The organism is Burkholderia sp. MSh2 (assembly GCF_000731655.1).
GTDB lineage: Bacteria > Pseudomonadota > Gammaproteobacteria > Burkholderiales > Burkholderiaceae > Burkholderia > Burkholderia paludis.
The window spans coordinates 1-57,317 of record NZ_JPGM01000045.1 but is presented as its reverse complement, the minus strand read 5'-3'; the positions used below and the strand labels follow the sequence as shown (position 1 = coordinate 57,317).

Below are 57,317 nucleotides of genomic sequence, written 5' to 3'. Positions count from 1 at the left end.
AAGGCGATCGCGCGGTTGCCGGAGCCGGCCGGCGGTTGAGCAAGTACGAGCGTGTACGTTGCGTGCGGGATCCGCTCGCGGCGCGGCGGTCGGTTTCGCGGCGCCGCGCATGATCGCACGCGATCTCGCGGACGGACGCATCGTGCGTCGGTTCGACGTGAGCGTCGCGCCGCCGCCCGGTGTTGCGTATCACGTCGTGTATCCGGCTCGCGAGCAGGACGATCCGCGCATCGTCGCGTTCCGCGGCTGGCTCGCCGCCGAAGCCGCGATGATGCTTGCGTGACGGCTTTGCCGCGCGTGCTATCGTGCATGCATCGATACCGCACGACGTCCGTTCCGGACGTTTTTCTCCGATGAGCCAACCTGAAAACGACCTCGCGATCCTGCTGCGCACGATGCAGCCCGAACTTCATCCGGGCGCGTTCGCGTTCGTGTCGCTGCCGTCCGGCGCCGACGTGTCGTTATCCGAAGCGATCGCGACGTTTCGCGAAGCGGAAGGGCTGACGGTCGTCGTCGGCGAGGAGGCGGCCGCCCGCCACGGCTGGCCCGTGCTGTTCCGCGCCGCGTGGCTCACGCTGACCGTGCATTCGGATCTTGCGGCCGTCGGGCTCACGGCCGCGTTCGCGCGGGCGCTGGGCGCGGCCGGCATCAGCTGCAACGTGATGGCCGCCGCATACCACGATCACATCTTCGTGCCGTTCGACGACGGCCCGCGCGCGCTCGATGCGCTCGTCGCGCTTCAGCGCGACGCGATGCGCGACTAGCGCGCGGGCATTCGGTGCGCAAAAAAACGGGCCCGTCACCGGGCCCGCGAACGGAAAGGGTCGCGCCGGAACTCAACGCCGGCGCGTCGCGGCTCACTTGACCGCGCCACCCTCGAACCAGGCGGCGAGCCTGGTCCGCTCGTCGTCGGTCATGTGCGTGACGTTGCCGATCGGCATCGCCTTCAGGCGCACGGCCTGCTCGTAGATACGCTGCGCGTTCTTCGACACTTCGTCCGGCGTGTCGAACATCACGCCCGCGGGGGCGCTGCCCATCAGCGTCGGCTTCGACGAGTGGCACGCGACGCAGCGTTGCTGCAGGACCGGCATGATGTCGTTGATCACGATCTTCGGCGCGTTGGCCGCTTGCGCTTCCGGCGCGACCGGCTTGGGCATCGTCCACACCAGCGCGCCCGACAGCAGCGCCACGCCGCCGATCGGCAGGTACCACAGCTGCTTGCCGCGATGGCGCATCACGAAGAACTGGCGGATCAGCGCGCCGGCCAGCATGATCAGCACGAGCACGACCCAGTTGAACTTGTTCGTGTAGGTCATCGCATAGTGGTTCGACAGCATCGCGAACACCACCGGCAGCGTGAAGTAGGTGTTGTGCACCGAGCGCTGCTTGCCGCGCTTGCCGTAGATCGGGTTCGGCTCCTCGCCCTTGAGCATCTTGTCGACCATCTTGCGCTGGCCGGGGATGATCACGAAGAACACGTTCGCCGACATGATCGTCGCGAGCATCGCGCCGACGATCAGGTAGGCGGCGCGGCCCGAGAAGATGTGGCACGCGAGGTACGCCGCGATGACGACGTAGAGGCCGACGCAAATGCCGAGCACGCGATCGTTGGTGCCGAGGATGCGGCACAGCGAGTCGTAGACGATCCAGCCGGCCATCAGGAAGCCGAGCGCGGACGCGACGGCGACCACCGGGCCCATGTCGAGCACGCTCTTGTCGATCAGGTAGGTGTTCGGCGCGAGCAGGTACAGCACGAAGAACAACGAGAAGCCCGACAGCCACGTCGTGTACGACGGCCACTTCGACCAGTGCAGGTCGTCCGGCATTTCCGGCGGGGCGACGGTGTACTTCTGCATGTTGTAGAAACCGCCGCCGTGGACGTGCCACAGTTCGCCGAACACCCCGCGCTTGCGCTGGTTCGGGTCGGTCGGCGGTTTCAGGCTGTTGTCGAGTGCGACGAAATAGAACGACTCGCCGATCCACGCGATCGCGACGATGACGTGCAGCCATCGCAGCGCGAGGTTCAGCCAGTCGGTGATGAAGCCTTCCATGAAACTCCTCCAGACTCAGATCGTTTGTCTTTGATGCAGGCGCCGATACGGATGTCAGCTGCCGCGATAGGTGCTGTACGACCACGGCGACACGAGCAGCGGCACGTGGTAGTGCGATGTCGCGTCGGCGATGCCGAAGCGAAGCACGACGCGATCGACGAAGCGGGGTTCGGGCACCTTCACGCCGAGCGATGCGAAGTAGTCGCCGGCATGGAACACCAGCTCGTATTCGCCGGCGGCAAGCGCGGCGCCTTCGAGCAGCGGTTCGTCGCAGCGGCCGTCGCTATTGGTCAGGACGGTCTTGATCGCACGGCGCGATTCGCCGTCCAGTGCGTAGAGGTCCACCTTGAGGGCGGCGCCGGGACGACCGTGCGCCGTATCGAGTACGTGGGTAGTGAGCTTTCCCATTCGCAATTGTCCTTGTGTGAATGCGAGGTTCGGCGGCGGCCCGATCCATTGACTGTGCGGCGGATCGAGGCTCCACGTCACGTGGCTACATACCCGTCGGCGAGATTGAAGCGAGCGCCGTGCAGGCATTGTAAAAAGGTTCCCTGCGCAAATACGGGCGCGATATCAAAGATAATGCGCCGCGCATGAGCGGCTGTCGACGGCCCGTCAGGGCCGGTTTCCGGCCGGCGCTCCGGGCCTGTTTCCGGGGTCCGGTGCCGCGCTGCGCGGCATACCATATCGAAATCCTGAGGGACGGTATTGCGGATCGCGCATTGTGTGCGGCGCGCGCTTGGGCGATCCTCCCGCCGTGTGCGTCGGCCCGTGGGCCGCGCGTACCCCGAAGACGGCGAGCACGCCGGGTAACCGGGCCAGGGCGTTCGAACGGACGCAGGCACCGGGGCGTGCCGCGATTCAGCGTTCGAACGACAGTGTGAACGCTCCCGGGATCGGCTCCCGGGGGCAGACCGACGCGGAGAACGCATGAACCTCGAGCAGCACGCCGGCGCACGCGCGCCGAACCCGTCCCCATCCCGCCCGACGACCCTGCTGGTCAAGCACGCCGACGTGCTCGTGACCATGGACGACACGCGCCGTGAACTGCGCGACGCGGGGCTCTACATCGAAGACAACCGGATCGTCGCGGTCGGCCCGAGCGCCGAGCTGCCCGACACGGCCGACGAAGTGCTCGACCTGCGCGGCCACCTCGTGATCCCCGGGCTCGTGAACACGCATCACCACATGTACCAGAGCCTCACGCGCGCGGTGCCGGCCGCGCAGAATGCCGAACTGTTCGGCTGGCTCACGAACCTCTACCGGATCTGGGCGCACCTGACGCCCGAGATGATCGAGGTGTCGACGCTGACCGCGATGGCCGAGCTGCTGCAATCGGGCTGCACGACGTCGAGCGATCATCTGTACATCTACCCGAACGGCAGCCGGCTCGACGACAGCATCGGCGCCGCGCAGCGGATCGGCATGCGTTTCCACGCGAGCCGCGGCGCGATGAGCGTCGGCCGGCGCGACGGCGGGCTGCCGCCCGATTCGGTCGTCGAGCGCGAACCCGACATCCTGCGCGACACGCAGCGCCTGATCGAGACCTATCACGACGACGGCCGCTACGCGATGCTGCGTGTCGTGGTGGCGCCATGCTCGCCGTTCTCGGTGAGCCGCGAGCTGATGCGCGACGCGGCCGTGCTGGCGCGCGAGTACGGCGTGTCGCTGCACACGCACCTCGCGGAGAACGTCAACGACATCGCGTACAGCCGCGAGAAGTTCGGGATGACGCCGGCCGAATACGCGGAAGATCTCGGCTGGGTCGGCCACGACGTGTGGCATGCGCACTGCGTGCAGCTCGACGATGCGGGCATCGGCCTGTTCGCGCGCACCGGCACGGGCGTCGCGCACTGCCCGTGTTCCAACATGCGGCTCGCATCGGGTATCGCGCCGGTGAAGAAGATGCGGCTCGCGGGCGTGCCGGTCGGCCTCGGCGTCGACGGTTCCGCATCGAACGACGGCGCGCAGATGGTCGCCGAAGTGCGCCAGGCGCTGCTGTTGCAGCGGGTCGGGTTCGGGCCCGATGCGATGACCGCGCGCGAGGCGCTCGAGATCGCGACGCTCGGCGGCGCGAAGGTGCTGAACCGCGACGACATCGGCGCATTGAAGCCCGGCATGGCCGCGGATTTCGCCGCGTTCGACCTGCGCCAGCCGTTGTTCGCGGGCGCGCTGCACGATCCGGTCGCGGCACTGGTGTTCTGCGCGCCGTCGCAGACGGCGTACACGGTGGTGAACGGAAAGGTCGTGGTGCGGGAAGGGCGGCTGGCGACGCTCGATCTGCCGCCCGTCATCGCGCGTCACAACGCGCTCGCGCAGGCACTGGTCGACGCGTCGCGCTGAAGGAGCCGGATGCCGTCCGGCGGCCGCCTGGCGAGGCGTGCCGCCGCTGTCGCCGCGCCGCGACGGCACGGCCGGCGGGCGCCGTTACGGCTCGATCAGCGTGCGGGTGGCTTCGGCGACGAGGCCGCGCAGCCAGCGCACTTCGTCGGAGTAGTGGCAGCGCTCGTGCCACAGCTGGTAGTACTGCATCGGCGGGAAGTCGAGCGGCGCCGGCACGACCGACAGCGGCAGGAACTTCGCATAGTGATCGGCGAACAGGCGCGTCGTCGTGAAGATCAGGTCGGACTTCACGAGCACGTAGGGCGCCAGGTTGAAGTACGGCAGCGTGACGACCACGTGGCGCTTGAGCCGTTCGCGCGCGAGATGCACGTCGATTGCGCCGCGCTGGCCGACCGAGTACGGCGTCGGCGCGAGATGCGGCGCGTTCAGGTACTGGTCGAGCGTGAGCCCGCCGCGCTTCGCGAACGGGTGCGTGTTGCTCATCAGGCAGACGATTTCGTCGACGAACAGGTTCGACAGGTGCAACTGCTCGGGCGGCTCCGGCCAGTTGCCGACGACGATGTCGAGCTTGCCGTCCTCCAGCGCGAGTTCGTAGTCGAACGCGGGGCCGAGCGAGTGGAACTCGAGCGTCGCGTTCGGCGCGGCCTGGCGGAAGCGCTCGACGACGGTCGGCACGAACAGCACGTTCAGGTAGTCGGGGCAGCCGATCCGGTAGCAGCGGATCGACGTGGCCGGGTCGAAGTTGTGCTGCTGGAACTTGATGCGCTCGATTTCGCGCAGGGCGTTCTGCACGGGCTCGAGCAGGCGCAGCCCGTATTCGGTCGGCACCATGCCGGATTTGCCGCGCACCAGCAGCGGATCGCCGGTGATGTCGCGCAGGCGCCGCAGCGCGGCGCTGATCGCCGGCTGCGACTGGTTCAGCTTGACGGCCGCGCGCGTGACGCTGCGCTCCATCAACAGGGTGTGCAGGACGCGCAAGAGGTACGTGTCGATCGCCTCTCGTTGCTGACTCATGGTATCTCCGTTTATATGTCCAGGCTGATCGAGGGGTACTGTGGGTATATCGTTTTTAATATGGACGAAAAGCAGCGTCAAGAGATGGATACCCGCAGACGCCCGCCGGCCGGGCCGCGGCAAGGGGCCTGGACGGTGCGGAAAGAGGAGGGCGGCGCCGGGCGGAGGCGCGTTGCGCGGATCCGGCTCGCGGCGCGTGGTGCGCAGTGCGCGGTGCGGTGTGCGCGTCAGTCGTCGATGCGCATGCCGACCTTCAGCGTGACCTGCCAGTGAACGACCTGGTCGCCCTCGATGTGGCCGCGCGTCTCGGTCACCTGGAACCAGTGCAGGTTGTGCAGGGTCTTGCCGGCCTTCGAGATCGCGTTGCGGATGGCGTCGTCGCTCGATTGCCGCGACGAGCCGGTCAGTTCGATCATCTTGTAGACGTGCTCGCTCATGATGCACTCCCTGGGATATCGATGCGGGTCGCCGGCGCGCAGCGCGGCTTGCGCAGCGGCGCCGCGCGTGCCCGGCTTCTTGAGTGATAGGTATGATGGGCGGCGAGTGCAACCCATATCGGAGACGAGGAACATCGTGGAAGTCGGATTTTGCGGACCGGGATTGATGGGCGCGCCGATGATTCGGCATTTGCTGGCGGCCGGGCATCGAGTCAGCGTGTGGAACCGCTCGCGCGACAAGGCGGAGGCGCTCGCGAAGGACGGCGCGCAGGTGGCCGGCACGCCGCGCGAGCTGGCGGAGCGCGTCGACACCGTATTCGTATGCGTGCTCGACGGGCGCGCGGTCGGCGACGTCGTGTTCGGCGAGCACGGGCTGCTCTCCGGCGATGCCGCTGCGCGGCGCCTGCTGCGCATCGTCGATCATTCGAGCATTCCGCCTGCCGCGACGCGCGACTACGCGGCGCGCGCGGCAGCGCTCGGCGCGGGCTGGGTCGATGCGCCCGTATCGGGCGGCGTGCCGGGCGCGCAGGCCGGCACGCTCGCGGTGATGGCCGGCGGCCGCGCGGCCGATCTCGACGCGGTGAGGCCGCTGATCGGCACGTACGCGTCGCGCATCACGCACATGGGCGACGCGGGCGCGGGCCAGACGGCGAAGCTGTGCAACCAGGCGATCGTCACCGCGACGGTGACGGCGATCGCCGAGGCCGTCGGTCTGGCGCAGGCGAGCGGCATCGACGCCGCGCGCCTGGCCGAGGCGCTCGCCGGCGGCTGGGCCGACTCGGTGCTGCTGCAGACGTTCGTGCCGCGCATGACGTCGGGCGGTCATGCGCCGATCGGCGCGCTCGGTACGTTCCAGAAGGACGTCGATGCGATCGCCGATGCCGCGCGCGACACGGGCGCCGTGATGCCCGTGTCGGCCACCGTCCAGCAGGTGCTGCGCCTGGGCGCCGCGCAAGGGCTCGCCGGCGCGGATTTCGCCGCGTTCATCGACATCGTGCGGCCCGGCAACGGGCGTCAGCCGGCGGCGTGACGGGCAAGCGGGGGGCGTGAATGGCAGATGGGCCGCCCTCGGGCGGCCCATCGGATGGCTGGCGGATCAGCCGAGCGAGCGGGGTGTCGTGTCGCCGGCGTTCTGGCGGCCGAGGCCGCCGCGCAGGCTCGCTTTCGTTCCCGCACCAAACTCGGGCAGGATGCGCGCACGCGCGCGGCTCGCGAACACGAGGAAGCCGAAACCGTTCGCTTCGTACCAGTACCCGCCGTTCTCGAGGCCGTCCAGCGGCTGCTCGAGCGCGTTGGCGATCGATTCGATGCAGCGCTTGCGCAGTTCGGCGATGGCCGGATAGGGCGGCTGGGCGCCGCGCACGCTGCACAGGAGCACGTCGAGGCCGGGCAGCACGTGCGCGTAGAGGACGGGTTCGTCCTGCGCGCGGGCGCGGGCAATCTTGGTGTCGAGCTGGGCAAACGGTTTCGAGTGGCGCAATACCGCGAGGAATGACTCCTGGCCATCCTGCTGGGCCCGCCGACGTTTTTTCGGGAAGGACATAAACACTCGCCTCAAAAACAATTGCAAGAAATGCGGCATTTTCATGCGACCCACTCCCGGCTATGTACGCCGCATGTCGATCCTTTATAGCACACGAAAATGTTGCATTCGTGCAGTACGACGATCAATGTCTCCCGTCGACCTGCTCGCCATGATCGACACAGCCAGCGTCTTGGCGCCCGTACTGTCGTTTAGTCTCCATCATAGACCTGCTTTCCCCGCACGTGCATTCGCTCGTCACAAAAAAGTGGGATGGGCCGCATGCGGCGGCGCACCGCGCAACAAAAAGGCCCGCACGAGGCGGGCCTGGCGGGCGGGGTGCCTGGCGCTCAGCGCTGCTTGAGCGAATCGCGGATCTCGCGCAGCAGCACGGTGTCTTCCGGCGTGGCGGCCGGCGCGGCTTCTTCCGGCTTGCGCAGCTTGTTGATGAATTTCACCATCAGGAAAATGATGAAGGCCAGGATGACGAAATTGATCGCCACGGTGATGAACGAGCCGTAACCGAACGCGGCGACGCCTGCGGCCTGCAGGTCCTTGAACGAATCGGGATTACCCTTGAACGTCGGGGGGATGGTGCCGAGCAGAACGAACTTGTTCGAGAAATCCAGACCGCCCGTCAGCACGCCGATCACCGGCATGATGAGGTCTTTCACGACCGAGTCGACGATCTTCGAGAACGCGCCGCCGATGATCACGCCGACGGCGAGATCCATGACGTTGCCCTTGACGGCGAATTCCTTGAATTCCTTGATGATGCTCATGAGCGGCTTTCTCCTGGTTGAGGCGAGAGGAGGCGTGCCGCGACGCGGGCGAATGCAAAGCGTCGAATGAGGGTCGGTGGCACGCCGATGGCCGCATGATAGCGAACGCTCCCCGTTGCCGGTAGCCCATCTTGAAATGATTGACAAATCCGCGCGGCGGCGCGGCCGGTCGGACAGGGGAGCGTGGCGTGCGTGGCGCAGCGCGGGTCGCCGCGCCGCATTGCGTCAGGTGTTGTCGTCGGTCCAGCCGTCGTCGTTGCTGCCGAGATCCATGCCGCCGCCGCTGTTGCCGTCGCTCCAGTTCGAAGCGTCGCCGCGGCCGAGGTCGAAGCCCGGATCGGCGTCCTGCCGGCGGCGCTCGCCGTCGACGATCACGTCGCGCTCGACCACGCGCTCGCGGCCGCCCGACATCGCCTCGCCGAGCAACACGCCGGTCAGCAGTCCGCCCATGCCGCCGCCGAAACCGCCGCCGCCTTGCTGGATCACGACGGGCTGCTGCTGTTGCGGGTAGGGCTGCGGCGGATACGGCTGGCCTTGCGCGCCCGTCATGCGATCCGCTTCCTGCGCGTACACGGAGCCGCTGCCGTTCGGGCCGTTCGCCGGCGCTGCCGGCTGCGCGGCCGGGTCGGGCCGGCCTTCGACGCGCGCCTTCACGCTCGCATGGCGCTGTTCGAGTTCGTCGACGCGATACGGCGGCACCGGATTCTTGCCGTTCGACAGCGTTTCGACGAGCGTGCGTGCGTCGGCCTCGATCGCGTCGAGTTCGCCCGTGAGCGCGGCGACGCCCGGCGCCGTCGACAGCTTCGCGTCGAGCTTCAGCGGACGGATGTCGTTCAGCACGTCGGTGGCGCGTTTGAGTTGCGTGCGGCGTTCGTCGTCGGCGCGGCCGTCGTCGGCCGTGCGGGCGCGCCGCAGCGTCCAGCGCAGTACCAGCGCGATTATCGCGACGATCAGCCCGAGGCCGATCCACATGCCTGTCGACGGGCCGTGTTTTTCGGCCGGCGCGACGGCGGGTGCGAGCGACGACTGCACCGTGCCGGCCTGTGCGGCAGACGGTGCGTTGCCGCCGACGCGCGCGGCGTCGGCGCGGATGCGCGATTCCGTCTGCGCGAAACGCGACGGGTCGGTGAACTTCAGTTGCGGATCGAGCGACTTCGCGCGCTGCAGTTGCGTCAGCGCGTCGGACGCACGGCCTTCGCGGTCCAGCACCTGCGCATACAGGTAGCGCGCGTGCGCGTTGTTCGGATGGGCGTCGATGACTTGCGACAGCTGCGTGTCGGCTTGCTGCCAGTTGCGCTGCGCGATCGATTGCTCGACCTGCTGCAGCGACGGGACCGCAAACGCGGCGGACGACAGCAACATCAGCGAGAGGCCGAGTGCGGCGAGGGATTTCTTCATGGTCGAACCGGGCGCAGGCGCCCGTCTCCTGGCGATCGGTTCGCGCCGCACGCCCGGGCGGGCGGCGGCGCGGTTGCCCGCGGTTGGCGTTACTGCGCGGGCGTGTCGAGCTGCTTCTTCAGTGCGGCGAGGCGATCCTCGACCGACGGGCCCTTGTTCAGCGCGGCGAGCTTGTCGTCGAGCGCCTTGCCGCTCGACGTGTCGGCCGAGTTCAGGCGTGCGTCCGAGCGCGCGTTCTGCAGCGCGACCTTGTCCTCGAGCTTCTGGAAATCCTCGGACAGGTTCTTGCCGCCGATGCCGCCCAGCGCGCTTGCCGCGACGTCCTTCGCCTGCGCGATTTCCTGCTTGGCCTGCAGGATGTTCGAGCGCGCGTTCAGGTCGTTGCGGCGCTGGCGCATCTCGGCGATCTGCCCCTTCAGCTTGTCGACCGACGGCTCGAGCGTCGTCAGTTCGGCCGCGAGCGCATCGCGCTCGGCTTCCGCGTTCGACTGCGCGGCGAGCGCCTCGCGTGCGAGCGCTTCGTCGCCGGCCTGCAGCGCGCGCTTCGCGCCGTCCTCGTACTTCTTCACCTTGTCGTCGGCCGCATCGCGCTTGCTGCGCTGGGTCGCGACCTGTGCCTCGATCTCGATCAGCGAATTCTCGGCACGGCCGATGCTGTCGTCGAGCTCCCGCACGATCTGACGTGCGTCGCGCGACGGATCCTGTACCGAATCGGCCGCGTCGTTCAGCAGGCCCTTGATCGTGCGCGAAACAGAGTCGAAAAGCGACATGAAATCCTCCGTGATTGAAAGGCGCCGCGTGACGGCGGCAGTGCCTGTTGCGGGCCGGTTCCGACCCGCATGAGCCGGCGGATATTACACCACCGGATCACTTAAATACGGCTTAAACGCGGGAGTTCAAGCGGCGTGCGCATCGGGATGTCAACCTTTCGCGCCTGAAAGAAAAATGCCCGCGCCCGCGATGTCGCGTGTCCATGATAGGCCGGGGAGGCGGACAATACGTTCCGCAAATCACGGCAATGCGGGAATTTTTACAAAAAATCGCGAAGGCACGCGGTCGATTTCATTAAAATGCGCTGTCACGTCGCGGGAACGGATCGCCGCGCGGCGGGGTCTGTCGACGTGACAGCCGCATCACGAAGCACCTGCTCTGATTCATTCGCTTGCGTTTCCGCATGCGTCCGAGGGCGCCACGACCGCCCGCCATTCCGACATGCCAATTATCAAACGACCGCCTTCATCTTCCGACAGGAACGAACCCCACTACTCGCTGCGCCGTTCGCCGTCCGGAGCCTATTACCCCGATGACGACGAGCACGACCGTCGCGACGACCGCCAGGCCCGGCGCAGCGGCGACGGAGGGCGCCGCCGCTCGTTCGGCTCGCGCGTCGCGCTGTGGTTCGCCGGCCTGTTCGTGACGCTGGCGATCGTCGGTGCGCTGATCGTCGGCTACGCGCTGGTCGTGATGGCGCCGCAGTTGCCGTCGCTCGATGCGCTGACCAACTACCAGCCGAAGGTGCCGCTGCGCGTGTTCACGGCCGATCATGTGCTGATCGGCGAGTTCGGCGAGGAGCGCCGCAGCCTCGTGCGCTTCCAGGACATTCCCGACGTGATGAAGAAGGCCGTGCTCGCGATCGAGGACTACCGCTTCTACGAGCACGGCGGCGTCGATTTCCTCGGCATCCTGCGGGCGGGCGTCGCCGACCTGATGCACGGCGGCGCGCGCCAGGGCGCGAGCACGATCACGATGCAGGTCGCGCGCAACTTCTTCCTGTCGAGCGAGAAGACCTACACGCGCAAGATTTACGAAATGCTGCTCGCGTACAAGATCGAGAAGGCGCTGACGAAGGACCAGATCCTCGAGCTGTACATGAACCAGATCTATCTCGGCCAGCGCTCGTACGGCTTCGCCGCCGCCGCGCGCGTGTATTTCGGCAAGGACCTGAAGGACATCACGCTCGCGGAAGCGGCGATGCTCGCGGGGCTGCCGAAGGCGCCGTCCGCGTATAACCCGGTCGTCAATCCGAAGCGTGCGAAGGTGCGCCAGGAATACATCCTGAAGCGCATGCTCGAGGTCGGCTACATCACGCAGCCGCAGTACGACGCGGCCGTGAAGGAAGAGATCCACGTGCGCACGCCGGGCAACCAGTACGCGGTGCACGGCGAGTACGTCGCCGAGATGGTGCGGCAGATGATGTACCAGCAATACAAGGACGAAACCTATACGCGCGGGCTGACCGTCACGACGACGATCAACTCGTCCGACCAGGAATCCGCATACCAGGCCGTGCGGCGCGGCATTCTCGACTACGAGCGCCGCCACGGCTATCGCGGGCCGGAAGCGTCGATCCAGCTGCCCGCGGCCGGCGACGACCGCGACGAGGCGATCGACGACGCGCTTGCCGATCACCCGGACAACGGCGACCTGCAGTCGGCGGTGGTGCTGTCGGCGTCGCCGAACGCGGTCGAGGTGCAGTTCGTCGGCGGCGCGACCACGACGATCGGCCCGGCCGGGCTGCGCTTCGTGGCGGCCGCGCTCGGGTCCCGCGCGAACGACACGCTGCGCATCAAGCCGGGCTCGATCGTGCGCGTGCTGAAGGACGGCAAGACGGGCTGGCAGGTCGTGCAGCTGCCGCAGGTCGAGGGCGCGCTCGTCGCGATCGCGCCGCAGGACGGCGCGATCCGCTCGCTCGTCGGCGGCTTCGACTTCAACAAGAGCAAGTTCAACCACGTGACGCAGGCGTGGCGGCAGCCGGGCTCGTCGTTCAAGCCGTTCATCTACTCGGCGTCGCTCGACAAGGGCATGGGGCCGGCGACGATGATCAACGACGCGCCGCTGTACTTCCCGCCGAGCGTGCCGGGCGGCACCGCGTGGGAGCCGAAGGACGACGACCAGCCGGACGGCCCGATGACGATGCGCACCGGCCTGCAGCGTTCGAAGAACCTCGTGTCGATCCGGATCCTCGCGTCGATCGGCACGCAGTATGCGCAGCAGTACGTGACGCAGCGCTTCGGGTTCGATCCCGCGAAGACGCCGCCGTACCTGCCGATGGCGCTCGGCGCGGGCCTCGTCACGCCGCTGCAGCTCGCGACCGGCTACGCGGTGTTCGCGAACGGCGGCTACAAGGTCGATCCGTACCTGATCGCCGAAGTCGACGACGCGCACGGCCAGCCGCTGCAGAAGTCGCAGCCGGTGATCGCGGGCAGCACGGCGCCGCGCACGATCGAAGGCCGCAACGCGTACGTGATGAACAGCCTGCTGCATTCGGTCGCGACGGCCGGCACGGGTGCGGGCACCAACGTACTGGGCCGCAGCGACCTGCAGGGCAAGACGGGTACGACGAACGACGCGAAGGACGGCTGGTTCGCCGGCTATCAGCAGTCGCTCGTCGCGGTCGCGTGGATGGGCTTCGACCAGCCGAAGAGCCTGGGCAGTCGCGAATTCGGCGCGCAGCTCGCGTTGCCGATCTGGGTGAACTACATGCGCACCGCGCTGAACGGCGTGCCCGAGCAGCAGATGCCGATGCCGGACGGCCTGACGTCGATCGACGGCGAGCTGTACTACGCCGATCGCACGCCGGGCAACGGGTTCGTCGCGAACGTCGACATCAACCCGGCCGAGAACGCGATCAGCGCGAACGACGCACTCGGCTCGACCGGTGCGGCGGGGCTTGCGCCGCCGCCTGTCACGCCGCAGGAGAAGCAGCAGATCATGGACATGTTCGAGAACAAGTAAGCGGTACGCCGCTGTTCATGCATGCGACGGGCGCCTTCGGGCGCCCGTTTTTTGTGTGCTCGGCATGGGCGGACTCCTGCGGGGGTAAGTCCCGCCATAAGTTGGTCACAACGAACGAAGTCTTGCGCTGGGCTTGCTCAGCCCTCGTACGAAAGAGCGATTGCTGAATCGACATGATCAGCCAGGCAAATTATCGAAGCTGGATTACTTTGAATTTCACGAGGCAATCGGCATATCGACTTTCCGGCGCGTTGTCGGGATGCGCTACTTTCCCTTGTTGCTCGTTATTCTTCGATGCTTGTCAGTATGACTCGAGACAATTCGCATCGTCGAGCGTCCCATGTTCGCCCGTGCAGTTAGCGCTTTGACTGGTCCTGACGCCGCAAGTAAAGATAGTCGCTACAAACCAGGCCGAATATGCAGGGAAGCGTGACAGCGCATATCCATCCGTTCCGACCGGCGGCCAGGGCAATCAGTGACAACCCAAGATTGAGGATGACGGCCTGCATTGAGAGCCAGCGGGGATAGTAGGGCAATCGATCGTAACCGGATTGCCCGCAGATGCGGGTCAGGCGCCCGACAATGAATGCCCCGACAAAGCAAGTCGCACAGAACACGAGATATTTGGCGGCTCGATTTTGAGCAAGCATCAGAAATGCAACGATACTCACTAACTGCGCGGCGAACAGACGCGCAATAGTCACTTCGAGAAAGCGCCTGACAGGGATCAGCATGAGATATCGAAAATAATGATTGATTCGATACGGCGAGATTCCGCTAGTTTTTCCGGGAATCGGCTATTTCCATCAACTACAGGCTGCTCGTCGCTTCCCACAGCTGCTCAAACGAGACACCACGAGGGAAAAAGTACGACCAACCGTAGTCTTGAATGCGATCAAGTACGTAGGCGCCGGTCAATCCGCCAACAGTCGGGCCATATAACATGCCGACTGCGCCGCCGATAATCGCTCCGCCCACCGTGCCGACTCCTGGAACGATGGATCCAACCGCAGCGCCAATTCCGGCGCCGACTTCCGCCCCTATATATTGTCCAGCAACGGTTCCGGCTACGCCGCCAGCCACGGTCCCGGCAAGACCGGCCCCCGATACTCTCATCACATCCTGACTACTCAGTACTTTCATTATTCAGGACTCCGATTTGAAATTGTTGGAAGAACCGGTCACTTAAAGACGTGATCGGCGCGAATGATAATGAATCGCATTTGCATCCATGTCAACATCGCCGATTTATCTCATAAATCAGGTGTCTTTTGTCGTCTGCAATTACTGCTCTCCGACGACGTCGATTCCGTAGCCTCGCGGTATAAGAGTGTGTCCGAGTGCACGCCTGATATCCGCTGGCCGCGCTTTCCGGTGAGTGGGGTCAACATCGCCGTTGCTCGCGGCTGGGCGTCAGTAGCCCGCCTGCATTTTTGCGACCGGAGGCTGAATCAGAACGACGCGCAGGCCGGCACGAGCGTGATGCCGACCGACTCCTGATGGAAGCGCTGCACGTACGCTTGCCGGATCGCGGTGAGCCGTGCGCGCGTGTCGGGCGTATCGTCGGCGAGGATACGGATCACGAAGCTGTCTTCGTGCGTGATCGCGCCGCTCGCGCGGTCGCGCCACTGGCCGTGCGTATCCCAGTAGGTGAGGCCATCGGGGAAGCGCGGCGTGACCGTGTCGGCGAGGAAGGCCGCGCGCTCCGCGTCGGTGACGGCGCCGCGCCCGGCGATGTCGCGCCCGAACAGGAGGTCGGCCTGCAACATGCGGTGCTCGCCCGGCTGCGTGCAGGCCGGCTGCGCGCCGGCGACGGGCGAGGGCGGCGCCGCGCAACCGGCGAGCAGCGCGATCGCGAGGGCGCCGAGCACCGGCCGCACGCGGGGGCGCCGCGTCGCGGCGCGTGCGCCCTGTGACCGCATCTGCCCAATTTGCGACGATCGACCTTCGCGCCCGCAAAACGCTGCGCGCTCAAACACTTGCGTGTTTGTCCGGCGGGTTATCAACAGGGCTGTCAACATAATCTGGGGATAACCCTAGGTCGGTGCGCCGGCGCCCGGCGCGTTCAGTGCTGCAACGTCGCGTGCGCGAGATGCATGCCGAGGGTGGCGGGGTCGGTGTTCGTGCCCGACAGCAGCACGCCGACGCGCCTGCCCTGCAGCGTCTCGCGCAGCGGGCCGAGCAGCGCGGCGAGCGCGGCCGCGCAAGCCGGCTCGACCGACAGTTTCAGGTGCGAGAACAGGAACAGCATCGCGGCGCGCAGCGCGTCGTCGGACACGGTGACGATGCGGTCGACGTGGCGCCGGCACAGCTGGTAGCTGTATTCCTCGGTATGCGGCGCCATCAGCGAATCGGCGATCGTCTGCATCGCGCTCATCCGGATCGTGTGATTCGCCGCGAAGCTGCGGCTCATCGCGTCGGCACCTTCCGGCTCGACGCCGTACACGTGCACGCGCGGATTCGCGAGCCGCAGCGCGGTCGCCATGCCGGCCGCGAGCCCGCCGCCGCCGATCGGCACGATCACCGCGTCGAGGTCGGGCGTCTGTGTCGCCCATTCGTAGCCGAGCGTCGCGGTGCCGAGGATCGTGTGATAGCCGTTGAACGGATGGATGAAGAAGCGGCCTTCCTCCGCCTCGATCCGTCGGACGAGATCGAATGCCTGCGACGCGCTGGCCGCCAGCACGACTTCCGCGCGGTACCGCTTGCATTGCGCGATGCGCGACGGGCTTGCGGTATGGAACATCACGACTTTTGCGCTGCTGCCGAGCCGCATTGCCGCATATGCGACGGCCGCCGCGTGGTTGCCGGCCGACACGCAGGTCACGCCGGCGTTCCTGCGCGCCTCGTCGAGCGCGAGCAGATGCGTGAATGCGCCGCGCGCCTTGAAGCTGCCGCTCGCCTGCAGCAGCTCGAACTTGAAGTTGACGTGCGTGCCCTCGAGGGACGGCAGGTCGGCGCGCTCGAAGACGGGCGTGCGTGCGACCCACGGCGACAACGCGAAATGCTGCGCGGCGATGTCGTCGAGCGTCGGGATCGGCTCGCCGTCGATCGTCGGATGGGCCGTGCCCTGTTGTTCAGTCGACATGACGTGGCGGGTGGCGGAGTGGGCCGGCCCGCACACGCGGGCCGGCGTGGCGGGAGGCAGTCAGTGAGCGTCGACCGACATGCTGCGGATGAACTTGCGCAGGAACTGCTCGCAGCCGGCGAGCTGCGCAAGCTCGACGTATTCGTTCGGCTTGTGCGCCTGCTCGATGTTGCCGGGCCCGCACACGACGCTCGGGACGCCCGCGCGTTCGAACAGGCCGGCCTCGGTGCCGTACGCGACCTTGCGCTTGTCCTGGTCGGCGGTCAGCGCGCGCACGAGCTGCGTGATCGCGGCCTGCTCGGTCGCATCGAGGCCCGGCGCCGCGGCGATCTTCGAGAATTCGATGGCGGCGTTCGGATGCTCGCGGCGCATCTGCGGCAGCAGCGTTTCCTGCGCATACGCTTCGATGCGCGTGAAGATCTGCTCCGGATCGAGCGTGGGCAGGTTGCGGAACTCGAAATCGAACCGGCATTCGGCCGGCACCGTGTTGATCGCGTTGCCGCCCTGGATCGTGCTCGTCTGCGCCGTGGTGAACGGCACGTCGTACAGCGCGTCGAACGGGCCTTCCGCGCGGAAGCGGTCGGCGATGTCGCGGATGTGGCAGATCAGGCGCGCCGCATACTCGATCGCGTTCAGCCCCTTCGGCGTCAGCGACGAATGCGCCGCGTGGCCGCGCACGCAGCAGCGGTACGCGTTGATGCCCTTGTGCGCAATGATCGGACGCATGCTGGTGGGCTCGCCGACGATGCAGCCCGACGGCTGCACGCCGCGCTTGACCAGGTCGGCGATCATCAGCGGCGCGCCGGCGCAGCCGATCTCCTCGTCGTAGGACAGCGCGAAATGGATCGGCTGCGCGAGCTTCGTCGCCTGCATCTCGGGCAGCAGTGCGAGCGCCGTGCCGATGAAGCCCTTCATGTCGCAGGTGCCGCGGCCGTACAGGCGGCCGTCGCGGATTTCCGGTGCGAACGGGTTGCTGTCCCATTGCTGGCCGTCGACCGGCACGACGTCGGTGTGCCCCGACAGCACGATGCCGCCGTTCGTCGAGCCGTCGTGCGCGGGCACGGTCGCAAACAGGTTGGCCCAGCCTTCGCGCGAATCGTGCGTGATGGTCGAGACGATGCCCTTCGCGGCCAGCGCGTCGCGCACCGTTTCGATCAGGCCGAGATTCGGCACGCGGCTCGTCGTGTCCATCGACACCAGTTGCTTGATCCAGGGCAGGCTGACGAGCGGCGCGTCGCCTTGGGCGGCGGCGGACGACGCCGTCGCGTCGAGAGTGGACATGGCGGAACTCCGTCTGATGAATGGGAAAATCATACTCAAAAACGCTTCGCCGCGCCTGCCGCGGGCGCGACGCACCGCAGCATCGCCGCGACCGTCAGCGCGCCGCGGCGGCCGCGCCCTGCCTGGGGCCGAGCGCGCGCAGCGTTTCCTTGATCGTCGATACGCGGATCGCGAGATCGGGCGAGCGTGTCTCGATGCGCAGCTTGTCCTGGCCCGCGAGCTTGATGTGCCGGTGCTTCTGCACCATCTCGATGATCCGCATCGGATCGATCGGCGGGTTCGGCTCGAACTGCAGCCCGATCGCAACCTCGCTCGCGTCGATCTTCACGATGCCGAGCGGCTTCGCGGCGATCCGCAGGCGGTGCGTCTCGACGAGCGCGTGCGCCTGCGGCGGCAGCTTGCCGAAGCGGTCGATCAGTTCTTCCTGGATGCCGTCGATCGCGTCGCCATGCTCGCAGTTCGCGAGGCGCTTGTACAGCGACAGCCGCTCCTGCACGTCCGCGCAGTAGTCGGCCGGCAGGATCGCGGGCGCATGCAGGTTGATTTCCGTCGTCGCGGCGAGCGGGGCGGTGAGGTCGGGCTCCTTGCCGTTCTTCAGCGCCTTCACCGCGTCGTTCAGCATGTCCGTATAGAGCTGGAAGCCGATCTCGTGGATTTCGCCCGACTGCTTGTCGCCGAGCACCTCGCCGGTGCCGCGGATCTCGAGGTCGTGCATCGCGAGATAGAAGCCCGAGCCCAGCTCCTCCATCTGCTGGATCGCCTCGAGGCGACGCTGCGCCTGCTTGGTCAGGGCCTGCGGATCGTGCACGAGCAGGTACGCGTACGCCTGGTGGTGCGAACGGCCGACGCGGCCGCGCAACTGGTGGAGCTGCGCGAGGCCGAACTTGTCCGAGCGATGCATGATGATCGTGTTCGCGCTCGGCACGTCGATGCCGGTCTCGATGATCGTCGTGCACAGCAGTACGTTCGCGCGCTGCGCGACGAAATCGCGCATCACGCGCTCGAGCTCGCGCTCGTGCATCTGGCCGTGCGCGATCGCGATGCGCGCCTCGGGCACCAGTTCCTCGAGCATCGCCCTGCGGTTCTCGATCGTCTCGACCTCGTTGTGCAGGAAGTAGACCTGGCCGCCGCGCTTCAGCTCGCGCAGCATCGCCTCGCGGATCACGCTTTCCTCCTCGCGGCGCACGAAGGTCTTGATCGCGAGCCGCTTCTGCGGCGCGGTGGCGATGACCGAGAAATCGCGCAAGCCTTCGAGCGCCATCCCGAGCGTGCGCGGGATCGGCGTCGCGGTGAGCGTCAGCACGTCGACTTCCGCGCGCAGCGCCTTCAGCGCTTCCTTCTGGCGCACGCCGAAGCGGTGTTCCTCGTCGATGATCACGAGGCCGAGGCGCTTGAACTGCACGTCCGACGACAGCAGCTTGTGCGTGCCGATCACGATGTCGACGCTGCCTTCGTTGATCTGCGCGATCGCCGCATTCACTTCCTTCGTGGTCTTGAAGCGCGACAGCTCGACGATCCGCACCGGCCAGTCCGCGAAGCGGTCGGCGAAGGTCTGCGTGTGCTGCTCGGCGAGCAGCGTGGTCGGCGACAGCAGCGCGACCTGCTTGCCGCCCAGCACCGCGATGAACGCGGCGCGCAGCGCGACCTCGGTCTTGCCGAAGCCGACGTCGCCGCACACGAGGCGGTCCATCGGCTTGCCGCTCGTCATGTCGCCGATCACGGCCGCGATCGCGGCGGCCTGGTCGGGCGTTTCCTCGAAACCGAAGCTCTCCGCGAACTTCACGTAGTCGCGCGGGTCGAGCGAGAACGCGTGGCCCTCGCGCGCCGCGCGCCGCGCATACAGGTTCAGCAGCTCGGCCGCCGTGTCGCGGATCTGCTGCGCGGCCTTGCGCTTCGCACGCTCCCACTGGCCGGAGCCGAGCGCGTGCAGCGGCGCGCTGTCGGGATCGGCGCCGCTGTAGCGTGAGATCACGTGCAGTTGCGCGACCGGCACGTAGAGCTTGCTGTCGCCCGAGTATTCGAGATGCAGGAATTCGGTCTCGCCTTCGCCGAGATCCATCGACACGAGGCCCATGTAGCGGCCGATGCCGTGCTGCGCGTGGACGACCGGATCGCCGACCTTCAGCTCCGACAGGTCGCGCACCATCGCGTCGACATTGCTGGCCTGTTCCTGCCGGCGGCGGCCCGCGCGGCGGCCGAGTGCGCCGTACAGCTCGGTTTCGGTGACGATCGCGTAGCCTTCGCCCGGCACCGCGAAGCCGTTCGACAGCGGCGCGACGCCGAGCGCGAAGCGTTCGTCGCTCGCGAGCCAGCCCGCGAAATGGTCGTTCGACGCCGGGCGCAGATGGTGATCGGCGAGCAGTTGCAGGATCGTTTCGCGGCGGCCGGCCGATTCGACCGTCAGCAGCACGCGCTTGCCCGACGATTCGACGAACGAGCGCAGCGACGCGAGCGGATCGTCCGCATGGCGGTCGACGGTGAGCTCGGGCAGCGCCGTCGCCCAGCCGCCGGCCGGCTGCGCGGGCAGCGCGACGCGCGCGAACGGCTTCGAGAGGGCGAAGAAGTCCTCGTCGGACAGGAACAGCCGCTGCGGCTCGAGGATCGGCCGCTCGCGGTCGTGCGCGAGGAACGCGTGGCGCTGCTTCGTGTCGGCCGTGAAGCGGCGGATCGACGCTTCGAGATCGCCGGTGAACACGAGGTGCGCGTCCTGCGGCAGGTAGTGGAACAGCGTCGCGGTTTCGTCGAAGAACAGCGGCAGGTAGTACTCGATGCCGGCCGACGGCACGCCGTTGCCGATGTCCTTGTAGATCGGCGCGCGGCTCGGGTCGCCCTCGAAAGTCTCGCGCCAGCGGCTGCGGAAGGCCGTGCGCGCGGCTTCGTCGAACGGAAACTCGCGACCGGGCAGGAGCCGCACGTCGCGCACCGGGTAGAGGCTGCGCTGCGTGTCGGGGTCGAACGCGCGGATCGAGTCGACCTGGTCGTCGAACAGGTCGATCCGGTACGGCAGCGGCGAGCCCATCGGGTACAGGTCGATCAGCGAGCCGCGCACGCAGTATTCGCCGGGCCGCACGACCTGGCTCACATGCTCGTAGCCGGCCAGCGTGAGCTGCGCCTTCAGCTTCGCTTCGTCGAGCCGCTCGCCCTGCGCGAAGGCGAACGTGTATGCCGCCATGAACGACGCGGGCGGCATCCGGTACAGCGCGGTGGTCGCGGGCACGAGCAGGATGTCGCAGCGGCCCTCGCCGAGATCGTGGAGCGTCGCGAGACGCTCGGAGACGAGATCCTGGTGCGGCGAGAACGTGTCGTACGGCAGCGTTTCCCAGTCCGGCAGCAGGCGCACGCGCGCGTCGGGGGAGAAGTAGCGGATTTCCTGCGAGAGCCGCTGCGCGTCGACCGCGTTCGCGCAGATCACCGCGAGCAGCGGCACGGCCTGGCGGTTGTCGGCGAGATAACGGGCGATGGCGAGCGCGTCGGCGGAACCATGCGCGCCGTCGAAGGCGAAGCGCTGGCCGGGCTTGACGCGGGCAACGGGCGAGGCGGACGGGGTGAAAGCGTTATCTGGCATAGGGACGACAGGGGTGGCGTGCACGGGCGCATCGCGGTGCGCCGGTCGGGACGAAAGACCTATTATAAAATCCGCTTCTCGATTTCATCTTTCCGGCGTTTCCCTTCGTGACTTCCCGACTCTTCGCCCTGATTCCCTGTGCCGGTACGGGCAGCCGCTCCGGCTCGGCCGTGCCGAAGCAATACCGCACGCTGGCCGGCCGCGCGCTGCTGCATTACACGCTTGCCGCGTTCGACGCGTGCAGCGAATTTGCCCAGACGCTCGTCGTGCTCGCGCCCGACGATACCCATTTCGACGCGCGCCGCTTCGCGGGGCTGCGCTTCGCGGTGCGCCGCTGCGGCGGCGGTTCGCGGCAGGCGTCGGTGCTGAACGGATTGCTCGAACTGGGCGAATTCGGCGCGACCGATCTCGACTGGGTGCTCGTGCACGACGCCGCGCGCCCCGGCATCACGCCGGAGCTGATCCGCACGCTGGTCGCGACGCTGAAGGACGACCCGGTCGGCGGCATCGTCGCACTGCCGGTGGCCGATACGCTCAAGCGCGTGCCGGCCGGCGGCGACGCGATCGCGCGCACCGAGTCGCGCGATGCGCTGTGGCAGGCGCAGACGCCGCAGATGTTCCGCATCGGCATGCTGCGCGAGGCGATCCTGCGCGCGCAGCGCGAAGGGCACGACCTGACCGACGAGGCGAGCGCGATCGAATGGGCCGGCCATACGCCGCGCGTCGTGCAGGGCAGCCTTCGCAACTTCAAGGTGACGTATCCGGAAGATTTCGCGCTCGCGGAGGCGATCCTCGGGCGCGCCGCGGACGCTTCCTGACTTTTCCCCCATTTCAATCGGAACACGCATGGATTTCAGAATCGGACAAGGCTACGACGTGCATCAGCTCGTCGAGGGGCGCCCCCTCATCATCGGCGGCGTGACGATTCCTTACGAGCGCGGTCTGCTCGGCCACTCGGACGCGGACGTGCTGCTGCACGCGATCACCGACGCGCTGTTCGGCGCGGCGGCGCTCGGCGACATCGGCCGTCATTTCTCCGATACAGACGCGGCCTTCAAGGGCGCGGACAGCCGCGTGCTGCTGCGCGAATGCGCCGTGCGCATCAAGGCGGCCGGCTTTACGATCCGTAACGTCGACAGCACCGTGATCGCCCAGGCGCCGAAACTCGCGCCGCATATCGACGGGATGCGCGCGAACATCGCGGCCGATCTCGGGTTGCCGCTCGATCGCGTGAACGTGAAGGCGAAGACCAACGAGAAGCTCGGCTATCTCGGCCGCGGCGAGGGGATCGAGGCGCAGGCCGCGGCGTTGCTGGTGAAGCAGGACGGCTGACGCCCGGTCGCGGCGGCGCGCGGTTCCCGCCGCGCGCCGCGCCGTAGAAACGACAATGCCACGCGGATGCGTGGCATTGTCGTTTGAGGCGGAGGCCGCCGCCGGCATGGCGGCCGGCCGGGCGGCATTGCCGCTTATTCGCCTTCGGCGGCGATCACCTGGGCGGCGGCGTTGATCACCGACGCGATGCGGCCGACGTCGCGCAACTGCGTGACGGTCATCCCTTGTTCGTTCTTCAGCAGCGCATAGTGCGACTTCACGCAGAAATGGCACTTGCCCACGATCGACGCGGCGAGCGCGTACATCTCGAACTTGCGCTTGTCGACGCCGCCGTGCGTCGCATACGCGCCCATCCGCAGCTCGGCGCGTTGCGTCTTCAGGTCGGCGTCGTCGGCCATCTCGACATACGGATACCAGGTGTTGTTCATCCCCATCAGCGCGGCCGCCGTCAGCACGGCGTTCGTCTCTTCGGGCGACAGCACGCCGGCTTCGCGGATCGTCTTGATGAGCACCGGGCTTTTCGCCGCGATTGCCGCCGCCAGCGCGACGCCGACCGCGTCGGTGCCTTCGAGCGACGAGCGCGAGATGGTGCCGTCGAGGTTCAGGCGAATGTCCTTCGCATAGTCGGGAATACGTGCCTTAATCGAGTCGATGAATTCCATTGATATCTCCTATGGGTTGGCCGTTAAAAAAGCCCGCAGGCAGGACGTGCGCCGCGGGCTTCGTGCATCGATGCGCTTACAGCGTTGCGCCGCCGACTGCACGGTTGCACGGGCACAGTTCGTCCGTTTGCAGGCCGTCCAGAATACGCAGGACTTCTTCCGGGCTGCGGCCGACGTTCAGGTTGTTCACCGAAACGTGCTGGATCGTGTTGTCCGGATCGACGATGAACGTTGCACGCAGGGCCACGCCGGCTTCCTTGTCGCGCACGCCGAGCTGGTCGATCAGCTCGCCCTTCACGTCGCCGAACGAGTAGTGGTTCAGCTTGTTGAGGTCCTTGTGCTCACGGCGCCATGCGAGCTTGACGAATTCGTTGTCCGAGCTGCCGCCGAGCAGCACGGCGTCGCGCTCTTCGAACTGCTTCGTGAGCTTCGCGAACTCGACGATTTCCGTCGGGCACACGAACGTGAAATCCTTCGGATAGAAGTAGATGATCTTCCACTTGCCCGGGAACGACGCTTCGGTGACGGTCTCGAACGCCGACTGGCCGTTTTCCTCGTGATTGTTGAAGCCCGGCTTCGCGGCTACGACGGTGAAAGCTTCGAGTTTATCGCCCACGGTTTTCATGCGGATACTCCTGTATGAGTTGGGAAGAAGACTGAGTCAAGCTACCTCGGTGCTGCAACGCTGATGTGACAGCATGCGGTAAACTATAACACTATTAGTAAAGTGCTTCAATAGATTTTGACTAACGAACCCCATAGCTTTTTTCAACCGGTTCGATAGTGTGAAGTGCGGGAAGCCTGCGTGAGCGCGTCACGCGGTCGCACGCGCCTTGCCGGCGCCGGGGAATTCGAGCGTGACTTCGAGGCCCGCTTCGGGGTGGCGGTTGCGCAGTCGCAGCGCGCCGCGGTAGCGGCCGACGAGCCGCAGCACGATCGCCATCCCGAGGCCGGTGCCGTCCGCCTTGGTGCGCGCGGTATCGACGCGGTAGAACGGTCGCATCACGAGCGGCAGCTGATCCTCGGGGATGCCGGGGCCTTCGTCGCTCACCGACAGCTCGACGCGTGCATGCGACACGCGCGTCTCGAGCGTGATGCGCGCGATGCCGTCCTGCTTGCTCTGGCCGTATTTGCGCGCGTTCTCGACGAGGTTGCCGATCACGCGGCGCATGTCGGTTTCGTCGGCCTCGATGACCGCGCTCGGCGCGAGCCGCGTGCGGATCTCGACGCCGTCCTCGCCTGCCAGGCGGGCGGCGACTTCCTGCGCGATCGACGACAGGTCGACGGGCTCGGGCCTGCGCTGCGACGGGCGCGCGTAGTCGATGAAGGCCGCGATGATGCGGTCCATCTGCTCGATGTCGTCGACCATCGCATCCTTGGTCGCCTGGTCGGACGGGCTCATCTCGGTTTCGAGGCGCAGCCGCGCGAGCGGCGTGCGCAGGTCGTGCGAGATGCCCGCGAGCATCAGCGCGCGGTCGGCCTCGAGCTGTTCGAGGTCGCGCACCATCTGGTTGAAGCTGCGGTTGGTCTCGGCCGCGACGCCCATCCCGCGCTCGGGCAGCGGCTCGGGCGCCTGGCCCGAACCGACCAGGCGCGCGGCGAGCGCGAGCCGCGCGAACGGCCGGTTCACGAGGCTCGTGATGAATGCGGAGCCGAACAGCGACAGCGCGAGCGCGAACAACCCCCAGCCGGCCCACTGCAGGCCCGTGACGCTGTCGAGCTGGTCGCGGTCGAGCGCGACCCAGTAATCGTCGTCGTCGATCTTGAAGCTGATCCACACGCCGGGAATGTCGTTGACCGACTGCGCGATCACAGTATCGTCGCCGAGGCGGCTGCGGATGTCGTGCTCGATCAGGCGGTTCAGCGATTCGTCGGGCTGCAGCTTGAACTTGTCGGTCTTCTCGCGCGGGTAGACGCGCACGCCTTCGTTGCTCTCGAGATCCTGCAGCAGCGCGCGCCGCAGATCGGGATCGGAATAGAGCAGGGCGGTGCGCGTGAGCTTCACGATCGCGACGAGTTGCAGCGCGACGCGCTGCGCGCGCGGCTCGCGCTCGATCACGCGAAAGCTCTGGAACCACGCGGCGAGACTGACCGAGATCAGCAGCGCGATCAGCAGGAAGGTGCGCCAGAACAGCCCGCCGAACGCGAGCTGCAGGAGGCGCCGGTCGATACGCATGGGACGGGCCGTGGGGGCGAAACCGGAAAGGAAAAAGATCAGGCGGCGCCGTCCGGGATGAACACGTAGCCGAGGCCCCAGACCGTCTGGATGAAGCGCGGGCTGCCCGGATCCGGCTCGATCAGCTTGCGCAGGCGCGAAATCTGCACGTCGAGGCTGCGGTCGAACACTTCGTATTCACGGCCGCGCGCGAGCTCCATCAGCTTCTCGCGCGACAGCGGCTGGCGCGGATGGCGCGCGAATACCTTCAGCACCGAGAATTCGCCGGTCGTCAGCGGAATTTCCTGGCCCGACTTCGTCAGCGTGCGCGTCGCGAGGTTCAGCGAGAACTCGCCGAACTCGAACACCTCGGTGGTTTCCGACGGCGCGCCCGGCAGTTCGGCCGGCGCCTGGCGGCGCAGCACCGCATGAATGCGCGCGACGAGTTCGCGCGGATTGAACGGCTTCGGCAGGTAGTCGTCGGCGCCCATCTCGAGGCCGACGATGCGATCGACGTCCTCGCCCTTCGCGGTCAGCATGATGATCGGCGTGCGGTCGTTGCTGCCCCGCAGGCGGCGGCAGATCGACAGGCCGTCTTCGCCCGGGAGCATCAGGTCGAGCACGAGCAGGTCGAAACGCTCGCGTACCCAGAGCTTGTTCATCGCGGTCGCGTTTTCCGCGACATAGACATTGAAACCTTGCTCGCCGAGATAGCGGCGCAGCAGATCGCGCAGGCGCGGGTCGTCGTCGACGACGAGAATCTTGGAGGGGTTTTTCGTTTCCATGATCGGCATCTTATCGCGAATGGGAATTGACGCACGGGCGCGTATTTTCACGCGTTACAGTCGGTTACAAAATTTACCCGTAGTGTCGCGCCGAGTAAAGGCAGGCTATAGAGATTCCTTTACTCGAAGACGATATTCGGTAGATACTCCCCAGCACTCCATCATTTATCTTTGACACCCGAATTCCGCAGGGTTTTTCAAGTACCAGAGGTAACCGGTTGCCGCGTGACGAAGGGAACAAATCGACCAAAGAAGCGAGGACGGTCATGCGATCTGCCCGGATTGCACTGATGCTGACGATCGCGCTTGCCGGTCCGTATGCGTCGAACTTCGCGTATGCGCAGCGCCCCGAGCAGGGCGCACAGTCGCGCAAGCTGCCGCGCGGCAAGGCGCCGCAGCCCGATCGTACCGCCGAAATGACGGTCCGTTCCGCCGTGCCTCCCGACCTCGAACAGCGCCGCCGCGACGGGCACATGACGCCCGAGGAGCGCCACCTTCTGCGCCAGCATATCGAAGACGCCGTTCGCGAGTTGTACAAGCGCTGACGCGCCATCCTTTCCGCCGCGCGGAAAAAATTCGTAGCACTTTTTCCGTCAACTTTCGCCCGCCGTTTGCCGTTGTACCGGCATCCGCACCGCCGGTGCGTTCCGGGAGTCCATGACGATGAAAGCGAACGCTGCCGCCCCGGCGCCGTCGCCCGCAATGCAGTCGCCGCTCGACGCCGACGAAGCGCTGTTTTTCCTGAGCCGAACCGGTTTTTCTCCGAGGCCCGCCGAGGTTGCGCGCATCGTCGGCATGACGCGCGCGCAGGCCGTGGCCGACACGCTCGGCAGTGTTCGGCTCGAACCCGTCACGACGTGGCCCGACTGGCTCGACGAGCTGCCGCCGACGCGCGCGCAGCGCCAGGCGCTGACGCCCGACATGCGGCGCGACGAGGACCACGAGCGCAATGCCCGCTACGATGCGTTGCGCGCGGCGTGGGTCAACGAGATGGTCGTGACGCCGTCGCCGTTGACCGAGCGCATGACGCTGTTCTGGCACGGACACTTCACGTCGGGCCAGGACAAGGTGCCTTATCCGCAGACGATGGCCGCGCAGAACGCGCTGTTTCGCCGCGAGGCGCTCGGTAACTTCGGCGTGCTGCTGCACGCGGTCGGGAAGGATCCGGCGATGCTGCAGTATCTCGACGGCGCAAGCAATCGCAAGGGGCGCCCGAACGAGAATTTCGCGCGCGAGGTGATGGAGCTGTTCACGCTCGGCGAAGGGCACTACACGCAGACCGACGTGACCGAAGCCGCGCGCGCGATGACGGGCTGGACGGTCGACCCCGACACGCTGCGTTTCGAGGTGCGGCCGGAATGGCACGATGCGGGCGACAAGACGATCCTCGGCGAAACGGGGCCGTTCGACGGCGACGGCTTTCTCGACATCCTGCTGAAGCGGCCCGGCACCGCACGCTTCATCGCCGGCAAGCTGTGGCGCGAGTTCGTGTCGGACACGCCGGAACCGGCTGCGCTCGACGCGGTGGCCGAGCGGTTTCGCTCGAGCGGCTACGACATCCGCGCAGCGCTCGCCGCGCTGTGGTCGACCGATGCATTCTGGGATCCGCGCAACCGCGGCGTGCTCGTCAAGTCGCCGGCGGAATTCGTCGTCGGGTCGGTGCGGCTGTTCGACGTCGCGTACGGCGATCCGCAGATGCTCGCGAACACCGTGCGCACGCTCGGGCAGAACCTGTTCTACCCGCCGAACGTGAAGGGCTGGCCGGGCGGCGCGCTGTGGGTCAACAGCACCACGCTGCTCGCGCGCAAGCAGTTCGTCGAGCAACTGTTCCGCGCGACGGAGACGGCCGGCATGCACCCGCAGGCGCATGCGATGGCGCTGCCGCAGAATGCCCGCGCGCACGTGATGCCGGTGGTCGATACGGCGTCCGCCGCCGGCGCGCGCGCGGCGCCTGCCAAGCCCGTGCGCGCCGGCCTGCGCTTCGACCTCGAACGCTGGCTGGCGCAGTATCGGGCGCGCCCGCAGGCGATCGCGGGCTTGTCGACCGAGCTGCAACTGCAGCACGCGGTGCTGCAACTGTCGCCGGTCGCGGCGATCGACACGGATTCGACCGGCAGCGCGTATCTCGAGGCGCTGTTGATGGATCCGGCCTATCAACTGAAATGATGCGAACCACACCGAACCGGTGCGACGGCGCGGCAACGCTGCCGCCGCTGCGCGGCGAACCAAGGGATGCACGATGAACCGACGTGATTTTCTGACGCTGACGGGCGCGGCCGCCGCCGCCGGCGTGTCGATGTGGCAGTCGCCCGCGCTGGCGGCGTCCGCCGCGCAGGCGGGGCGCAAGCCGGCGGCCGGGTATGCGAACGTGCTGATTCTCGTCGAGCTGAAGGGCGGCAACGACGGGCTCAACACGGTGGTGCCGTATGCGGATCCGCTGTACTACCAGTTCCGGCGCAGCATCGGCATCAAGCGCGAGCAGGTGCTGCAGCTCGACGCACACACGGGGCTGCATCCGTCGCTCGCGCCGCTGATGCCGCTGTGGCGCGACGGGCAGGTCGCGGTCGTGCAGGGCGTCGGTTATCCGCAGCCGAACCTGTCGCATTTCCGCTCGATCGAGATCTGGGATACCGCGTCGCGGTCGGATCAGTACCTGCACGAAGGCTGGCTGACGCGCACGTTCGCGCAGGCGCCCGTGCCGCCCGGTTTCGCGGCGGACGGCGTCGTGCTCGGCAGCGCCGAGATGGGGCCGCTGTCGAACGGCGCACGCGCGATCGCACTCGTCAATCCGGCCCAGTTCATCCACGCGGCCCGGCTTGCCGAACCGTCGTCGCTGCGCGAGCAGAATCCGGCGCTCGCGCACATCATCGATGTCGAGAACGACATCGTGAAGGCGGCCGACCGGCTGCGCCCGCACGGCGGGATGCGTGAATTCAGGACGGCCTTTCCGGCCGGCGCGTTCGGGACCTCCGTCAAGACCGCGATGCAGGTGCTGGCCGCCTGCGAGGCGTCCGGGCCCGGCGCGCAGGATGGCGTCGCGGTGCTGCGCCTGACGCTCAACGGCTTCGACACGCACCAGAATCAGCCGGGGCAGCAGGCGGCGCTGCTCAAGCAGTTCGCGGAAGGCATGAGCGCGATGCGCGGCGCGCTGATCGAACTCGGCCGCTGGAATCAGACGCTCGTGATGACGTATGCGGAATTCGGGCGCCGCGTGCGCGAAAACCAGAGCAACGGCACCGATCACGGCACGGCCGCGCCGCATTTCGTGATGGGCGGCCGCGTGGCCGGCGGGCTGTACGGCGCGCCCCCGGCGCTCGGCCGGCTCGACGGCAACGGGAACTTGCCGGTCGCGGTCGATTTCCGCCAGCTTTATGCGACCGTGCTCGGGCCGTGGTGGGGGCTCGACGCAACGCGCGTGCTGCAGCAGCGCTTCGACATGCTGCCGTTGTTGAAGGCGTGATGCGCGACGGTTAGCGGCGGCGCGCGGCGCGCCATGCGATCCACAGCTTGCGGATCGGCGTCAGTGCGATGCGCTGGTGCAGCACCTGGTAGCCGTCGCGCTCGATTTCGTCGAGCAGCGCGCCCGCCAGCGCGATCTGCGCGCGCAGCGTGCGTTGCATGCGGCGTTCGGCGGCGGGAATCGCCGCAGCGGCTGCCGCGAGCGCTTCGCGCGCGCGGGTCGTCTGGAACTGCAGCAATTCGGTGAAGGCGGGGCTGTAGCGGCGGTTCAGCAGATCGGCCGCGGTCACGTTGTAGCGCTGCAGTTCGTCGATCGGCAGGTAGATGCGGCCGTGGCGCGCGTCGTTGCCGAGTTCCTGCACGAACTGCGCGAGCATCAGCGCGCGGCCGGCGTCCGCGGCCCACGGTTGCGGGTCGGCCGGGTTTGCCGAACTCGCACGCGCGACCAGCGATGCGAACATGCCGCCGACTTGCGCGATGTATCGCTGCAGGTTCGCGAAATCGAGGTAGCGGGCCTGTTCGAGATCCATCCCGTAGCCGTTGACGAGCGTGCGCAACGCGTCGGCCTCGGCGGCGATCGCCGGATGATGTTGCGCGAGCGCCTTCGTGACGGGGTGGGACGGCTGCCCGCCGGCCAGCGCGGCGAGTTCCTTGTGCCACCACGCGAGCTTCGTGTGTCCGACGGTCGGATCGCTGGTTTCCTTGACGGTTTCCTCGAGTTCGCGGCGCAGCGCGAACAGCGCCGTCAGGCGCGGCTGCGTGGCGAGCGGCGCCTGACGCAGCGCGTAGTAGACGCTGGAGCCCGCGGGGGCGGCCTTTTGCTGGCAGTATTCGTCGAAATTCACGGGCGGAATCGTGTGGGGCGGGTTCGGGGGACGCGCGGCGGCGCGAGACCGAAGCGTCGAGCGCGGCATTCTAGCATCGCTGCGCGACGGGTGCCGGCGGGGCGAGACAAGGCCGCACGGATCGGGTAGAATCTCGCGCTCGCCTGATCGGGCGTGCCGGTTTTCAGGCCGGCGCGATGTCCCGGGCGCGCGGCGCATCATTTGCGTGGCGCGCGGTCGGGCGGCAGAAAATGCGCGTGAGTGGCGAAATTGGTAGACGCACCAGGTTTAGGTCCTGACGCCCGCAAGGGTGTGCCGGTTCGAGTCCGGCCTCACGCACCAAAGTATCTCCCAACGATTCCCAACGTTGGCCAAAAAGCCCTGCCAGTCAATGACTTGCGGGGCTTTTCCTTTCCAAGGTCGCCCAGCACTTCCCGTTGACACCCACGAAATCAGGGGGCACCGTAGGGGGGCAGTTTTTCTGATCCGGGGCATCGAAATGCCCCCATGACCAAATGCCCCTTACCGATGTCGCCGTCCGTGCGGCCAAGCCTCGCGAAAAATCCTACAAGCTGGCCGACGGCCAGGGCATGTACCTGGTGACCCTGTCTCGTTTCCACGTACAGCAAGTCATGCGGCGATCAACGCGGCCTCGTAGTCGACGGGGTATGGAAGTCGATTGAGGTGTGCAGGCGTTGCCGATTGTCATAGCCTTCGATCCAGTCGACGATGTCCAGACGAGCCCGGGCGCGTGTTTCGTAGTGGAGCTGATAGATTCTTTCGACTTTCAGCGTCTTAAAGAAGCTCTCCATCGGGGCGTTATCCCACGCATTCGCGCGTCGGCTCATCGAGATGTTCATCTTGAAGTCGGCGGCAAGCTTCCGGTAGGTTCGGCTTATATACCGGCTTCCGCGGTCGGAATGTAACAGCAGCCCCGGTGCCGGCTTGCGTTGCCAGCATGCGCTGCGCAGTGCCTGGCAGACCAGGTCGGTATTGATTCGTGCGGCCATCGACCAGCCCACGATGCGTCGGCTCGCCAGATCCAGGATCGCCGCCAGATATAACCAGCCTTCGCCGGTCCGGATAAACGTGATGTCGCTGACCCACGCCCGATTGGGCAGCCAGCTGTCGAAACGACGATCAAGCAGATTGGGGGCCACCGGCTAGGCGATGCGTCGAATCCGTCGTAACTCGATACGCACGCTTGTAGACCGGGCGCAGACCCTGGCGTTGCAAGCTGCGACATACGCGTTCGGCACTCGCGGGCTGGCCTTGGGCACGCAACTGCCGCACGATACGAGGACGGCCGTAGCTGCCGCGGCTTTGACCGGTGGATGGCGGCGACCGCCGCGTCCAGTGCTGCATTGGCCTGAGTGCGTGCGCTTGGGCCACGCCGACGCCATTGGCAATAACCGCTGCGCGACACATCAACTATTCGGCACAAGCGACTGACGCTGTACCGGTCGCGGTAAGTATCGATCCAGGCGTACTTCACCGCGACCCCTTCGCAAAGTACGCCGTTGCTTTTGAGAGAATTTCAATATCGAGTTTCGCGCTGGCCAATTCCTTGCGTAGCCGACCGTTCTCCGCTTCCAGTTCGCTAATCGGGCCGGTCGTTCGTGCCGCGACAGACTCACGACCACCAGCCTGACCAACGCCGTCGGCCCGGCGACTACACAGCATCCAGTTCCCTAATGTCGCTACCGGTACCCCAAGCCGTCGCGCGGCCTCATGCTGACCGACTGATTTGGCAAGCTTGACGGCCTCGACTTTGAACTCGTCCGTGTATTGCCGTTTCGGTACTGACTTCTCTGACATGCAACCCTCCGTACATACAGGAAATTAACAAAATTCCTGCTGTACGCGAAATCGAGGCATGGTCACCCTGGGCCTGTTGCGCGAGGGATACAGGCGAGCGGATCGGGAGATAACGATTTCCGGTCCAAGCGTCCATCCCAGTGAAATCATCCAGGGGGCACATCTGGGGGGCATTCAAAGAATTCGAACTCGGAAATTTTGCTTTGAAATAATGGCTTATGATATTGGTATGATGTCGGCCTCGCACCAGAAGTCGAACGCGCTCCGCGCAGGGGCCGTTCACGAAAAAGCGTTGCCGGTCGGCTGACCGCAGCGCTTTTCAGTTGCTGCCGGCGGCATCACGGCAGGGGGCGCCGTACGACGCGTGCTCCGGAAATCAGGTCGCGGTCATTACGTGGCCGCTGTTCATGAAAGAAACACAACCGCACCGAGGGCGCAGATGCTTCACACCGTACGTACGTCAGTTTTCGTTCCGGCTCTGCTGCTGGCCGTGCCGGCGTGGGCCGCGACGCCCGCCGACAATGTCGCATGGAGCGTCCGGCCCGTGCAGACGGCGGTTACGTCGTCCGCGTGCTCCGCTTACTCGGGGCGGGTGATATCGAACGGCGAGCCGTTGTCGACGGGAACCGTGCTGAAGGCGCTCGGTACGTCGCTGGCCGCCACTTTGCTGGGCGCAGCGACAGGCGGATATCAGGGCGCTGTTTCCAACCCGTGTGCGCCCCCCGGTCTGTAACCGGTTCGCACGTCTCAACGCATCATCCGAAACAGGTTCGATACCCGGCGCCACGCGTCGCCGTTTCAGGCGCGCCTATTCCCAGATGCTCCGGATCGCGACCGCCACGATCACCGGGACCGAGAACACCAGCGGGATCGCGAAATACTGCGCTTCGCGATCGACGACCCAGCTATAGATCACCCACGCCGCGCCGAGCGCGAACGTGATGAGGCCGACCGTCACGGCGGCGATGTTCAGCACAAGCTTCGACGGCTGGCGGCGCGGCTTGACGTTGTCGTTGTTATCGCGCGGGGACGATTTCATCGGAAGAGTGGGGCTGGGCCGGAACGGAATGCTGCGGGAAAGATTGGTCAGATAAGGTTGACACGATTGCGCGCTTTCGGAAACCCCCTAAAAACGGCCTCCAGGGAGGCGTGCAGGGCGTTCTTCATTCGCTTTCCGTTCGAGACACCACCAGTGTAGATGCCCATTGATGGGCTGACCTGCCGGATCGCTGCGCGTCTCGCACCGTTTGCGTTGCGGGATTTCGCCCGGGTGACGGCGTATCTGCACTGCCGCGAGCACGACGTGCGACAGCGGATCATTGCGGAGAAAGGCCTCCCGCTTCCCGGGCGTATCCGGTCGGGCCACAGTTCGTGCGAGAGCGCTCAAAGCCTCCGGTGCGCGAACGAGGTAGTCGCGTGGGCAGCGTCCGGCGCGGGCAAGGCTGACCGCTTTACCAACTGATGCGGCTCGCTCCGTGCGCCGTGCAAGCGGTTGTCGGCCTGGCGAGCGACAGCGGGCCGGACTCCGCGCCCAAATTCGAGGGCACGAAAGGTCATTCCCGTGTTGGCCAGTTGCGCCGGTCGAACGGTTCGTCGTCTTCAAGTGCCGGCAGCCCAGGCACACGTGCGACGACATGCGGGGTGAAGCCATCCGTTCCCGCTTTAGACATCACCCTAAGCGGCTTCTTTCCGGTCGATTTCGTTTCGCTCTTCGAGAGCGGGGCGTCCTCGGCCGCGGCGAACGGTGTTCGTTGTCTCGATCCCTGCAACCAGAGCGGGGGCTGCCAGCGCAATTTCGAGCGTCGATACTTGATCGATCCGGGCAGCGAACTGATTGTCGTAGAACTGGTTTGTGGCGTACTTAACGGCAGCCTGATCCGCAGGCTGCCGTCGGGCACCTGGACGATCCAGCGGCTCCACACCAGTCCATCGGCGTCAGCCAGTCTGGCGTGCGGCGGCTACGCACGTTCGGCGTGCCGAACCGCCATGCGCATGAAGCAGGACGAACCCTACGCTTTCACGATCAGCCCCTGCCCGGTTGGCAGGCTGGCGATAGGCACGTTGTTGGCCCTGGCCCAGGCGTCCATGCCATCCTTCTGGGACTGATAGCCGTAGTAGGCATAGTCGTCGAGCAGAACCATCCCGCCGGTCGGAATGCGGTTCCACAATGATTCGATTGCGGCCACCTCAGGCGGGCTGCAGTTCAAATCAATGTGCAGGAAGGCGACAGCCTCCGATTTGATTTCGGAGAGCGTTTCCGGAATGCTGCCGACGACGATTTTCGTGTTGTGCCACTCCGAAAAATTGCTCCTGACCTGTTCGATGTTTTCCGTGTAGAAGCCGCTATCGAGGTCCCTCTGGTTCCGTGCGAGAACTCCTGCATCCTTTTCCAGCCCGCTCACATAACGCGCGTCGATACCTTTGAAGGTATCCAGGAGGTAGAACGTCCGCCCGGTCGAGTCCCAGTTCAGCAGTTTCATGATCGCCGAACTGAGGAAGCCCCGGTTGACGCCGCATTCCACAAAATCGCCCGCTACGCGTATCGCCGCTCGTGCGGCCCACAGCCCCATGTGTACGCGCCAGTACCATTGGTAATCCGCTCCCGCCGCCTGAACCCCCCGGCCATAGGCTTCGACAAAATCCGGGTGCTCCATGAAGTCGTGGTTGTGCATGGAGCGAAGCCCGTCGAATTCGTAGGGCTTGTCGAGCGAGGGCCGTAAAGCGCGTGCCAGCCCTTTATAGGCCCGGTTTTCCTTATGTCCGAAGCGGAGGTAATGCTCCACCGGGTCAATTCCGGCTTCGCGAACGTCGGGGTTCAGTCCCAGATACTCCTCGGCATCGAAATCCGGGGGCAATGCGACCGGATGCTCCGACTTGTCCTCATTCCCGGCTGGCGTGTCCTCGGAGAGCGGGCGTGGCGCGCCGGAGCCCTGGTCCGGCCGAGTCCCGTTGCGGCAGGCGAAGGCCAGCGCGGCCGGATACTCGACGGTGTGGATCGTCACGTTGTCGAACCCGGCCTGCATGATTTGCCGCCACGCGTCCGCGCCATACTCGGTGTGGACCAGATGGTCGTCCGCATTCGTGCCGGGCGCGCCATGAAAGCTCCCCGGCAGCCCGTTCCGGCTGCGTGTCATTCGGCCCACGACGACCGGTACCGTGAAGCAAAGGTAGCCATTCGGCTTCAGGACCCGCCTGCATTCGGCGAGTGCATGGACAGGGTTGGCGACATGTTCAAGCGTGTCCGAGTGGACGACGAGATCGAACGATTGGTCCGGGTATGGAAGCGCGTGCATGTCCACCTCGGGGTACGCGCCGAAGGTGTATGACGGCAGACGCCGAAGAAGAGGACTCAATGTTCCGGCTTCGTTGATCTCCAGTACATGGAGATCCCGGTACGCATCGTCCTCCACTGCATTGTGCAAAACGGTAGGGATTCCGAAGCTGGAGCGAATGGCATTTGCCAACGCAATGGATCGCAGATTGGCGCCACACGCAGTGCAACGCTCAGCCTGCTGACGGTTGATATAGGCGACTTCTTCAGGGGAGAGCTGCCACTCGTTTATAAGTGAGGGCCAAAGGCAGTCGCCTGACGAGAACTCCGTTCCGCCACACACGCCGCAGGTCAGCTCGCGGGCAGTTTCCGCTTTGGTCGCTTCACTTGTCCGGGAGGTTTCGGCAAGTGCCGGAAGGTCGTTGTGTTGATCTTCCATTGCAGTGTCGTGCATACAGGATCTCGCTTAACCGGGGCGCGTAAAGGTTCCGCAGTCTAGCAGACAAGTAACGCGCGATAACCGGCGCGTAAAGAGAGGGCGACAGCCGGAAAATGGCCCTGTGCCGATTCCATGTGCAGCAACAAGTTCGATAATTTTTCGACTGAATCCGAAAGGTGGCGGCGTACTTCGCGAGGGGGGAGGGCCGTCACGACAAGCGACATCATTTTCGTCGGGACCGGCGAGGGCGGGTCGTATCTGACGGCGATTCCGGATCTGGCGAGTCGGCGTATCTTCGGCGGGCCGATGTCCGGGCGGAGCAACGCGGATCCGGTTTGCCAGGCGTTGCGCAGCACGCGCTGGCAACGCACCCGTCGCCGGGATTGTTGCCGCACTCCGGTCGCGGAGCCCAACGACGCCAGTCGCGCGTGCCGGAATGCCGTGTTAAAGCCGGACGTTTCAATGATCCGCCATGTCAACGCCGGGGATAACGCCCCGATGGGGGGGCTTCTTCGAGACGCTTGAGGCCGGGAGAATCTACCCGGCTCACCATGAAACACGGGCCCGAACAGCAGCAAAGCCACAGCAAAACCCATTCGCAACGATCGCGCAAGAGCCGGCGCGAACCGGCCCCGTCGGCGCCGTTCCCGCGCGTTACAACCTGAACGCTGCGGCCAGCTCGTCGAGCAGCCCGCGCTGGAACGCGACGAACCGCTCGCCCGGCTGCTGTGCGATCGCGAGATCAAGCATCGGATCGGTGACCTCGGTGCGAATGCCGGCCAGTTCCTCGACGATCGCGAGCCCGCAGAACGGCACGTAGGCCTCCGAATAGCCGCCTTCGTGGACGATCACGAGCCGCCCGCCGCAATGGCGCTGCGCGGCCTCCTGGACCGCGCGCGTCATGAACCGGTAGCTGTCGGTATGCAACTGCATGCGTGCGAGCGGATCGACCGCGCTTGCGTCGAGCCCGCTCGCGACGACGATCAGCTCCGGCCGGAACCGTTCCAGCGCCGGCAGCACGATTCGCTCGAACGCGTAGCGATACGCGTCGTCGCCGCTTCCCGCGAGCAGCGGCACGTTCAGGTTCGCGCCGACGCCGGCGCCTTCGCCGCGGTCGTCCGCGCCGCTGTAGCCGGGCGGGAAGCAGCGGTCCTGATGCAGCGAAATCGTCAGCGTGTCCGGATCGTCGTAGTAGATCGACTGCGTGCCGTTGCCGTGATGCACGTCCCAGTCGATCACCGCGACGCGCTCGATGCCGTGTTTCGCGCGCGCGGCTTCGATCGCGATCGGGATGTTCGCCAGCATGCAGAAGCCCATCGGGCGGTCGCGCAGGCAATGATGGCCGGGCGGCCGTGACAGCGAGAACGCATTGGCCGCGCGCTCGCCGACGACCGTATCGACCGCCGCGATCGCGAGGCCGGCCGACAGCGCGGCGATCTCGTAGCTGCCCTTGCCGAACGGCGCGAGATCGCCGAGGTCGCCGCCGTTCGCGTCGCTGAGCGCGCGGAATGCGTCGAGATAGTGCGCCGGATGGATGCGCAGCAGGTCCGTGGTCCTGGCCGGCTCGGCGCCGCGCAGGTCGAGTTGCGCGGCAAGGCCCGACGCCTGCACGAGGGACAGGAAGCGGCGCTTCGAATCGGGCGATTCCGCGTAGCCCGCGCTCGACGGCGGCTGGACCCAGCCGCCGACCGGGAAGAACAGCGCATGGGTGCCGCCGGTGTGCCAGAAAGTGCGTTCGTCGGTGAAGAAGGCTGTGCGATTCATGGATGTGCGTGACCTGTCACGGTTGGGAGGAAACGGAGGGGCGCGTGCGGCGATCGATATGGCGCAACGCGGCGAACGAAACGATTGCGACGGCCGTGGCGGCCGCGAACAGCGCGTGCATCGAGCCGCCCGCGTCGAGCATCAGCCCGGCGCCGAGCGGCCCGGCCGCGAGGCCGGCGCCGATCACGAAATTGAGCGTGGCGACGAGGCGGCCCGACGTGTCGATCTGCGCGACGGTCGCGAGGATGAACGGCAGCACGAACGTCCACGCGAACTTGAACGCGAAGATCGCCGCGCTGTAGCCGCCGGCCTGCCGCGTCGCGGCGAGCGCGACGAGCGACGCCGCGAGCAGCGCGTAACCGGCCGCCAGCATCGCGCGCCGCGCGAGCCGGCCGCCCGCGCAGGCGGCAAGCGCCGCGCCGGCGATTCCCATCACGCTCGCGATGGCGAGCACGTTGCCGGTCGACTGCGGATCGAGGCCGGCCTCGGCCGCGGCGCGGCTCGCGAACGTCCACACGCTGCCGATGGCGAGGTAGAACGTCAGCACCGCGCCGATCGCGAGCACGACGAAGCGGCGCGGCGTCTGTGTCGGGGTGCCGCGAGCGGGGTGCGCGGATGTCGTCCGCGTGCCGAGCGACGACGGAAAGCCGCGCGACAGCGGCGCGGCGAGCAGCGCGAGCGCCGCGAGCGCGACATACAGCGCGCGCAGCCCGAACGCGGCGAACACATGCGGCAGCAAGAACAGGCCGATCGCGCCTGCGACCAGTTGCCCGACGACCCACAGGCCGTACACGCGGTCGCTGTTGCCGCTCGTCGCCGCGCTCGTCATGCAGAGCACCATCAGCGAGCCGCCGCCGAGCGCCGTGGCGGCGCGCAGCGCGAGCAGCAGGGGGAAGCCCGGCATCCACAGCGCGGTCAGCAGGTTGCCGGCGCCGAACAGCGCGATCGCCCAGGCCGCGACGCGGCGCGCGTCGATCCGGCCGAGCCACAGGTACGACGGCACGGTCGCGAGGCTGAACGCACCGAGTTCGACGAAGAAGTAGGTGCCGATCTGCGACGCGGACAGCCCGAGTTGGGTCGCGAGCTGCGCGGCGACGGCCGGCGCGACGAGCAGCAGCAGCGGCGTGATGGCCGCGAACGCGACGAGCGCGACGAGCGTCGAACGAGCGAACGCCGGCGCGCGGCCGTCGGGCGAGAGGGCGGCATCCGGGGACAGGGTTTTCATGGCGGGATCTCGTCAGGGGAGTCAGAACAGGTGGTACATGCCGACCATCGCGCCGAACTGCGACGCGCCGGCAAGCGGCGTCGGGTCGTATTCGTAGACGGTCTGCGAACTCTGGCCGCTGTTGCGCGCGTATCCGAGGTTCACGTACGCGACGGTGCGTTTCGACAGTGCGTAGGTGGTGCTCGCGATGAACAGCGTCGGGTGGCCGATCGCCGGCGTGCGCGAGTCGGTGTGATACACGCCGGCATTCAGGCCGATCCCGTTCGCGCTCAGGTAGCGCGCGCCGCCCCAGACGATCGTGCGCGCCGCGTCGAGGTCGCCCGTCAGGCGCTCGACCCCGGCGTAGACGGTGAGCGGCAGCGTCGCGAACGCATAGCGCGCGGCGAGCGTGCCGAGTTCGCGGCGCCGCGCCGATGCGTCGTCGGTCGCCGATACGTCGCCGTGCGCCTGATGCAGCACCGCGCTGACCGACAGGCCGTTGCTCGCGTACTGGCCGCCGAGTTCGAGCACGCGTCCGGCGCGCGTATTGCCGGCGACGCCGGCCGTCGCGGCGAGCGCCTCGACGTCGAAGCCCGCGAACGTCGGCGACTGGTACTTGACCGATTGATCGATGAAGTTCGCGTTCATCGGCACGAGCACGCCCTGGCCGCTGTACGACGCGTACCAGAGCGGGTCGTAGAACAGCGTCTTGTCGAACAGGACGCTGAACTGCCGCCCGAGCGTGACGGTGCCGACCGGCCCCGCGATGCCGACGTACGCGCCGCGAAAGAACGCGTAACCGGGCGCGGTCGCGGTGCCGTCGTTGACGTTGAGGCCCTGTTCGAGCTTGAACAGCGCACGCCAGCCGCCGCCGAGATCCTCGTTGCCCTTCAGCCCGATCTGGGAAGGCAGGATGCCGTAGTTCTGCAACTGCACGGCCGAGTGGCGGCCGTCGGCGTGCGTCAGGTATTGCACGCCGGCGTCGAGCGCGCCGTACAGCGTGAGGGTCGACTGCGCGTGTGCGGCGGCGCCGCACGCGGCGAGCGTCGCGGCGGCCGCGGCCGTGCGGATGAAGCGGGGTGTCGTCACGTGGGGTTCTCCATACCGTCCTGCATCTGTCGTTTGTCGTGGGTGGGTCGCGACGCAGTGTCCGCAGCGGGAAACCCGTCGAACAGTCGTACAGATGAACGGTGTGGAAAACCCGCGGTGCGCGGCACGCAAGCGGCGCGCGGTGGCGGCGCGGCGTGCTGCGGAGCAGCAACGTGCCGCGCACCGTTCAAATGGATGGGGCTGGCGCCTGTTCCGGCGGCGTGACCCGCCAAAAAAGCCGATCGCTATAATCGGCCGGTGTCGCTGCGCACATCAGCAGCCCGATCGGGCGGGGGAGCGGAAGGTGAGGATCACGACGGATATCGGGCAGGATCTCGAAGCGCTGCGCGACGTGCCGGCCGCGATCGTCCTCGACGAGTTCGCGTGGCCGCCGCTGGCGTCCCGGCGCGCCGATTTCGACGGCGTCGCGCGCGGCGACGCGGCGCAGCGCGAGCTCGGGCTGATGCTGCTCGATCTGTACGCGGTCGCTGCGCAATCTGGCATCGGCGAATTCGAGTACCGGTTCTTTTCCCTGCTGCAGGCGCTCATTCCGTTCGATGCCGCGTGGACGGGCGTCGCGACGCACATGCCGACCGGCCCCGTGATGCACAACAGCTTCCTGTACCGGCTGCCGCACGCGTTCTTCACCGACTGGAAGCGCGTGCGCGACTGCGACCCGCTCGCGCACCGCACGCTGCACGGCGCGCACGGGCACGCCGTACGGCTGTCGGTCGTCGAGCCGGGGCTCGATGCGCGGTTTCGCGGCTGGTGCGTGAAGTACGGGCTCGCGCAACTGATGTGCGTGTGTACGCTCGATCGCCGTTTCGGCCTGACGACGTTCATGTCGATCTACCGGCAGGGCCTGAATCGCCCGTTCGACGACGACGAAGCGCGCCGTTTCGAGGAAGTGATCCCGCATCTCGCGGCCGCGCTCACGGTCAATCGCGCCGCGCAGCTCACGCGCGAGCGTGGCGATACGGCCGAGCCGGCCGCGCGCGCGCTGTGCGACAACTTCGGCGTGCTGCATCACGCCGATCACGGGTTCGACGACGTCCTGCGCGCCGAATGGCCGGCCTGGGCCGGCGCGCGCGTGCCGGAGCCGCTCGTCGCGCACCTGCGGCGCCAGTCGGGCCAGCCGTTCGTCGGCGACGCGTTGCGCATCCAGTGCGTGCCGGTCGCGGGGCTGTTCCAGATCGAGGCGCGGCCGCGCTCGCTGCTCGACCGCCTGAGCCCGCGCGAACTCGCGGCGATCCGCTATTACGGCGCCGGCCGTTCGCACAAGGAAGTCGCGCAACAGATGGCGATTTCGCCGACGACCGTGCGTCACTACCTGCGCTGTGCGTACCGCAAGCTCGGCATGCACGACAAGAGCCAGATCGCGGGCGTGCTCCGTGCGACCGGCGGCGCGGCCGACGACGAACCGGTCGAGGCGGGCGGCGCGTCGGGTTGAACCGTCCGGACGCGGGCGCGTTGCGCTCCGTCTCCCGAATGGTTGTGCCCGCAACCATTGGGCGGTATGCTCGTCAGCTTCCAGGAGACGGAATTCCATCATGAACGACACGAATTCAGGGTCGGTGCGCGCGGCGGTGGTCGGGGTCGGCGCGATCGGCGGATTGCTCGCGGCCGCGCTGTCGCGGGCCGGCATGACGGTGAGCGCCTATGCGCGCGGTGCGACGCTCGACGCGTTGACTACGCACGGCGTGCGCGTGATCGACGAGACGGGCGCGACGTCGACGGTCCCGGTGCGCGCGAGCGACGATGCGGCCGCACTCGGCGTGCAGGACTACGTGGTGATCGCGTTGAAGGCGCAGGCGCTGCCGGCGCTCGCCGCGCGCATTGCGCCGCTGGTCGGGCCGGACACCGTGATCGTCGCGGCGATGAACGGGCTGCCGTGGTGGTTCACGCACGGGCTGGAAGGGCCGATCGACGGCGTGCCGCTCGACGCGGTCGATCCGGCCGGCGCGGTGTCGGCCGCGCTGCCGCCGGCGCAGGCGATCGGTTGCGTCGTGCACCTGTCGTCGAGCACCGACGGGCCGGGCATCGTGCGGCGCGGGCGCGGCAACCGGCTGATCGTCGGCGCGCCCGATCCGCGGCTCGACGCGGCGACGGCGCGGTTTGCCGCGGCGCTCGCGGTGGGCGGTTTCGACGTCGAGTCGACGCCTGCGATCCGGACCGAGATCTGGACGAAGCTGTGGGGCAACATGAACATGAATCCGCTGAGTGCGCTGACGGGGTCGACGGCCGAGCAGTTGCTCGACGATCCGTTCACGCAGGATCTCGCGCTGCGGATGATGGAGGAAGCGGCCGCGATCGGTGCGAAGCTCGGCCTGTCGACGGGAATGAGCGGGCCCGAGCGGATCGCGGTCACGCGCAAGCTCGGTGCGTTCAAGACGTCGATGCTGCAGGATTTCGAAGCGGGGCGCCCGCTCGAGATCGGGCCGATCCTTGGCGTGTTTCCGGAGCTCGGGCGCAAGCTCGGCGTGCCGACCCCGCACTGTGACGCGGTGCTCGGCCTGCTGCGCCAGCGCGCGGCGAACAGCGGGCTGTAGCGCTCGCGCGGCGGCGATGCGGGCATCCTTGCCGGATGCCGCCGCACGACGCAAGACGGGGTGCGGATCGAGCGACCCGGGCAGCCGGTCGAATTCGTCCGACCAATGCGGACGGCAGCGCTCGAGCGGGTACGCGACGCCGGGCCGCGTGCCCGGGCCCGGCGTGCGGCTTACTCGTCCCGTTCGGCCGCGTGCGCGACGACCTTGTCGAGCAGCCGCTCGAACGTCTGGCGTTCGCTGTCGGACAGGCACGCGAGCAAGCCTTCATTCCACTTGCGCACGATCGGCATGATCTTGCGGTGCAGCGCGCGGCCGTCGGCGGTCAGCGCGATCAGCACGATCCGGCCGTCCTCCTCGCTGGCGCCGCGCTCGAGCAGCCCCTGGCGCAGCAGCGCCTCGGCCGCGCGGCTCGCCTGGCTCTTGTCGAGGTTGGTGTGGCGCGCCAGATCCATGATCGAGAACGGGCCGAAGGCGCCGACGGCGGCGATCACGCGCGCCTCGGGCAGCGAGATGTCGAGCTTGTGCCGGTACACCTCGCCGATCCCGCGGTCGGATCGCTTCGTGAGCGCGTGGAGGCGATAGGTCAGAAACTGATCGAGCCCGGCTTGACGGCCTTTCATGTCGAATCCTGAAGAAAAAGGGCGGGCCCGATTGTTCCTGTATCGCGCGCTCGGGTCAACGCTCAGTGTGCACCGTATTTCAGGCGCGTCAATTGCTCCGCTTCGTTCGCGAGCAGATTCGCCGCGTCGCGGATCGCGACGTCGAGCGTGATCGGCCCGGGCGCCGGCGAAAAGCAGCCCGAAAAATGTTCGGACAGGCGCGGCAGCGCAGCCGGGTCGACCGCGCCCGACAGCAGCGACGCGGGCACGCCGGCGGCCTGTGCGTGCCGGCAGGCGATGAACGGAGCCTTGCCGTGCAGCGTCTGCACGTCGGAGCGGCCTTCGCCGGTGATCAGCCAGTCGGCGCCGGCGAGCGCCGCGTCGAGCCCGACCTGTCGCGCGACCACCTCGGCGCCGGCTTCGAACCGCGCGCCGAGCACGTGCAGCGCGAAACCGAGGCCGCCCGCCGCGCCGGCGCCCGGCAGGTCGCGGCTGCGGTCGCCGGACGCGCCCGCCGGACGCCGGTCGAGCGCGGCTTCGAGCAGGTCGGCGAAGCGGGCGAGGGCGGCATCGAGGGTCGCAACCTGCCCGGGCGTCACGCCCTTTTGCGGGCCGAACACGGCGGTCGCGCCGTGCGCGCCCGTCAGCGGATTGTCGACGTCGGACATGCCGATGAATTCCGTCTCCTGCAGGCGCGGATCGAGCCCCGATGCGTCGATGCGCGCGATCTCGGCGAGCCGCGACGGCACGGGCTCGACCGGCTCGCCGCTCGCGTCGAAGCATTGCAGGCCGAGGCCCGCGAGCAGGCCGGCGCCCGCATCGTTGGTGCTGCTGCCGCCGAGCGCGACGAAGAAGCGGCGCACGCCGTCGTCGAGCAGCACGCGGATGGCTTCGCCCATGCCGCGCGTGCTGCGCGCGTCGACCGGCACGCTCATGCCGACCGGGTCGGTAATGCCGACGATCTCGGCCGTCTCGACAATCGCGGTGCGGGCATCGATCACGCCGACCGCCGCGTCGCGCGCCGCGAGCGACGCGCCGGCCACCCGCAGCGTGCGCCGCGTGCCGCCGCCCGCCAGCATTGCGTCGAGCGTGCCTTCGCCGCCGTCGGCCATCGGACAGCAGCGCACGATCGCGTCGGGCCGCGCGCGGCGGATGCCGGCGGCGATCGCGTCCGCGACCTGCTCGGCGGAAAGCGAGCCTTTGAACGAATCGGGCGCGATGACGACGACAGGCGCGGACGGGTGTTGCGGCATGGTGTCTCCGGAAGGCGTGATTGATATGAGGAATCGCGGGGCCGCGACGACGGCGGCGTACCGTCAGTCGGAGCTTACAGGATGGCGGGGCCGCGGTGGATACGGCGCCCGGCATAGCGGCAATCCGCACGGGTCGCCGTGCGCGGGGCCGCCGACGCGGCGCGGACGCATGCGCGTCGCGGCGATCTGGCGGTGTGATGAAAATTGTTTGCTAGAATAGTCGATTCTTCCGGCCAAAGCCGTGCTCCGAGCCGCTTGCGCTAGCCATCCGGCGCGTGCAGGGATGGCGTGGCGCTCCGGCGCGGCGTATGCGACGCCGCAGGCAGGCACGGCAAGGAAAACCCGATTCGCTCGAATAATTTTAGGACGATTGAAGCCATGGCTAACGTTGTTGAGAACCTCGGCAAGCTTGAACGCCGTGTGACGATTTCCCTGCCGAAAGACACCGTGCAGAAGGAAATCGACGCCCGTATCCAGAAACTCGCGAAGAACGTGCGCATGCCGGGTTTCCGCCCGGGCAAGGTGCCGCTGAAGATGGTCGCGCAACAATACGCGGGTCAGGTCGAGGCGGAAGTGCTGAGCGACAAGATCGGCCAGGAATTCTTCACGATCAGCCGCGCGGAAAACCTGCGCGTCGCCGGCCAGCCGAGCTTCGAGCCGAAACAGGAACAGGCTGACGATGCGTACGCGTTCGACGCGACGTTCGAGGTCTACCCGGAAGTGAAGATCGGCGATCTGGCGACGGCTGAAGTCGAGCGCTCGACGACGTCGATCGGCGACGCCGAAATCGACCGTACGCTGGACATCCTGCGCAAGCAGCGCGTGCACTACCACGCACGCGGCGAAGCCGGCGAGCACGGCGACGGCGGCGCGGATACCGCAGCGAAGAACGGCGACCGCGTGACGGTCGACTTCGTCGGCAAGATCGACGACGTCGCGTTCCAGGGCGGCACCGCGGAAGACTTCCCGTTCGTGCTCGGCGAAGGCCGCATGCTGCCGGAGTTCGAAACGGCGGCGCTGGGCCTGAAGGACGGCGAACAGCGTACGTTCGACCTGAAGTTCCCGGACGATTACCACGGCAAGGACGTCGCCGGCAAGACGGCGCAATTCACGGTCACGATGAAGAAGATCGAGTGGCCGCACCTGCCGGAAATCGACGCGGACTTCGCGAAGTCGCTCGGCATCGAAGACGGCGATCTCGCGAAGATGCGCGGCGAGATCAAGGAAAACCTCGAGCGTGAAGCGAAGCGCCGCACGCAGTCGATCGTCAAGAACCAGGTGATGGACGCGCTGCTGAAGATTTCCGAACTCGACGTGCCGAAGGCGCTGATCGAGCAGGACCAGCAACGCCTCGTCGAAATGGCTCGCCAGGATCTGGCGCAGCGCGGCGTGCCGAACGCGAAGGACGCACCGATCCCGGCCGAGATGTTCGCCGAGCAGGCAGAGCGCCGCGTGAAGCTGGGCCTCGTGCTGGCCGAACTCGTGAAGGCGAACGGTCTCGAAGCGAAGCCGGAACAGATCCGCGCGGAAGTCGACGAGTTCGCGAAGAGCTACGAAGACCCGAAGGAAGTGGTCCGCTGGTATTATTCGAACCAGCAACGCCTCGCCGAGATGGAAGCGTTCGTCGTTGAAAGCAACGTCGTCGATTTCGTGCTGGGCAAGGCGAAGGTGACGGACAAGGAAGTGAGCTTCGAGGCACTCGCAAGCGCATCGGCGCAAGCGTAAGTGTTGCTCTAGCGGCGTGCCGGCTGTCGGAGCGACGGCCTGCACGCCGTTTTTACGTCAAGCGCACGGTTGCCATTAATATGGCAATTGGGCGGGCGGCTTCCTTCCGTTCAATTTTCCATTCGAACAAGGTTCATTGAATGATCACTCGCGCTGAATTGCTGGACATGCTTGCTTCGAACGCGCCGCAGGGTTTCGAGGCGCAAGCGCTGGGGCTGGTGCCGATCGTCGTCGAAACGAGCGGCCGCGGCGAGCGTTCGTACGATATCTACTCGCGTCTCCTGAAGGAGCGCCTGGTGTTCATGGTCGGCGAAGTGAACGACCAGACCGCCAACCTCGTGGTTGCGCAGCTGCTGTTCCTCGAGAGCGAGAATCCCGACAAGGACATCAGCCTCTACATCAACAGCCCGGGCGGGTCGGTGTCGGCCGGCATGGCAATCTACGACACGATGCAGTTCATCAAGCCGGACGTGTCGACGCTGTGCATGGGCCTTGCGGCCAGCATGGGTGCGTTCCTGCTCGCGTCGGGTGCGAAGGGCAAGCGCTTCGCGCTGCCGAACTCGCGCGTGATGATTCACCAGCCGCTCGGCGGCGCACGCGGCCAGGCGTCCGACATCGAGATCCAGGCGCGCGAGATCCTCTACCTGAAGGAGCGACTGAACCAGTTGCTCGCCCAGCACACGGGCCAGGACGTCGAGCGCATCGCGCGCGACACCGACCGTGATAACTTCATGTCGAGCGAGGATGCGAAGGCGTACGGGCTGATCGATCAGGTGCTGCTGAAGCGCCCGTGAGCTTAAGTGGGGTGCCGCCCCGATTCGCGCGGCGCCCCCTGAGGCGTTCCGAACGCCCCGAGCATCCGTGGCAAGCGCATCCAGCCGACTCCGGTCGCGCCCTAGGCGCGGCGTTCGGAGCATTCGGCGTATCATGTCATTTACCTGTCCGGAGGCGCTACATTCATGGCGGACAAAAAAGGTTCGAACAGCGAGAAGCTGTTGTATTGCTCGTTTTGCGGGAAGAGCCAGCATGAGGTGAAAAAACTCATTGCGGGCCCGTCGGTGTTCATCTGTGATGAATGTATCGACCTCTGCAACGAGATCATTCGCGACGAGGCGGCCGCCGCCGGCGTCGAGGCCACGCTGTCGCGGTCGGATTTGCCGAGCCCGCAGGAAATTCGCGACATCCTCGATCAGTACGTGATCGGCCAGGAGCGCGCGAAGAAGATCCTCGCGGTGGCCGTGTACAACCACTACAAGCGCCTGAAGCATCTCGACAAGAAGGACGACGTCGAGCTGTCGAAGAGCAACATCCTGCTGATCGGCCCGACGGGCTCCGGCAAGACGCTGCTCGCGCAAACGCTCGCGCGCTTGCTGAACGTGCCGTTCGTGATCGCCGATGCGACGACGCTGACCGAAGCCGGCTACGTCGGCGAGGACGTCGAGAACATCATCCAGAAGCTGTTGCAGAACTGCAACTACGAGGTCGACAAGGCCCAGCGCGGGATTGTCTACATCGACGAAATCGACAAGATCAGCCGCAAGTCGGACAACCCGTCGATCACGCGCGACGTGTCGGGCGAGGGCGTCCAGCAGGCGCTGCTGAAGCTCGTCGAGGGCACGATGGCGTCGGTGCCGCCGCAGGGCGGCCGCAAGCACCCGAACCAGGATTTCATCCAGGTCGACACGACCAACATCCTGTTCATCTGCGGCGGCGCGTTCGACGGCCTCGAGAAGGTGATTACCGACCGCACCGAGAAAACCGGCATCGGCTTCGGCGCGACGGTCAAGAGCAAGCAGGAACGCGACGCGGGCGAAGTGCTGCGCGAAACGGAGCCGGAAGACCTGATCAAATTCGGTCTGATCCCCGAATTGATCGGCCGTCTGCCGGTGGTCGCGACGCTCGGCAAGCTCGATGAAGCCGCGCTGATGAAGATCCTCGTCGAGCCGAAGAACGCGCTCGTCAAGCAGTATCACAAGCTGTTCGCGATGGAGCGCGTCGAGCTGGAGATCCGTCCGGGCGCCCTGCAGGCGGTCGCCCGCAAGGCGATTCGCCGCAAGACCGGTGCGCGCGGTCTGCGTTCGATCATCGAACAGGCGCTGCTCGACGTGATGTACGAGCTGCCGACGATGAAGGGGGTCAGCAAGGTCATCATCGATGAAAACGTCATCGATGGCGACGGCAAGCCCTTGCTGATCTACGAGGACACGCCGAAGGTGGCGGGTTCGAACTGACCGGCTTGCCGACGATGTACTGCGAAAAAGGCCGTTCATGAGACCGTGGGCGGCTTTTTTTCGTTTATCTTGTGGGTAACTCTGACTCGACACGCGGTGGTTACTTTCTTACCGAATATTTCCCGCACTTGAAGGCTTGCAATTCGTTGTGGCGGCCTCAATTACCGAACAATTGATTCCACTCATGGGGAAATGAAATGTCAGGCACCCAACTTCTCCCGCCGGAACGCATCACGCTCCCGCTGCTGCCGCTGCGGGATGTCGTCGTTTTCCCGCACATGGTGATTCCGCTCTTCGTGGGCCGGCCGAAGTCGATCAAGGCCCTCGAAGCAGCGATGGAAGGCGGCAAGCACATCATGCTCGTCGCCCAGAAAACCGCGGCCAAGGACGAACCGACCGAAAAGGACATGTACGAGGTCGGCTGTATCGCCAACATCCTGCAGATGCTGAAGCTGCCGGACGGCACCGTCAAGGTGCTCGTCGAGGGCCTGCAGCGCGCGAAGGCGTTGTCGATCGAGGAACAGGAGACGCAATTCTCCTGCGACGTAATGCCGCTCGAACCCGATCATGCCGACAGCGCCGAAACTGAAGCGCTGCGCCGTGCGATCGTGTCGCAGTTCGACCAGTACGTGAAGCTGAACAAGAAGATCCCGCCGGAGATCCTCACGTCGCTGTCGGGCATCGATGAAGCAGGCCGCCTCGCCGACATGATCGCCGAGCGCCTGCCGCTGAAGCTCGACCAGAAGCAGCACATCCTGGAGATGTTCCCGGTCATCGAGCGGCTCGAGCACCTGCTCGCACAGCTCGAAGCCGAGATCGACATCCTGCAGGTCGAAAAGCGCATCCGCGGGCGCGTGAAGCGCCAGATGGAAAAGAGCCAGCGCGAGTACTACCTGAACGAACAGGTCAAGGCGATCCAGAAGGAACTGGGCGAGGGCGAGGAAGGCGCCGATCTCGAGGAACTCGAGAAGCGCATCAACGCCGCGCGCATGCCGAAGGAAGCGAAGAAGAAGGCCGACGCCGAGCTGAAGAAGCTGAAGCTGATGTCGCCGATGTCGGCGGAAGCCACCGTCGTGCGCAACTACATCGACACGCTGATCGGCCTGCCGTGGCGCAAGAAGAGCAAGGTCAACAACGACCTGTCGAACGCCGAGCAGGTGCTCGACGAGGATCACTTCGGCCTCGAGAAGGTCAAGGAACGGATCCTCGAGTATCTCGCGGTGCAACAGCGCGTCGACAAGGTCAAGGCGCCGATCCTGTGCCTCGTCGGGCCTCCGGGCGTCGGCAAGACCTCGCTCGGCCAGTCGATCGCCCGTGCGACGAACCGCAAGTTCGTCCGGATGGCGCTCGGCGGCGTGCGTGACGAAGCCGAGATCCGCGGCCACCGCCGTACGTATATCGGCTCGATGCCGGGCAAGATCCTGCAAAGCCTCACGAAGGTCGGCGTGCGCAATCCGCTCTTCCTGCTCGACGAAGTCGACAAGATGGGCATGGATTTCCGCGGCGATCCGTCGTCGGCGCTGCTCGAAGTGCTCGATCCGGAACAGAATCACACGTTCGCCGACCACTACATCGAGGTCGACTTCGACCTGTCGGACGTGATGTTCGTCGCGACGTCGAACTCGCTGAACATCCCGCCGCCGCTGCTCGACCGGATGGAAGTGATCCGTCTGTCGGGCTACACGGAAGACGAGAAGGTCAGCATTGCCCAGCGTTACCTGCTGCCGAAGCAGAAGAAGAACAACGGGCTGAAGGAAGGCGAGATCGAGGTGACCGAGCAGGCGATCCGCGACATCATCCGCTACTACACGCGTGAAGCCGGTGTGCGTTCGCTCGAGCGGGAAGTGTCGAAGATCTGCCGCAAGGTCGTGAAGATGCTGCTGCTGAAGAAGGCATCGGGCGCGATCAAGGTCGACGGCGACAACCTCGACACGTTCCTCGGCGTGCGCAAGTACGACTTCGGCCTGGCGGCGAAGGAAAACCAGGTCGGTCAGGTGACGGGCCTCGCGTGGACGGAAGTCGGCGGCGATCTGCTGACGATCGAAGCCGCGGTGATGCCGGGCAAGGGCAACGTGATTCGCACGGGTTCGCTCGGCGACGTGATGAAGGAATCGGTCGAGGCGGCTCGGTCGGTCGTGCGCTCGCGTTCGCGCCGTCTGGGCATCAAGGACGAGGCGTTCGAGAAGCAGGACATCCACATTCACGTGCCGGAAGGCGCGACGCCGAAGGACGGTCCGTCCGCCGGCGGTGCGATGACGACCGCGCTGGTGTCGGTGCTGACGGGTATCCCCGTGCGTGCCGATGTCGCGATGACGGGCGAAATCACGTTGCGTGGCGAAGTGCTGCCGATCGGCGGGCTGAAGGAAAAGCTGCTGGCCGCGCATCGCGGCGGCATCAAGCTCGTGCTGATCCCGGAAGAGAACGTGAAGGATCTCGCCGAGATTCCGGACAACGTGAAGAACGCGATCGAGATCGTGCCGGTCCGCTGGATCGACAAGGTGCTCGAACTCGCGCTCGAGCGTTCGCCGACGCCGCTGCCGCCGGAAGAAGAGGCGAAGGCGGCGGCACCGGTCGCCGATGCGGCGAAGGATGCCGGCTCGACGGAATTCGTCAAGCACTGACGCACCGAACGCCGTACTTCCAGAAGGTGTTCACGAAACCCGCGGCGCGTCCGCGGGTTTTTTTATGCGTATCGACACCACCGTGTGTGCGAGTATGAAAAATAATTCACATCCGGGCTTGGCAAAATGATCGGGTATGAATTAAACTTGCGGGCTCGCTGGTTGTTGATGCCGAAACGCAGATCGCAGCCAGAACGAATCGGAAACGGGTGCTTAGCTCAGCTGGTAGAGCGGCGCCCTTACAAGGCGTAGGTCGGGGGTTCGAACCCCTCAGCACCCACCAGTTTCCAGATTCAGCCAGACCAAGGAGCGGTAGTTCAGTCGGTTAGAATACCGGCCTGTCACGCCGGGGGTCGCGGGTTCGAGTCCCGTCCGCTCCGCCAGAAGAAGTGGCTAAAACCCTGTAGAGTCTAGGCTCTGCGGGGTTTTTTCTTTGGGGCGCTTAGTCGGTGACTGGCAAACTGACCAGCAAAAACAATTTCGCTTCCGAAGCGCCCGATATCGCAAACGTCCTTGGACCTCCATAGGTTCCAGTGGAAAGCATACCTCTAATCACGGCGTGGTGAGTGCCTGGCCGACTCAGCAGAATGGTGCGAGGGCTTGGTTGTTGCTCCTCGGTGATTCGTACCCTTCAGCGCCGACACGGATCGGTGGCGTGGGTCTCCGGGTGGTCCAACAAGTAACCGCTCGGATTGCCCTCATTCAGGCTCGCTGCGTTCAGGCAGGCACGGCGGCAGGGTCAAGCGACACGGGGGGAAGTAGATCCAGGCAATCGCAGAACAGCCGGCGGGACTTCCAGTCATCGTGATCTCCAATCACGTAGAGCCGGCGCTTTGCCCGTGTAGCGGCGACGTTGAGCAGATTCGGCTCTGAGATCGCCCATTCCCGTGCGAAAGGGCTCGTCGTGTTGCCGCCGAGGACTACGATCACCACCGGCGATTCTTTGCCCTGCATGGTGTGAATAGTCCCGTAGACCATGTGCGACGGCAGCATCGCGCTAAGCCCCTGTTTGACATCCTTGAATGGCGTGATGACCGAAATATCGGCGAGATCGACCGTGTCGGCTTTCAGTCGCGCGATCAGTTGCCGAAGCATCTTACCCTCGGCCGGCACCCAATTACCGGAAGCCGGGCCCCGGACGTGAATCCAGCCAGTCGGCAAGCTCGCACGGGTTTCTTTGGCCGGCGACGGGGCCAGCGTGCCGTAGACCATCGCACCGTCGTACGCGATGCGGTTGGCGAGGGTGTACATGGGTCGGTCGCAGCGGCGGTGTACGACAAGGGGGAGCCCGACCCAGGTCTTTGCATCGGGCGGTCCCATCATGCGACCCCACCGCGTCGCCTGATCGGCCAGCGTCTGTGCGGACTGGCGGTTGGGAAGCCAGTGCGCGTCAACGCGATAGCGCGTCCGCATGTGTTCGAGGACCGCATCGAGCACCTTGACGATGGGCTTGAGTTGAAGCGGATCGCCCACGAGCACCGCGCGTCGAGCCCGCCAGAGGGCGCCGACGGCCGCCTGGGGAGTGGCCTGGCCAGCTTCGTCAACCAGCAACCAACCGATCTCGCCGGTGTCCAGTGAACCGAACGACCGTGCGAACGAGGCGAAGGTGCTGCTGAGGACCGGGACGACCAGGAACAGGGAGGCCCAGGTCGAGCGTATTGCCGCGCGCGACATGCCGAGGTAGCGGCCGCCGGTCAACACGCTGTTGATGAATTTCAGGTTGGTCCGCAGGCGCTTGGCTTCCAGCGCGAGGAAGGTGCGGTGCAGTTTGAGCGCCTGGATGAAGAGATTCGCTCGCGCTTGCCGCCAACCCTCGATGATCCAGGGTTCGGCGAGTTCGACGGTGTCGCTGCGGCCAACGATGCCGCTGCTTAACCAGGTCAGCAGATGGATGGCCTTGGCGTCTCTCGCGATGACCGCGATCTGGTCGGCCACTGCGAGGGCGCGGGTTTCAAGACGTGCCAGCGCTCCCTTCGTGTCTGCGATTGCCCGGGCGAGCTTTTTCCGCTCGGTTTCCTGCTGATGCGCTACTCGATCGACCCGCTGGAACCCGGCTTCGGCCAGCGAATGGCGACGTGTAAGCGACTGGAGCTCCGTGCGCCAGACGCGCCCGGCGCGGCCAAGGGTCCGGAGCTGTTGCCAGAAGCCGGGCTTGGTCTGCTGCTGGCGTTCCAGTGCCTCAAGGCAGTTGGCCAGCGCGGTGTGCGCCGGCTTCCACTCCTCTTGGTCAAAACGGGCGGCCTGCTCGATGGCCTTCAACTCATTCGCCGTCAAAGCTTCAAGGTCGGTCGCGTGGCGCGATGTCTCCTGCCGGATGTGATGCAACGTCGGGAAGAGTGTGCGGAGCCCGTCGAGATGGCTGGCAATCTGTTCGACGTCAGCGCGCGCTTTCTGGTAGTCGGCGACGGCTTGCTGCCAGATCTGCAGGCGCTCTTCGGTCGTACGCTCGATATCGGCCTGGGCATCGAGCCATCCCAATAGACCTTGCGGTTTGTCCGCGGGCATTGCATCGACCGCACTGGCGGCAACGACTTCATGGTCGACGCCATCCTCAAGGGCCGCCTCGTCGTCGTCCAGCAGCTCGGCGGTGTCGGGATTCGATGGATCGGCGACGTCGGATGGATCGGGCGCTGATGAGGGCCGAGCGGGACGCTCGCCATAGAAGTAGCGATTCACGAAAGCATTGCGGCGGGTCTTGCTCCCCAAGGCGCCCGAGATCAATCCCCAGGACGGCTTGCCGCTCACTAGCTCCCCCAGGTCGCTGAAGTAGTCCGCCTCGGGCCACCAGCTCTCGTCGATCTTGTCCCGCTGGGGCAATTCCAGCGTCACGTTTTCGACTGCGCCGTTGTTGGACGAGGCGATCACGATTTCGAAACCGAACAACTCCGATTTGAGCAAGTGGCAGTGTTGGGCCCGGCCGCCGTCATTCGCGTTTTCCATACCTTTTGAGACGAAGGCGGACGAGGCGCGCGGAAAACTGGCGAGAACGTCAGCGCGGCGCGTCACGATGGCGGCGATCAGATCCCGGAGCAGGGTCGTTTTGCCCGTTCCGGGCGGCCCATTGATACCTAACAGGCCTTCGCCGTCGGCCAGGGTGTCGAGAATCGTGTTGACCGCTAGTTGCTGCGAATGGACCAGGCCGAGATGCCGCTCCGAGGGCCAGCATCCGGGGCTATAGCGTTGGGGCAGCAAGCGTTCGATCAGCGGTTCGGAGGCTTCGTTGCTATCGAGATGTAGGCGTCGGCGATCATCGTGGATCTGCAGATACCGATCCAGCGGGGCGCTGGTGATCCCTTGACGTGCTCGTTGCGCGACCATGCTCAGGTCAGAAAGCAGGAAGCTGTTGAGGGGATCGTCCTCCTGCATCGGCTTTTTGGGATTGATCGGCGTCGAGCGCCAGCGCACTCGGCGTTCGACGGGATTCCCGAAAAAGTCGTCGACTTCGAGGAAGTCCAAGATCACTTGCACCAGCTTTCGCAAGGCCTCCTCGCTGACCTGGCCGCCCGTCAGCGAGAGGGTCTGCTTGCGGATGGCGTTTTGATCGTCATCGAAGCCGTGAGTCCAATCTTTCCCCTTGAGGGCGCGTCCGAGGAACCATGCCTCACTGGAGATCACCAGGCTGTCCGGAACCATCAAGCCCTCGGACGTGAATTTCATCGCGAAAAGCGCGGATTCCCGGGATTGCGGTTCCCGATAGCCATCGTCGGCGCCGTACAGCTTTTCGAGTTCCTTGGCGACTAACTGGCTGTCGTAGAGGTGGGCATAAAGCGTGTGACTCCATATGCGCTTTTTCGGCAGCGCTTGTTTCACGACAGGGCTCCCGGCAGCCCACGGAGGCGTGAGTCGACGGATCGTCGTGTCGTGGAAATACGAGGCGTAAAGCGTGTCGCGTTTTCGTGGCTTCGGGGCTTCTTGCGGCTGCAACAGCTCGACAGCATGCCAGTAGCGGATGATATTTTCCTGACTCATCGTGAGAATACCCTCGGACATCCTATTGTCGTTATCGTGTGCCAGATAATGGCTGTTCGACGCGGTTTTCCAGAGAATATACCTGCGTGCGGCAGCAACCGGTGCGACGTGCTGCGCCCCCGATCAGCGGATTGAACACTGCCTTTGGTTGCTTCTTGATGGCTATCGAATTGCCCATACCGGTTCGGGCTCAACTATTGGGCGTATGCGTTCGTCGGAGAGGATGCTTTTGGAAGAGTCGTTCAAGGAAGTCAACGACAAGTCCCTCGGAAATCGGCCCTACTGTCCATCCACGCTCGCTTCGAGCCGTGTCCGAAAACTCGGCCGCTCCAAACCGGTACACCTCGTATCCCTGAAGGCGAAGTTTCCGGTCTTCTGCTGCCATGGCTCCGTAGCGAGATGGCGATGCATGGGCACCTTCCGCATAATGATGCTTGCCGTCGACTTCGATGACGATTCGCGTGCCGTGATCGAGTAGGAGCAACAGGTCCATGCGTTGACGAGCTAGCACGGGATTGGAGTCGCGTTGAATTGCCGTCCTCGGGTCGAAGTGCAAATAGACTTGCGGAATCAGTGCGGGAAGATCCTGTGCAAGCAGGGGCACGAAGTGTTTGTAGTAGGTTTGGAAGAGGGCGTATTCCCCTGGAGAGTTCGCGGATAGAACCGCGTCGCGCAAATGCAGGTACAGTGTGCGACGCGAAGACTCGTTATTTTCCAAGCCTTGTAGATCAGCCCACCAGGCGTTGAGTTCTACCCAGGTGAGGCCAGTCTCTTGCAAAAAGCGATCATAAATGAGGGCATCCGAATCGTTGACGATAGCGACGTCGTTGTTAATGGCATCGACGAAAACGAGGTCCGGCTTGACGTTGACAGATGCGAAGATGAGATTCTTGGCCGCGCCTTTCACGCCGCCTAGCAACCTCCTGACGGAATAGATCGGGTGGCGAGACATCTGCCCTGTTACTTTCAACTCGAAACCGTCTGCGGCGAGTGGTTCGTTCAAGGCCTGCGCTAGCTTTTCCTGCTCGATTCCCTTCCTGGATAGCGGGCTGGTGACCAGTTCAAGTAAAGAAAAGAATCTCGCTTGAGAACAGGTTAGCGCGCCGCAAAGTTCGAGAAGTTGGCTGTTGGAAAGATCTCGATTTCGTAAGTAATGTTGCTCGACATCACTCGCCAACGTCGCTTCGAAGCTCAAGGAATAGGTGCTGGCTTTTTGCCAGTTCGGGGCCAACGTTCCCAAGCCATCCATGACGGCGGAATTCCCGAACAACTCGTCGACTGAATCAAGCGCTTCCAGAATGGTCCGTCGCGTGAGGTCAGTGATGCGAAATTCGGCGTGTGTAGTCAATTCACTGACAAAGTCGCTCAATGCGGGGATGTCATATTCCCTGATAATGGCCCGAGCAAGGGCAAGCAGTTCAGATTCGGACATAGAGACAATTCGGCTGCGCACGTACTGTCGCTTGCTGCGAAATGCTTCTTCGATGGTCCCTTCGGCGAGCCCAAGGCGCGTACAGGTGCTGGGCACATCGTTCGCACTCAACGTCCACAGGCCATCAGCGATTGCATTCCGCAGCGTTTCCAGCGGTAACTGCCTTCCCTGCGTATTCATCTGTAGTCTCCCGATTTACTTCAGCATATTCGCATGCTTTTTCGTCGGGTTGACCAGCGGGCTATTTACTCCGCGAGCTTCAAATACGGATTGTTGATCGGGACATCGGCCTCGGAGAACAAGCTCGCTGGTGTCGATAGCAAATAGCCATGCACGCGTCGTGTCTTGCACGGACCCGCGATCTCACACGTCCAGATGTTCAACCCATTGGCCTGTTTGCGGTGCAGGCGCAGTTGCTCGAAGCGTTTCTGCACCCATTGCCAGCCGTCGAGTTGCGCGTCCTTGGCGAGCCGCGCGACCTGGGGATATTCCTGGGCGTAGCGTTGAAAGACGCCGGGGCTGACGAGATACGCCGTGTTCGCCACGGTATGCACCAGGGCCTTCGCATCGTTGATGATGATCTTGCGGCTCGCGATGCCTTGGCGAAGCCAGGCGAGGAAATGCTCTCCCGAGGGATCGTTGGAACCCGGATCGGATGGCGCCGCGACGCTCGTCGTTGCGTTAGTCGGGGGCGAATTTTCCGCGCCTGTTACCGGGGCGGCCGCGGGGACTTGCGTGGGCGCGGCGGGCGTGGCCGATGGATGGGTAATCCCCCCAAAAGACCGGTGTGATCAGAAGTAGAGTTTTCTCGTTGAGGGAGTTCTACAGCATGAAGAAATCGAGATTCACGGACAGCCAGATCATGGACGCGCTCAAGCGCGTGGAATCGGGGCTGTCGGTGCCGGACCTGTGCCGGGAACTGG

General features: G+C 65.8%; 48 protein-coding genes, 3 tRNA genes and 3 pseudogenes (1 of these 54 running past the window's edge). 23 read left to right on the top strand and 31 right to left on the bottom strand.

Annotated features, from left to right (window positions below):
* The 3 genes from GQ57_RS26565 to GQ57_RS26555 form a co-directional block, all read left to right on the top strand.
* Window positions 1–39: the final stretch of a RidA family protein gene (locus tag GQ57_RS26565; protein ID WP_031399322.1), read on the top strand. The gene continues 366 nt to the left of window position 1, outside the view; 39 of the gene's 405 nt are visible here — the last part of the coding sequence; its start codon lies off the left edge, out of view; the stop codon is at window positions 37–39.
* A 19-nt stretch (window positions 40–58) separates the two neighbouring features.
* Entirely contained in the window at window positions 59–283 is a 225-nt protein-coding gene (locus tag GQ57_RS26560; RefSeq protein ID WP_034199460.1) for a LysR substrate-binding domain-containing protein, read from the top strand.
* A gap of 70 nt (window positions 284–353) precedes the next feature.
* A complete protein-coding gene (locus GQ57_RS26555) occupies window positions 354–764 on the top strand; it encodes an ACT domain-containing protein (protein ID WP_031399321.1) in 411 nt (136 codons plus the stop codon).
* Window positions 765–857: 93 nt separating this feature from the next.
* Here the strand turns inward: GQ57_RS26555 and GQ57_RS26550 are convergent, their stop codons facing one another.
* The gene (locus tag GQ57_RS26550; protein WP_031399320.1) at window positions 858–2,051 is read right to left on the bottom strand and encodes a urate hydroxylase PuuD; all 1,194 of its coding nucleotides are present in this window, start codon (window positions 2,049–2,051) and stop codon (window positions 858–860) included.
* 54 nt (window positions 2,052–2,105) lie between these two features.
* Complete coding sequence (gene uraH / locus GQ57_RS26545; protein ID WP_031399319.1) at window positions 2,106–2,459, bottom strand: hydroxyisourate hydrolase; 354 nt, start codon at window positions 2,457–2,459, stop codon at window positions 2,106–2,108.
* Window positions 2,460–2,981: 522 nt separating this feature from the next.
* Between uraH and GQ57_RS26540 the strand changes: the two genes are divergently transcribed.
* The gene (locus tag GQ57_RS26540; protein WP_034199459.1) at window positions 2,982–4,394 is read left to right on the top strand and encodes an 8-oxoguanine deaminase; all 1,413 of its coding nucleotides are present in this window, start codon (window positions 2,982–2,984) and stop codon (window positions 4,392–4,394) included.
* Between the two features lie 84 nt (window positions 4,395–4,478).
* On the opposite strand, the gene GQ57_RS26535 is transcribed toward GQ57_RS26540, so the two are convergent.
* Window positions 4,479–5,408 carry a LysR substrate-binding domain-containing protein gene (locus GQ57_RS26535; protein ID WP_006402708.1) on the bottom strand — a complete coding sequence of 310 codons (930 nt, stop codon included), beginning with the start codon at window positions 5,406–5,408 and terminating at the stop codon, window positions 4,479–4,481.
* A 227-nt stretch (window positions 5,409–5,635) separates the two neighbouring features.
* A complete protein-coding gene (locus GQ57_RS26530; protein WP_034199458.1) occupies window positions 5,636–5,845 on the bottom strand; it encodes a dodecin in 210 nt (69 codons plus the stop codon).
* A gap of 136 nt (window positions 5,846–5,981) precedes the next feature.
* Here GQ57_RS26530 and GQ57_RS26525 point away from each other — a divergent pair, with 136 nt between their 5' ends.
* Window positions 5,982–6,875: an NAD(P)-dependent oxidoreductase gene (locus tag GQ57_RS26525; RefSeq protein WP_034199457.1), complete on the top strand. Its 894-nt coding sequence runs from the start codon at window positions 5,982–5,984 to the stop codon at window positions 6,873–6,875.
* A 66-nt stretch (window positions 6,876–6,941) separates the two neighbouring features.
* Here GQ57_RS26525 and GQ57_RS26520 read toward each other — a convergent pair whose 3' ends face one another.
* The 4 genes from GQ57_RS26520 to GQ57_RS26505 all read right to left on the bottom strand — a co-directional run bounded on the left by GQ57_RS26520 (window position 6,942) and on the right by GQ57_RS26505 (window position 10,317).
* Window positions 6,942–7,388 (bottom strand): hypothetical protein, encoded by a 447-nt coding sequence (locus tag GQ57_RS26520; protein ID WP_027784713.1) that lies wholly within the window; start codon window positions 7,386–7,388, stop codon window positions 6,942–6,944.
* A gap of 329 nt (window positions 7,389–7,717) precedes the next feature.
* Window positions 7,718–8,149 carry a large conductance mechanosensitive channel protein MscL gene (gene mscL / locus GQ57_RS26515; RefSeq protein ID WP_006487991.1) on the bottom strand — a complete coding sequence of 144 codons (432 nt, stop codon included), beginning with the start codon at window positions 8,147–8,149 and terminating at the stop codon, window positions 7,718–7,720.
* A gap of 225 nt (window positions 8,150–8,374) precedes the next feature.
* A complete protein-coding gene (locus tag GQ57_RS26510) occupies window positions 8,375–9,547 on the bottom strand; it encodes a tetratricopeptide repeat protein (RefSeq protein WP_034199456.1) in 1,173 nt (390 codons plus the stop codon).
* Window positions 9,548–9,636: 89 nt separating this feature from the next.
* Window positions 9,637–10,317 (bottom strand): PspA/IM30 family protein, encoded by a 681-nt coding sequence (locus tag GQ57_RS26505; protein WP_031399315.1) that lies wholly within the window; start codon window positions 10,315–10,317, stop codon window positions 9,637–9,639.
* A gap of 442 nt (window positions 10,318–10,759) precedes the next feature.
* Between GQ57_RS26505 and GQ57_RS26500 the strand changes: the two genes are divergently transcribed.
* The gene (locus GQ57_RS26500) at window positions 10,760–13,282 is read left to right on the top strand and encodes a penicillin-binding protein 1A (protein ID WP_031399314.1); all 2,523 of its coding nucleotides are present in this window, start codon (window positions 10,760–10,762) and stop codon (window positions 13,280–13,282) included.
* Between the two features lie 356 nt (window positions 13,283–13,638).
* On the opposite strand, the gene GQ57_RS26495 is transcribed toward GQ57_RS26500, so the two are convergent.
* The 6 genes from GQ57_RS26495 to mfd all read right to left on the bottom strand — a co-directional run bounded on the left by GQ57_RS26495 (window position 13,639) and on the right by mfd (window position 21,213).
* A complete protein-coding gene (locus GQ57_RS26495; protein WP_034199455.1) occupies window positions 13,639–14,016 on the bottom strand; it encodes a hypothetical protein in 378 nt (125 codons plus the stop codon).
* A 76-nt stretch (window positions 14,017–14,092) separates the two neighbouring features.
* Complete coding sequence (locus GQ57_RS42110; RefSeq protein ID WP_152603358.1) at window positions 14,093–14,425, bottom strand: hypothetical protein; 333 nt, start codon at window positions 14,423–14,425, stop codon at window positions 14,093–14,095.
* Between the two features lie 308 nt (window positions 14,426–14,733).
* Window positions 14,734–15,204 (bottom strand): DUF3574 domain-containing protein, encoded by a 471-nt coding sequence (locus tag GQ57_RS26490; protein ID WP_081896777.1) that lies wholly within the window; start codon window positions 15,202–15,204, stop codon window positions 14,734–14,736.
* Window positions 15,205–15,347: 143 nt separating this feature from the next.
* On the bottom strand, window positions 15,348–16,367 hold the full coding sequence (locus tag GQ57_RS26485; protein ID WP_034199454.1) for a threonine/serine dehydratase: 1,020 nt from the start codon (window positions 16,365–16,367) through the stop codon (window positions 15,348–15,350).
* 60 nt (window positions 16,368–16,427) lie between these two features.
* Entirely contained in the window at window positions 16,428–17,648 is a 1,221-nt protein-coding gene (argE, locus tag GQ57_RS26480; RefSeq protein ID WP_031399310.1) for an acetylornithine deacetylase, read from the bottom strand.
* 94 nt (window positions 17,649–17,742) lie between these two features.
* Entirely contained in the window at window positions 17,743–21,213 is a 3,471-nt protein-coding gene (gene mfd, locus GQ57_RS26475) for a transcription-repair coupling factor (protein WP_031399309.1), read from the bottom strand.
* Between the two features lie 107 nt (window positions 21,214–21,320).
* Between mfd and ispD the strand changes: the two genes are divergently transcribed.
* On the top strand, window positions 21,321–22,031 hold the full coding sequence (gene ispD / locus GQ57_RS26470) for a 2-C-methyl-D-erythritol 4-phosphate cytidylyltransferase (RefSeq protein ID WP_034199453.1): 711 nt from the start codon (window positions 21,321–21,323) through the stop codon (window positions 22,029–22,031).
* 28 nt (window positions 22,032–22,059) lie between these two features.
* Complete coding sequence (gene ispF / locus GQ57_RS26465) at window positions 22,060–22,545, top strand: 2-C-methyl-D-erythritol 2,4-cyclodiphosphate synthase (protein ID WP_031399307.1); 486 nt, start codon at window positions 22,060–22,062, stop codon at window positions 22,543–22,545.
* Between the two features lie 134 nt (window positions 22,546–22,679).
* Here ispF and GQ57_RS26460 read toward each other — a convergent pair whose 3' ends face one another.
* The 4 genes from GQ57_RS26460 to ompR all read right to left on the bottom strand — a co-directional run bounded on the left by GQ57_RS26460 (window position 22,680) and on the right by ompR (window position 26,156).
* Window positions 22,680–23,207 carry a carboxymuconolactone decarboxylase family protein gene (locus tag GQ57_RS26460; protein WP_031399306.1) on the bottom strand — a complete coding sequence of 176 codons (528 nt, stop codon included), beginning with the start codon at window positions 23,205–23,207 and terminating at the stop codon, window positions 22,680–22,682.
* A gap of 76 nt (window positions 23,208–23,283) precedes the next feature.
* Window positions 23,284–23,832 (bottom strand): peroxiredoxin, encoded by a 549-nt coding sequence (locus tag GQ57_RS26455; protein WP_031399305.1) that lies wholly within the window; start codon window positions 23,830–23,832, stop codon window positions 23,284–23,286.
* Window positions 23,833–24,021: 189 nt separating this feature from the next.
* Complete coding sequence (locus tag GQ57_RS26450) at window positions 24,022–25,383, bottom strand: ATP-binding protein (protein ID WP_031399304.1); 1,362 nt, start codon at window positions 25,381–25,383, stop codon at window positions 24,022–24,024.
* 38 nt (window positions 25,384–25,421) lie between these two features.
* Entirely contained in the window at window positions 25,422–26,156 is a 735-nt protein-coding gene (gene ompR / locus GQ57_RS26445) for an osmolarity response regulator transcription factor OmpR (RefSeq protein WP_006478565.1), read from the bottom strand.
* A gap of 257 nt (window positions 26,157–26,413) precedes the next feature.
* Here ompR and GQ57_RS26440 point away from each other — a divergent pair, with 257 nt between their 5' ends.
* From GQ57_RS26440 to GQ57_RS26430, 3 genes are all read left to right on the top strand, one after another.
* The gene (locus GQ57_RS26440; RefSeq protein ID WP_031399303.1) at window positions 26,414–26,692 is read left to right on the top strand and encodes a hypothetical protein; all 279 of its coding nucleotides are present in this window, start codon (window positions 26,414–26,416) and stop codon (window positions 26,690–26,692) included.
* A 118-nt stretch (window positions 26,693–26,810) separates the two neighbouring features.
* Window positions 26,811–28,313, top strand: coding sequence for a DUF1800 domain-containing protein (locus tag GQ57_RS26435; RefSeq protein WP_034199478.1), 1,503 nt, complete (start codon window positions 26,811–26,813; stop codon window positions 28,311–28,313).
* Window positions 28,314–28,386: 73 nt separating this feature from the next.
* Entirely contained in the window at window positions 28,387–29,607 is a 1,221-nt protein-coding gene (locus GQ57_RS26430) for a DUF1501 domain-containing protein (RefSeq protein WP_034199452.1), read from the top strand.
* 10 nt (window positions 29,608–29,617) lie between these two features.
* Here the strand turns inward: GQ57_RS26430 and hpnD are convergent, their stop codons facing one another.
* Window positions 29,618–30,451 (bottom strand): presqualene diphosphate synthase HpnD, encoded by an 834-nt coding sequence (gene hpnD / locus GQ57_RS26425; protein ID WP_034199451.1) that lies wholly within the window; start codon window positions 30,449–30,451, stop codon window positions 29,618–29,620.
* 234 nt (window positions 30,452–30,685) lie between these two features.
* Here hpnD and GQ57_RS26420 point away from each other — a divergent pair.
* Window positions 30,686–30,772, top strand: a tRNA-Leu gene (locus GQ57_RS26420).
* A gap of 173 nt (window positions 30,773–30,945) precedes the next feature.
* Window positions 30,946–31,029, top strand: a pseudogene (locus GQ57_RS43890) (tyrosine-type recombinase/integrase); the annotation flags it as partial.
* Between the two features lie 31 nt (window positions 31,030–31,060).
* On the opposite strand, the pseudogene GQ57_RS26415 reads toward GQ57_RS43890, so the two are convergent.
* Window positions 31,061–32,248 (bottom strand): annotated as a pseudogene (locus tag GQ57_RS26415) (IS3 family transposase).
* Window positions 32,249–32,306: 58 nt separating this feature from the next.
* Here GQ57_RS26415 and GQ57_RS42105 point away from each other — a divergent pair.
* Complete coding sequence (locus GQ57_RS42105) at window positions 32,307–32,555, top strand: hypothetical protein (protein WP_152603357.1); 249 nt, start codon at window positions 32,307–32,309, stop codon at window positions 32,553–32,555.
* Window positions 32,556–33,056: 501 nt separating this feature from the next.
* On the opposite strand, the gene GQ57_RS26410 is transcribed toward GQ57_RS42105, so the two are convergent.
* The 6 genes from GQ57_RS26410 to GQ57_RS26385 form a co-directional block, all read right to left on the bottom strand.
* On the bottom strand, window positions 33,057–33,287 hold the full coding sequence (locus GQ57_RS26410) for a hypothetical protein (RefSeq protein WP_031399298.1): 231 nt from the start codon (window positions 33,285–33,287) through the stop codon (window positions 33,057–33,059).
* 514 nt (window positions 33,288–33,801) lie between these two features.
* Complete coding sequence (locus GQ57_RS42100; protein ID WP_152603356.1) at window positions 33,802–34,170, bottom strand: hypothetical protein; 369 nt, start codon at window positions 34,168–34,170, stop codon at window positions 33,802–33,804.
* Window positions 34,171–34,257: 87 nt separating this feature from the next.
* Window positions 34,258–35,958: a TylF/MycF/NovP-related O-methyltransferase gene (locus tag GQ57_RS43885; protein ID WP_235212700.1), complete on the bottom strand. Its 1,701-nt coding sequence runs from the start codon at window positions 35,956–35,958 to the stop codon at window positions 34,258–34,260.
* A 654-nt stretch (window positions 35,959–36,612) separates the two neighbouring features.
* Window positions 36,613–37,722 carry a class II histone deacetylase gene (locus GQ57_RS26395; protein WP_034199450.1) on the bottom strand — a complete coding sequence of 370 codons (1,110 nt, stop codon included), beginning with the start codon at window positions 37,720–37,722 and terminating at the stop codon, window positions 36,613–36,615.
* Between the two features lie 16 nt (window positions 37,723–37,738).
* Window positions 37,739–38,947 (bottom strand): MFS transporter, encoded by a 1,209-nt coding sequence (locus GQ57_RS26390; protein ID WP_034199449.1) that lies wholly within the window; start codon window positions 38,945–38,947, stop codon window positions 37,739–37,741.
* A gap of 21 nt (window positions 38,948–38,968) precedes the next feature.
* Window positions 38,969–40,015, bottom strand: coding sequence for a porin (locus tag GQ57_RS26385; RefSeq protein WP_034199448.1), 1,047 nt, complete (start codon window positions 40,013–40,015; stop codon window positions 38,969–38,971).
* Between the two features lie 304 nt (window positions 40,016–40,319).
* Here GQ57_RS26385 and GQ57_RS26380 point away from each other — a divergent pair, with 304 nt between their 5' ends.
* Together GQ57_RS26380 and GQ57_RS26375 are read left to right on the top strand one after the other, a co-directional pair.
* The gene (locus tag GQ57_RS26380; RefSeq protein WP_031399292.1) at window positions 40,320–41,465 is read left to right on the top strand and encodes a helix-turn-helix transcriptional regulator; all 1,146 of its coding nucleotides are present in this window, start codon (window positions 40,320–40,322) and stop codon (window positions 41,463–41,465) included.
* A gap of 100 nt (window positions 41,466–41,565) precedes the next feature.
* Window positions 41,566–42,564: a 2-dehydropantoate 2-reductase gene (locus GQ57_RS26375; RefSeq protein WP_034199447.1), complete on the top strand. Its 999-nt coding sequence runs from the start codon at window positions 41,566–41,568 to the stop codon at window positions 42,562–42,564.
* Between the two features lie 170 nt (window positions 42,565–42,734).
* On the opposite strand, the gene GQ57_RS26370 is transcribed toward GQ57_RS26375, so the two are convergent.
* A complete protein-coding gene (locus GQ57_RS26370; RefSeq protein WP_031399290.1) occupies window positions 42,735–43,184 on the bottom strand; it encodes a MarR family winged helix-turn-helix transcriptional regulator in 450 nt (149 codons plus the stop codon).
* A gap of 62 nt (window positions 43,185–43,246) precedes the next feature.
* Window positions 43,247–44,416 carry a glycerate kinase gene (locus tag GQ57_RS26365; RefSeq protein ID WP_031399289.1) on the bottom strand — a complete coding sequence of 390 codons (1,170 nt, stop codon included), beginning with the start codon at window positions 44,414–44,416 and terminating at the stop codon, window positions 43,247–43,249.
* Window positions 44,417–44,794: 378 nt separating this feature from the next.
* Here GQ57_RS26365 and tig point away from each other — a divergent pair, with 378 nt between their 5' ends.
* From tig to GQ57_RS26335, 6 genes are all read left to right on the top strand, one after another.
* The gene (gene tig / locus GQ57_RS26360; protein WP_031399288.1) at window positions 44,795–46,141 is read left to right on the top strand and encodes a trigger factor; all 1,347 of its coding nucleotides are present in this window, start codon (window positions 44,795–44,797) and stop codon (window positions 46,139–46,141) included.
* A 140-nt stretch (window positions 46,142–46,281) separates the two neighbouring features.
* Window positions 46,282–46,935 (top strand): ATP-dependent Clp endopeptidase proteolytic subunit ClpP, encoded by a 654-nt coding sequence (gene clpP, locus GQ57_RS26355; RefSeq protein ID WP_010092137.1) that lies wholly within the window; start codon window positions 46,282–46,284, stop codon window positions 46,933–46,935.
* A gap of 165 nt (window positions 46,936–47,100) precedes the next feature.
* The gene (gene clpX, locus GQ57_RS26350) at window positions 47,101–48,372 is read left to right on the top strand and encodes an ATP-dependent Clp protease ATP-binding subunit ClpX (protein ID WP_031399287.1); all 1,272 of its coding nucleotides are present in this window, start codon (window positions 47,101–47,103) and stop codon (window positions 48,370–48,372) included.
* A gap of 197 nt (window positions 48,373–48,569) precedes the next feature.
* Window positions 48,570–50,993 (top strand): endopeptidase La, encoded by a 2,424-nt coding sequence (gene lon, locus GQ57_RS26345; RefSeq protein ID WP_031399286.1) that lies wholly within the window; start codon window positions 48,570–48,572, stop codon window positions 50,991–50,993.
* Between the two features lie 207 nt (window positions 50,994–51,200).
* A tRNA-Val gene (locus tag GQ57_RS26340) sits at window positions 51,201–51,276 on the top strand.
* Between the two features lie 23 nt (window positions 51,277–51,299).
* A tRNA-Asp gene (locus GQ57_RS26335) sits at window positions 51,300–51,376 on the top strand.
* Window positions 51,377–51,710: 334 nt separating this feature from the next.
* On the opposite strand, the gene GQ57_RS26330 is transcribed toward GQ57_RS26335, so the two are convergent.
* The 3 genes and pseudogenes from GQ57_RS26330 to GQ57_RS40240 all read right to left on the bottom strand — a co-directional run.
* Complete coding sequence (locus GQ57_RS26330; protein ID WP_235215134.1) at window positions 51,711–54,983, bottom strand: DEAD/DEAH box helicase; 3,273 nt, start codon at window positions 54,981–54,983, stop codon at window positions 51,711–51,713.
* A 169-nt stretch (window positions 54,984–55,152) separates the two neighbouring features.
* Window positions 55,153–56,574, bottom strand: a complete 1,422-nt coding sequence (locus GQ57_RS26325; protein ID WP_034199446.1) for a hypothetical protein — start codon at window positions 56,572–56,574, stop codon at window positions 55,153–55,155.
* 65 nt (window positions 56,575–56,639) lie between these two features.
* Window positions 56,640–57,152: pseudogene (locus tag GQ57_RS40240) on the bottom strand (conjugal transfer nickase/helicase domain-containing protein); the annotation flags it as partial.
* 71 nt (window positions 57,153–57,223) lie between these two features.
* On the opposite strand from GQ57_RS40240, the gene GQ57_RS43875 reads away from it, so the two are divergent.
* Window positions 57,224–57,317: transposase (locus GQ57_RS43875; protein WP_034199444.1), on the top strand; the 94-nt coding region annotated here is incomplete at its 3' end.

Coding starts and splice junctions, on each gene's coding strand:
- GQ57_RS26555 (WP_031399321.1), top strand. CDS start 354: ATGAGCCAACCTGAAAACGACCTCGCGATCCTGCTGCGCACGATGCAG.
- GQ57_RS26550 (WP_031399320.1), bottom strand. CDS start 2,051: ATGGAAGGCTTCATCACCGACTGGCTGAACCTCGCGCTGCGATGGCTG.
- uraH (WP_031399319.1), bottom strand. CDS start 2,459: ATGGGAAAGCTCACTACCCACGTACTCGATACGGCGCACGGTCGTCCC.
- GQ57_RS26540 (WP_034199459.1), top strand. CDS start 2,982: ATGAACCTCGAGCAGCACGCCGGCGCACGCGCGCCGAACCCGTCCCCA.
- GQ57_RS26535 (WP_006402708.1), bottom strand. CDS start 5,408: ATGAGTCAGCAACGAGAGGCGATCGACACGTACCTCTTGCGCGTCCTG.
- GQ57_RS26530 (WP_034199458.1), bottom strand. CDS start 5,845: ATGAGCGAGCACGTCTACAAGATGATCGAACTGACCGGCTCGTCGCGG.
- GQ57_RS26520 (WP_027784713.1), bottom strand. CDS start 7,388: ATGTCCTTCCCGAAAAAACGTCGGCGGGCCCAGCAGGATGGCCAGGAG.
- mscL (WP_006487991.1), bottom strand. CDS start 8,149: ATGAGCATCATCAAGGAATTCAAGGAATTCGCCGTCAAGGGCAACGTC.
- GQ57_RS26510 (WP_034199456.1), bottom strand. CDS start 9,547: ATGAAGAAATCCCTCGCCGCACTCGGCCTCTCGCTGATGTTGCTGTCG.
- GQ57_RS26505 (WP_031399315.1), bottom strand. CDS start 10,317: ATGTCGCTTTTCGACTCTGTTTCGCGCACGATCAAGGGCCTGCTGAAC.
- GQ57_RS26500 (WP_031399314.1), top strand. CDS start 10,760: ATGCCAATTATCAAACGACCGCCTTCATCTTCCGACAGGAACGAACCC.
- GQ57_RS26495 (WP_034199455.1), bottom strand. CDS start 14,016: ATGCTGATCCCTGTCAGGCGCTTTCTCGAAGTGACTATTGCGCGTCTG.
- GQ57_RS42110 (WP_152603358.1), bottom strand. CDS start 14,425: ATGAAAGTACTGAGTAGTCAGGATGTGATGAGAGTATCGGGGGCCGGT.
- GQ57_RS26490 (WP_081896777.1), bottom strand. CDS start 15,204: ATGCGGTCACAGGGCGCACGCGCCGCGACGCGGCGCCCCCGCGTGCGG.
- GQ57_RS26485 (WP_034199454.1), bottom strand. CDS start 16,367: ATGTCGACTGAACAACAGGGCACGGCCCATCCGACGATCGACGGCGAG.
- argE (WP_031399310.1), bottom strand. CDS start 17,648: ATGTCCACTCTCGACGCGACGGCGTCGTCCGCCGCCGCCCAAGGCGAC.
- mfd (WP_031399309.1), bottom strand. CDS start 21,213: ATGCCAGATAACGCTTTCACCCCGTCCGCCTCGCCCGTTGCCCGCGTC.
- ispF (WP_031399307.1), top strand. CDS start 22,060: ATGGATTTCAGAATCGGACAAGGCTACGACGTGCATCAGCTCGTCGAG.
- GQ57_RS26460 (WP_031399306.1), bottom strand. CDS start 23,207: ATGGAATTCATCGACTCGATTAAGGCACGTATTCCCGACTATGCGAAG.
- GQ57_RS26455 (WP_031399305.1), bottom strand. CDS start 23,832: ATGAAAACCGTGGGCGATAAACTCGAAGCTTTCACCGTCGTAGCCGCG.
- GQ57_RS26450 (WP_031399304.1), bottom strand. CDS start 25,383: ATGCGTATCGACCGGCGCCTCCTGCAGCTCGCGTTCGGCGGGCTGTTC.
- ompR (WP_006478565.1), bottom strand. CDS start 26,156: ATGCCGATCATGGAAACGAAAAACCCCTCCAAGATTCTCGTCGTCGAC.
- GQ57_RS26440 (WP_031399303.1), top strand. CDS start 26,414: ATGCGATCTGCCCGGATTGCACTGATGCTGACGATCGCGCTTGCCGGT.
- GQ57_RS26435 (WP_034199478.1), top strand. CDS start 26,811: ATGAAAGCGAACGCTGCCGCCCCGGCGCCGTCGCCCGCAATGCAGTCG.
- GQ57_RS26430 (WP_034199452.1), top strand. CDS start 28,387: ATGAACCGACGTGATTTTCTGACGCTGACGGGCGCGGCCGCCGCCGCC.
- GQ57_RS42105 (WP_152603357.1), top strand. CDS start 32,307: ATGGTCACCCTGGGCCTGTTGCGCGAGGGATACAGGCGAGCGGATCGG.
- GQ57_RS26410 (WP_031399298.1), bottom strand. CDS start 33,287: ATGAAATCGTCCCCGCGCGATAACAACGACAACGTCAAGCCGCGCCGC.
- GQ57_RS43885 (WP_235212700.1), bottom strand. CDS start 35,958: ATGGAAGATCAACACAACGACCTTCCGGCACTTGCCGAAACCTCCCGG.
- GQ57_RS26395 (WP_034199450.1), bottom strand. CDS start 37,722: ATGAATCGCACAGCCTTCTTCACCGACGAACGCACTTTCTGGCACACC.
- GQ57_RS26390 (WP_034199449.1), bottom strand. CDS start 38,947: ATGAAAACCCTGTCCCCGGATGCCGCCCTCTCGCCCGACGGCCGCGCG.
- GQ57_RS26375 (WP_034199447.1), top strand. CDS start 41,566: ATGAACGACACGAATTCAGGGTCGGTGCGCGCGGCGGTGGTCGGGGTC.
- GQ57_RS26370 (WP_031399290.1), bottom strand. CDS start 43,184: ATGAAAGGCCGTCAAGCCGGGCTCGATCAGTTTCTGACCTATCGCCTC.
- GQ57_RS26365 (WP_031399289.1), bottom strand. CDS start 44,416: ATGCCGCAACACCCGTCCGCGCCTGTCGTCGTCATCGCGCCCGATTCG.
- tig (WP_031399288.1), top strand. CDS start 44,795: ATGGCTAACGTTGTTGAGAACCTCGGCAAGCTTGAACGCCGTGTGACG.
- clpP (WP_010092137.1), top strand. CDS start 46,282: ATGATCACTCGCGCTGAATTGCTGGACATGCTTGCTTCGAACGCGCCG.
- clpX (WP_031399287.1), top strand. CDS start 47,101: ATGGCGGACAAAAAAGGTTCGAACAGCGAGAAGCTGTTGTATTGCTCG.
- lon (WP_031399286.1), top strand. CDS start 48,570: ATGTCAGGCACCCAACTTCTCCCGCCGGAACGCATCACGCTCCCGCTG.
- GQ57_RS26330 (WP_235215134.1), bottom strand. CDS start 54,983: ATGTCCGAGGGTATTCTCACGATGAGTCAGGAAAATATCATCCGCTAC.
- GQ57_RS26325 (WP_034199446.1), bottom strand. CDS start 56,574: ATGAATACGCAGGGAAGGCAGTTACCGCTGGAAACGCTGCGGAATGCA.